Origin of the sequence: Aliiglaciecola sp., assembly GCF_039982535.1 — a bacterium.
In the GTDB taxonomy this organism is placed as follows: Bacteria; Pseudomonadota; Gammaproteobacteria; order Enterobacterales; family Alteromonadaceae; genus Aliiglaciecola.
Map to the genome: position 1 here is coordinate 1 of NZ_JBDWYG010000008.1, position 55138 is coordinate 55138.

Here is a 55138-nt window from a genome sequence, read left to right on the forward strand (position 1 = left end):
GATGTTTACCTCCGCGCAGCATATACTTTTAAACATCACGACTCCCATTGGCAAAGTGAAAATGAGTTTATTCAAACACTAAAGCCCACGTATGAAATTCAATCCTTGGTAAATCAAATTGACGTAAGTAAGTGTCTCGCAGTTCACGTTAGAATGGAGGCTGGAAAAGGACTAGACCATAATACATATGATGCAGTAGAAAACTGGACACAGGAAGGACACGATCAGTTGCATTATTGGCGAGAACAAAGTCATTTTTCAAATTTCATTAAAAGAATAGATCAGTTGTTTGATGAAAATGAAGATCTTGAAATTTTTCTAGCAACTGACCTAGAAGAAAATTATAAGGTATTTGAAGATTATTATGGTAAAAAATTGAAGTATTTAAAAAGAAATGTTTTTGATCGTTCAGAAGTGCAAATTAAGTTTGCGCTTGCTGATGCAATTTTGTTAAGTCAGTCTAAAAGGTTATTAGGAAGTACTTGGAGCTCTTTCAGTGAGCTAGCTATGAGGTTATCAACAAACTACTCATCTATCGAAATGAGTGGAAAGGATTTTTAGGAATATTATGAAAAAAATGTTTGGTATAGAGCAGAGTTTATTTTTGCCAGAAAGGGTTGCTGTTATTGGAAGTTCTCCCAGCCTAATGAAGAAAGAGCTCGGCAGCGAAATTGATAGCTTTCAGGCAGTCTTTAGATTTAATGGTGCGTTAACAAAAGGATTTGAAAGGAACGTTGGTTCGAAATCAGATTATATTTGTTTGGGTTTAGATTTAGCATATTTTTCAAATTATCCCTTTATTGGCCCCGTTGGCAATGTAATAACAACAGACTCTCCCAATCGTTATCAAAATTCACTTATTCTAAAAGCGCTAAATATTGATACAAAGTTCATAACTTGGAGTCATGAAATTGAGCGCGCTTCGCTTAATCGTCAACATGAGAACTATTTGCACCTAATAGCTTGTTTAAATTCTGAGGATGTATTTACTTGGTGGCCGGAAAAAACCGAGCAGGAAGTCAAAGATAATTACCAGGGAAATAGAATTCTTGAGGAATATGATATAGATCCTTTGCTTTGTTCAGGAAAAGGCATGAGAACAGGATTTAGAACGGTATTAATGTTGGTTAAATCAGGGGTGAAACCTTCTTTGTTTGGATTTGATGTTGATGAAAATATTAAGTCTGCAAGGCACTACTATGATAATTTTACTAGCGATAATTTTGATGAACATACAGCACATGACTTTCGAGGTGAGATGGCCGCTTTAGTGGAACTTCGAAATAAGAAATTGATTACAATATCAGGATAAACTTATGAAAATTTTAGACTGTACTCTTCGTGATGGTGGGTACTACAATTCTTGGGACTTTCCCCTCGAACTTACAAATAACTACTTAAGCGCAATGACTGCGGCTGGGGTGGATATTGTTGAGCTGGGTCTTCGCTCTTTGATAAACAAAGGATTTAAAGGAGCAAATGCATTTACAACTGATAGTTATATTAATTCGCTTAATGTACCAAGTGAATTGAAAGTTGCGGTAATGATAAATGCAACTGAAATAGTCGGAGATGTAGATCAAAATGAGGTGTTATCAAAGTTGTTCCCAAACAACGCAGAACATTCAAGAGTCGACGTCGTTCGTATTGCTTGCCATGTTCACGAGTTTGTAAATGCATTACCTGCTTGTACTTGGTTAAAAAAACGAGGGTATCTAGTAGGCTTTAACTTGATGCAAATAGCCGATCGGTCTCAAGAGGAAGTTGAAGGTTTGGCATTGGAAGCTGCAAAATATCCCATTGATGCTTTGTATTTTGCGGATAGCATGGGGAGTATGAACCCCTCTCAAACGAGCAAAATTATTAGCTGGTTACGTAAATATTGGAAAGGTGCCATGGGTATACATACTCATGACAACATGGGCTTGGCGCTACAAAATACCATACAAGCTATTGACGATGGTGTTACTTGGTTAGATGCCACTGTTACCGGTATGGGAAGAGGTCCAGGTAACGCGCGCACTGAAGAGTTAGTTATTGAAATAGCGGATAAGAGAAATCAAACTATTGATATGGTTCCTTTGATGGGGATTATTGCTCAATTCTTCCAGCCAATGAAAAATAAATGTGGTTGGGGCTCAAATCCATATTATTATCTTTCGGGTAAATATGGAATTCACCCAACCTATATTCAAGAAATGTTGAGTGACTCACGATATGACGAAGAAGATATTTTAGCAGCAATTAATCATTTAAAAGTTGAAGGCGGTAAAAAGTTTAGTGCCAATACACTTGATGCGTCTAGACACTTTTATCAAGGCAACAGCAAAGGCAGTTGGGAACCAAAATCTGAACTTTCTGGAAGAAGTGTTCTTATTTTAGGGGCTGGTCCTGGTGTTGCGGCCCATAAACTTGCAATAGAAAGTTTTATTAAGACGGAAAAGCCCGTGGTAATCGCGTTGAATACACAATCTTCAGTTTCTCAAGAATTAATTGACTACAGAGTTGCATGCCATCCAGTCAGATTGTTAGCGGATTGTGCTGCCCATGTTGAATTACCACAACCTTTGATTACACCAGCATCTATGTTACCGCCAGATGTTTTACAATCTCTTAATGGAAAGAAATTGTTAGATTTTGGTCTAACAGTACAACCTTCATCATTTGAATCAGGAAAGTTAGCCGCAGTGTTACCTAATTCACTGGTTATAAGCTATGCTCTAGCCATTTCAAGTAGTGGCAATGCTAACTGTATTTATTTAGCCGGATTTGATGGTTACGGTGCAGGAGATCCTAGAAGTGAAGAAATGCAAAATACTTTAGATCTTTTCAATAAAACTCAAAATATTAAAGTTATGTCCGTTACACCAACAACTTATCGCATCCCTACATCGTCAATTTACGCGATGCAGGAGTCATAATGAAAACTGTTGTTTTAATTCCTGCACGATATTCTTCAAGTCGCTATCCGGGTAAACCACTTGTTCCTCTGCTTGGCAAACCAATGATCATTTGGGTTGCTGAACTGGCTAGTGAAGCTGTGGGTAAAGAAAATGTTTACATTGCGACCGAAGATTCGCGAATTTCAGAAGTTGTAGAGCAGGCTGGTTATAATTTTGTAATGACTTCAGATAAATGTTTAACGGGAACGGATAGACTTGCCGAGGCTGCTGAACAGATTAATGCTGATATCTATATTAATGTTCAAGGGGATGAACCCTTAGTTAATCCAAGTGATATCCAAAAAGCTATTGATGCAAAAATCAATGACATGTCTTCAATTATCAACGGATATTGTTGGTTGTCAGAAGACGAAGAGCCAACTAGTGTTAATATTCCTAAGGTTATTACAACTGAAAATGATGTATTAATTTATATGTCTAGGTGTGCATTACCTGGCTTCAAAGACCCACAAAATGCTCCTAAAGGTTATAAAAAACAAGTTTGTATTTATGCCTTTAGTGCTGAAGAGCTTAAAATGTATCAATCTTTTGGAAGAAAAAGTGAATTGGAGTTTAGTGAAGATATTGAAATTTTACGCTTCCTAGAGTTTGGTAAGCGCATTCAGATGTATGAAACTACACCGGGAAGTTTAGCTGTGGACGTTCCTGAAGATGTGGCACCTGTTGAAAAAGCATTACAAGCGTTGCACAAATTATGAAACTACCATTATCTGAATATAAAACAATAATATTTGATTGTGATGGTGTGATTTTGAACTCTAATAAGGTCAAAACTCAAGCGTTTTATTTGGCAGCTCTACCGTATGGGGAGAAGGCTGCTAACAAGTTGGTTGAATATCATGTCGCTAGAGGTGGTATTTCACGTTACAAGAAGTTTGAGTGGTTTATCGAGACGTTTCAGAGTGAAGATAAAACTAACCGGTTACAAGAGTTATTGGATAATTATGCTAAGTTTGTTCTAGATGGATTGATGAAGTGTGAGATCGCCAATGGGTTAGCTGAATTGCGCCAAAAAACTCGTAAAGCAAGATGGCTAGTGGCTTCAGGAGGAGATCAAAACGAGTTGCGAGATGTTTTTTCTTCTCGGGGGATTTTCGAGCTATTTGACGGAGGAATTTTTGGAAGTCCCGATAGTAAAGATACTATCTTAGATCGAGAGATTTCTAATGGGAACATCCTACAGCCTGCACTTTTTTTAGGTGATAGTAAATATGATCATGTTGCATCAAAACGGGCGGATTTAGATTTTGTCTTCGTAAATTATTGGACAGAATTTAGAGGTTGGGAACAGTATTGTGATGAAAACGCGATAATTGTTCGATCATCTTTAGAGTCGTTATCACTAGTAAAGAGTTAAATTATGAAGAAAGCATTAATTACTGGAGTAACCGGACAAGATGGCTCTTATTTAGCCGAGCTATTATTAGAAAAAGGTTATGAAGTTCACGGTATTAAACGTCGCGCTTCATTGTTTAATACTCAGCGTGTAGATCACATTTATGAAGATCCACATGTTGAAAATGCTAACTTCAAGTTATATTACGGCGACTTATCCGACTCGTCTAACTTAATCCGTATTATGCGTGAAGTTGAGCCTGATGAAGTCTACAACTTAGGTGCACAGTCTCATGTTGCTGTTTCATTTGAAGCACCAGAATACACTGCAGATGTAGATGCTTTAGGTACCTTGCGCCTGTTAGAAGCTATTCGTTTCTTAGGGTTAGAAAAGAAAACTAAATTTTATCAAGCCTCTACTTCAGAGCTTTACGGTGAAGTGCAAGAAATTCCACAAAAAGAAACCACACCATTCCACCCTCGTTCGCCTTATGCCGTGGCGAAAATGTACGCTTACTGGATAGCAGTAAACTACCGTGAATCTTATGGTATCTATGCTTGTAATGGTATTTTGTTCAACCATGAGTCTCCGCGCCGTGGTGAAACCTTCGTAACACGAAAAATTACCCGTGCTATCGCCAATATTGCCCAAGGTTTAGAAAAGTGTTTATTCCTAGGAAATATGGATGCATTACGTGACTGGGGTCATGCAAAAGACTACGTTCGTATGCAATGGATGATGTTGCAACAAGACAAGCCTGAAGATTTTGTTATCGCTACTGGCAAACAAATTTCAGTACGTGAATTCGTCCGTATGTCTGCAGCAGAAGCGGGTATTACTCTTGAATTTAGCGGCGAAGGTGTAGATGAAGTTGCTACAGTAACTGCAGTTAGTGGTGATGATGCGCCAGGCGTTAGCGTAGGTGACGTAATTGTTAAAGTTGACCCTCGTTATTTCCGTCCTGCAGAAGTAGAAACCTTGTTAGGCGACCCTTCAAAAGCTAAAGAAAAGCTTGGTTGGGTGCCTGAGATCACAGTAGAAGAAATGTGTGCTGAAATGGTTCGCAGTGATTTGGATAAAGCTAAACAACATGCCTTGTTGAAAGAACATGGTTATTCAATGGCCGTTTCCAGAGAGTAGGCGTGTGTGCTGTAGAATTTGGATAGTTAAATAGTGGCGGAGGTAACCTTGAATAATTAGGGTTACCTAGCACTAATTTTTGAGGTGCCAATGCAAAATAAACTCGCTAAAGACGGTTTTATTGGACCGTTTTCGATAGAAAATGACATGCTCCTAAATAAAATGATTGCTGAGCTTGATGGAGTTGGTGAGGCATTCAAGAATCTACATATTGATAACGAAAACTGTCAAAAATTAATTTCTGACAATACTATCTCTGCTAAGATTCAAGCGTCGTTTGGGGGGAGTCTGAAAGTTTGGCGAACGAACTGCTTTAAAAAAACAGATGGTTCAGGTGAAGTCAAATGGCATCACGATCGGCACTTTGAAAATTCCGATGATGAAATAGATTTCAGTAATTTAACCAATCATTTTTCGATTTTAATCGCTTTGACTGATATCGATGAAGCGTCTGGAATTATGGAGTTTATTCCAGGCTCTCATTTACAGCAAGAAGGTTATACCAGGGACACTCGTCCGTATCATAAGCGTCCATTAAATGAACATTTTTTGAATGTTCCAGCGGACTTAATTGAAAAACGTATCACCATCCCATTAAAGCGTGGTGAGTTTATGTTATTTCATTCTGGGTTGTTACATCGAAGTTTACCGGCATTAGGGAGTAACGTTAAACGATATTCAATGGTCGCGCGTTTGTGCGTTAGTAACACCGTTATTCCACCAGAATTGGCAGCTGAAGATGAGATATTTGACTACCCAATTAAATCCTTAAGAAACTCTCCACTACAGAATTTAGTAGCAGTAGTAACTGGCGGAAGTAAGGGGATTGGAAAAGCAATTTGTAAGCACTTGCTGGAAAGTGGTTGTAAAGTTGCGATTTTAGGAAGAGACGCACATGCTTTAAATTTAACTTTACAAGAGTTTCACTATGTTTATGGAGAACACAATGTATTAGCATTGAAAGTTGATGTAAGTGATTATTCGAGTGTGGAAAAAGCATTTTCTGATGTGAGTTTGTCTTTCGGACAAATTAATATAGTGTTTGCCAATGCTGGCATTAATGAGGCAAAAGACACAGTAGAAAATTTATCAGCTGAATCTTGGTTTTTACCATTAGAATCGAATGTTAAATGTACCTTCAATACCTGTAAAGTAGCAATTGAATATCTAAAAAGTAAAGGTGGAAATATTATTACTATAGGTTCAGGTATCGGGCATGTTGGGTCTGCTGGCTCGTCATCTTACGCTTCAGCTAAAGCTGTAAATTGGATATTCACTAAATCATTAGCAATGGAGTTGATTAAATATAACATAAATGTCAATGAGTTAGTTCCTGGCCCAGTTAAAACGCAAATGAACCCCACAGCGGAAGGAAGCTTTTGGAAAGAACCAGACGATGTTGGCCCTTTGGCTGTTATGCTAGCTAGTCAAAACTTGTTGAATGGTGCAACCGGTCAATCTTTTAGCTTAAAGCGGATATGACGATAAAAAAGCAACTATTGTTTATCTACGAGACTTAAGTGGTTAATAGTCATAGGGAAATGTACTTTAGTTTTAAATGTGCCAACATATAAAGTGCTTAAATAATCAATCACATCAATTTACTCAACCAAATTTTTCTTAAAACATTAAAAAGTAGATATTTTGCGAGATTTACTAAAACCAAATAAAAAGCTGGTACTTAATTGCTCTAAGCTAAACCAAAAGCAAGTTGATTTGTGGCTTGAACTTTTAAGCTGGTTTAAAGAAAACGTCAAATTACAATTTGACGTTTTCTTGCTGAGTATCGAGAAAGATAATTGCAAAGTAGTCTCTGATGATTTTTTCATTATTGATGACTATCAGATAGATTTTAGTCAAAGCTCAGCCTTCTTATTTGATAGTAAAACCTTTACTCAGAATTTATTAGTTCAATTTGATACTCTTCACCTACTGCCTCAGCGGGAACCTAAATTCATAAACCATCTATTTTTTCCATTAATGGAAAACGATAGATTTTCGATTAATCGAAATTTAAAGCCTTGGCACCCAATTTGTACTCTCATTACTTCAATGTTTAATGGGGATGAATACAAAGAAGCATTTCTTGAAAACACTGCGAAGTTTGAAGAGCTTCAAAATATCGAAACATTTGTTTTTCGTCCCAAGTCTGATGGTCAAGAGCATTTAAACTTAATGAGTTTTGGTGAAGACAACACATCGCTAATTTATGTTTGGTTAGCTGTTGATCCTGGGCTATATGATGTTTGGAACTTAGGCGTTAGGTTAAGCTCTTCGTCTTTCTGTTCAAATGCAAATATTGATGACAAACGCAGCTCTGAGCATGTCGTTGAATTGGTTGATGTATTAACGAAAAACCAAGAGGTTGATGCAGCTAGCACCAGTCTTCGAGTGACTGATGTTAAAAATCAACCTTGGAATGACTCTAATCACAACGAGGTTTGGTATAAGCCGAAAGTACCTGAAGTGTATGACATTGAAAAACTGGCGAAATTTAATCATAAAAGTCAGAAGATAGTATCTCAAAATATCCCCCATTGCATGCCTGTTTGGCGCACAAAGGTTCACCGCGAAAATGGTTACTTTAAAGAAAGCCGTTTTGGCCCCTCGTCAGATTGGGAATTTTGGCTTCGATGTGGGGTGAATGGCAGTAAATACTATCTTTTGAACAAAGAGTTAGGTTTATATTACCGAGCTCCAAATTCGTACTGGAGACGTAATCCAGAAGCAAAAAATTATGATGATTTGATTGTAAAAGAGTATTTTGTTGGGCGACGTAAACGTTCTATACCCTTAAGCCAGAATTTAAAGAGTTTGCAATTAATAGCCATTGTCTGCGCATTTAAACAAAATGATTTTTGGGTGGGATTTGGGCTTCTTTACAAGTTTTTGAGAAAAGAGTCTATTAAACATCAATTCCAAAAGGAGTTATTGGAAGCCTTATGTGAATCAATATTAGAAACTGATTTTCAGTATTTGATTGACTGCACAATTAGACTTTTGCCGGTTTCAAACCTAAGAGATACTTTCTTTGATTTTATTGGATTTTATTTGCGAGGTTTGAATCAGCAAGATATTACTGAAAACCTATTTGCCCGCCTATTGATTCTGTCTGACAAAATTATATCCTCTGAGGACGGCACTTTAGGGTGGATGATAAAAGCGAAAGTACATCACCAAAAGGGCGAGTCACAACTTGAAAACGTTTATTTAAACAAGGCTTACAGCACCGACCACTATAAGTTTTGGTGTAACATAAATCGTATTTATGGGTTAGAGGAAAAATTATCTTACTTCTTGGATAGAATAGATAAAGCGCCGAAAATGTCAGATTTTTCTTGGTTAACACCTAATCGCACTCTTTACTATTTGCCAGATTATAGTGAAGGTAACCCTTATCAAAAATTACTTTATCAAAACTTTAAACAGTTTGGTGTTGAGGTTAAGGGCTTGTCAGAATCTGACAGTAAAAACTTGGATTTATCGCAATTTATTAATGGTGATGTTTTACATATTCATTGGGTAAATATTTTCTTCAATAATCAAACTACGGATACCTTAACTGTTGTACTTGATGATTTTTTAACTAAATTGAGGCAGTTAAAGAAAAAAGGCGTGAAGGTCGTTTGGACAGTTCACAATCGTCAGAATCACGATCAGTTAGACCTTGATGTAGAGTATAAATTTCGAAAGGAATTGTCTAACTTGAGTGATGTTGTTTTACTTCATCATCCACTCATAGAAATGGAGATAAAAGACTGGTTAGGTGAAAATGCCAACATACAAATAATTGAACATGGGCATTATCAAGAAGTTTATAAAAATACGATGTCTAGGTCTGAAGCACGAGATATTGTTGGTGTAGGTTCAAATAAGTTAGTAATCACGACTTTAGGTAAAATTAAAAAATACAAAAGCTTGGTTGATAAACTCAGAGTTTTTAAAGAGTTGCTCAATGAAAATAAAGGTTATTTGAGCTACGTAATTGCCGGGAAAGTTTTTTGTAAAGAAACATTAGCTGAAATTAAATCAATAGATAAAGGCGACTTTGTATTAGTGAACAAGTTTATTGATGATGATGATGTACAGTTATATCTTAACTCCGCAGACTACGTGCTTCTCTCGTATCGTGACATTTTAACTTCAGGTGGCTTTTTTCAAGCAATGTCCTTTTCAAAAAGCGTATTAGCCCCTAGTTTAGGTACCCTTAATTATTATGTGGTAGATGGAATAAATGGTTATAAATATAGTAGCGATGAAGAGCTCAGTAAAATCCTAATCGAATTACACCCCCACCGTAAAAATGTGCAATTTACTAAATGCTTAGTTAATTGGCCTTCTTTTTAATCAATTTTAAGTAAATTTTACTAAAGTTTTTGAAAGGAGCTAGTAATATCGCCGTTAAGTTCGCTTAGCTAGTTCTTTGATAAAAAATTTATTTGTCACCGGCAATGCAAAACTGCCCCACTAACGGTAATTTAAAATTGACCCACCTGAGGCACAATCGCAACTGATTCTGAAAATGAAGAGGCGGCATGGATGCAATGTTAGATCAGGAGTCATTGATGGATATACATGTGTTACATCGACAAGGTTACAGTATTCGAAGTATTAGCCGCCAACTAGGCATATCACGCAATACCGCGCGCAGCTATTTACGTGATGCGGCTAAATCGTCCAAATATAGCCCTCGCACAGCGATGCCATCATCTCATTGGATACTGGTTGCTTTTCTATTTAGAGAACTTCAAACTCAAAGGGTATGAGGGGCAAGAAGGATTGATGGAGATGCAGTTCAAACCGATAAGCCAAGAGCCTTTGGTGCGTTTTGAAACTGCACCAGTTCAACAGATGCAAGTCGAATTCCCACCATCAAACGCGGCAGGGTCAAACTAAAACGGTTTGCCGCTACATTGGGATATAACCGAGCCAGTTATGTGTGTTTTCGTGAGTATGAGATTCAAGATGGTTTTGGCTTTAGATTGCGCGCATGTCGTAAAACCTACGGTAAGATCGAACGCTTCAATGTCTACCTAAAACAAAGCTTCATCACGCCATTGGTAGCCACAATGAAGCTGACTGGACTTGAGGCTGACGTCGATATTGCTAATGGGCAAATCGGACAGTTTATACTTGATGTCGCGCACCAGCGTATTTGACTTTCCAGTTGCAGTAGTTTGTATCTGAAATATCGCATTCACGGCAGACTTCTCTAAGAACTCCTCGATCTGTGACTCTGTGTAACGGGATTTTTTCCTCAGAAGTTCTCCTAATTGGTTCAGTTTACGCCGAAGATCTCTAAAAAGGTATGTCGCTAATTTAGCGAAAATTTACAATATTACACTAGATATTTTAAATTGAGAGGTAGTTAAAAATTCTTAATAATTACTATTATTATACATTGATTTCTGGCAGCAAACGTTCAATTGAGATTGAGAAAGAATTCATTTATCTAAGTCATTCGTTTCGTTAACTCTGAAAGGAAAAAATGATATGTCTGCTCTGTAAAATGGAATGGGGCTAATCCCCATTCGTGTTCTAGGTCTGCTTTTATTATTCCGTCAGGATATTCAATCATTGCTTCTTTTCCGAAAGCATTTTGCAATTTTGAATATGCGAAATTTAAATAATTATTGCTTTCAACGATTTTAGCAGCTGAATCGATAGTCTTATTTCCAGTCGCTTGATAAAAAACACAATTTACATAAACTTGTTTTAACTTTTGTAATTTGTATATCTGCCTAAGACGATTCAAACCTGTGTCCCAAAGGCTTTGAAATTCCTTAGAACCATGTCCAATAATCCGGCTAATGTATTCACTACCTTTAGATGCTTTTTTATACTCTGAAGATATAGTGTGTGCTGAACCGTCGTCAAGTACTTTCAAATCAAACCTATCATCAATTAAATCAATTATTAGAATATCATTATTCGCGTTCTCAAGACTATGCCAAAATCTTTTGGTCATATCCCTTTCTACCATTCGTTTCTGAAATTTCGATTGGATATTATTCAAAATCTCAGGAACCTTTTTGGGTTTCATTGACAGAGAGGCAAGGCTGGTGCGCGCAGTATAGTCGATTAAGTTAAAGTCAGTTTTTAAATTGAAAGCATCACGGGTTACACAACTTCCTAGAATTCTTATATTATTAAGCAATATTTCCCCCTAACTAAAATCTTTTGCAAGTTCTGCCGCACCGACTAAATTTGAGCTTTTCATATTTAAAAATTTTTGTTTGTAATTTTGCAACGGGCCGGTTCCGTCAGGATGCTTGTGAGCCTTTAAAAATTTATACGTTCCCTCTTTTTCAAAGGTATCATCGGTGCGCTTAAGAATACTATCAATTGCGCGCTCAGAGCTTTTATAATCACCCTTTTCAAAATAGAGGGTAGATAGCACTAATAAGTAAAAAAGATTGTTTACGTCGAAGCTACAGGCTTTTTCAAGAAGTCTAATTGATTTATCTAAACCTACAATATTTCTATAGCTAAATACTAAATGCCAACAAGCAAAAGCATTTTGAAAATCATCAAAGTGCCTGAGTTCATCTGAGTTTAAGAATTTGAGTATGTGGTTTGCCATTGCGGTAGCGTTAAAATAGTCTTCTGGAGAATTTATATCGCCACTACCAATTAACGCTGACAACTGGGAAAACCCACTACTTCCAGAAAAAATCTTATTGCTTCTGGACATTAAAACCATATCAAAAATGGCTAGTTGCATACTGCTAAATTCACATACGTCCGCTCTATCACCAAAATAAAAAGCGTTGAATTTGTCTGCAAAGTACCTACAGACTTGCTTGTTTTGACCAAAAATTAGAACATTAATATTAGTATTTTTAAGCGAGGAAATAATATAGTCAGCTTGTGCATGGGAAATGACCTTACTTGTATATCTGTCGCCATGCCTATAACGGCCATAAACGATGTCCCCACCTCTGAGATGGATAGATACCACGTTAGCCGGCAACTCTAGGCTTTTAGCTAAATTAATAGCTTCATTAATGTTTGCACTGAACTCTATTTTACTAAAAGCCTTCGCATAGGCTGAGGATGAAATGTAATTTTTCAACTCCGGAATTTGGTTATAGATACTTCTCTGTGAAACTCTAATAGCTGGTTTTTTTTCTAAACTTCGGTTGAAAAAATTAATTCTTTTATCTAGCTCATGAATATTATTGGGTAATGTTTCGACAACGTGTTTTTCATAAAATGCGGGCGAGAAGGTGCTATCGGCTTCTGTTACTGCATGTGATTCCCCTAGGTTAGGTGGGTTCGACCAGGTGAACTTAAATTCAGTATTATATAAATCGGATAACACAATTGCATTTAGCAGTGACTTTAAACGCTCTCCTAAACCATCGTTTCTGGATGAATAAAATACAACATTGTTTTGGTTTTGAGTTAAATCAGGTTTCTTCCCAATTAAAATATTTACTCGCTTCAAATGCAGCGGCATTTTAATGGATGAAACTAAGCTTAATTTTATGAAACGGGACGCAATTTTGCCTTTAAGTGGCAATATTAAGGGCATAGAATCTGGAAGGTGGCCAAAGTGAAGTTCACCTTTATGTAAGGGTTTATACTCTATGCTGTCGCTTGAACATTCCACTGATAATCGTGACGCTATTTCGTCGAAGGGTTTCTTGCTCCTATTTTGGATAATAATGTAGGCTGGGTAACATAGTTTTTCTAGATCAATTATTAACCAAGGATTTAGTTCAGGGGCCGTATGGTTAGCAAAATCTCCTTTATTGTCGATTAATACTTGTCTAGCATCGTCTTCCTTAGACCATTTAGAGGTAGAGCTTTGTTGAGCTGAACATTTGCTCGATATATCTATAAGATTTTCAGCTTCGCAAAGCTGTTCAATAAAATTATTTAGAAATTTCATCGAGCCTAATATCCTTACTTGAGCAGATTAAGTATTTTTCTTGCGACCACAGGACGGCTACAATTATCAACTACGAATGCAAAACCACGTTGAGATTGAGTTGTGTATTTTTCTTTGTCGTTCCATAGATCACTAATAGTCTCTTCAACTTTTGAAGGTTTACAATACACAGCAGCACCACCGAATACTGGTTCATAACTTTGCGGCAAAATTACAACTCTGCCAGACGCCATCGCTTCCATAATATTTCTACCAAACTCTTCAATATAATCTTCATGTGTAAAGTGAAGGAAGAAGTCTAAACCTTCAATGAACTCTGTAATTTCGATGGAATCGAACTTAAACACTTCCCAATTACTCGGCAATTTGCCAAGTACTTTTTGAGGTGTTTTTGCACCGCCTAACAGCTGTACCTTTACATTTTTCTTGTTGCCGCAATATGCATTGAAGATATCGGAATGAGATTCAGGCCACTTAGTCCAGTGATCGCGGCTATGGCGTCCAAGAACTATGGGTCTATTAGAACCTAAGCCATTAGGAGGATTAGGAACTGTTTTTGGTAAATCATGGCTATAAGGAGGGAACCAAGTTTCATTTAGTAAATTATTACCTCCTCCAGCAAGTGTCAGTGTTTTTTCCACAATAGAAGAAATGGGAATCCAAACCGGTAGTTTCCCAAATAACTTTTGCGTCAACTCATTCACATCTTTTTCTGCATAATAATGAGGTTTTTCACTCCACAACTGCATTGGAGATTGGTTAACTAAAATAGCTACTTTTTTACAATCTATAGTAGGAACAGCATCAATTTCATATTTCAAAATAGGAGGGTGATGGATAACAACTAAATCAGCGTTTATATCATCTTCAGGAACTAAAATATCAACATTTTCGTTGTACGATAATTCCATATATTCGTCGGCAATTTCTGCAACTTTTAGATCATATCTGGGCCAATGAAACAAACCGACTCTAAGACCTGAATCTAGAGCTGCTGCTACATATCCCTCATTACAACGCCTAGTACCACCAAGTAAACTCAAGTCAGATATAATAATTAAGTCATAGTGACGATTTAACGGCCAGTTATTGGGTGCTAAACCTGCGGGGATAGGAAAGGGTTCTTTTAAGCTCTTTCTATTTGTAACAATTTTTTCAGAGTTCGCTTCAACCTTTTTAGATTTCCAATAATTAGCTTGTCTAGAGTATTCCTGACGTATACCGAAGGTTAAACTGTTTAGGCTAGTTTTTTTATTTTGAGTTAACGAGTTTTCATGTACTAAAAAGAAAGATAAAGGAACGGCTGTTAGTATGTCTTTTACCGAATCGTTACCCCATAGCATTCGGGCTCTTTGCACAAACTCATCATCAGCATTTGCCGAAACGCCATCCCATTCTCCTAATGCTTCCAAGTCATGCTTTCTTATCAGTACAGACGGATAGCTTCTATGTACATAATCGAGATTGTTTCTTTGCGGTCTGAGCATAAACTCCATATTCGAATGTACTCTGGCCATCATCGAACAGGTGATTTTTAAACGCGGATTACTTAACATCGCTCCCATTTGAATTTCTAACATCTGTGGATGTGACCAATCATCACTATCATGAACTGTTATAAAATCACCAGTGGCTAAGCTAAGGGCTTTGTTTCTCGTACCATAAGCACCTTGGTTTACGGTATTTTTGGCTACCTTCAAGCGACTATCTAATGCAGCCATTTCTTCAAGTAAAGCTAGAGAGTTATCGGTACTGCAATCATCTACCGCAATAATTTCAATGTTACTCCAACTTTGGCTAAGTAAAGATTGCATCGCTACTGAAATAAAGTCTTCTGCGTTATACACAGGGACTAAAATACTTATTTTAGAACCGCCGCTAATTGTGTTTGGTGGGGTCGCAATTGTTAAATTGCCAAATTTCATACCTTCAGATTGGTCTATAAAGGAAACTTCACTCAAACCGAAGTGTGAGTATATCTTGTTTAATACTATGAGCCTTTCTTCATTTGATTCTAGGCGGTTACACAAGGCGCATAAAAAATCACTATCAAACCTTTGTGCTAGTGTGGGCTCAAGAAACTCTGTTGCTTTATCTAAAAGCCCAAGTTGAAGAAGGCTTTCTATAAGTAATAATTTTGTTCGTTTAGCTCGATAAAGTTTGATATCTAAAGGTCTAATATCTTTTAAACAACGATATGCGTTAGACCAATCCTTCGTTGTACTGTACCACCGACTCAAACTTAATAGGGCATGGGCGCGCTCTGATTTTTTGCCATTATCGTCGTAAGCAAATTTCTCTAAATCTTTTACCGCATGCTCACTAAATCCACCCCATAACTTTTTATTTAACTCGCCCGCTGGAGTTGATGGTTTTATCGACTGAGCTCTAGAATCATTGGCTTGAATAGAGCGGCCTTCTGCCATTCCATGCTCAATATAGTGTACTAGAGGATTTAAACCGGCTATAGCTACATCTTGGTATTGTGATAGGTACCATGTTTGGTCGAATTTCGGGCTGGGTGCGCGACCTTCAGTAACACCAAATTGAATGTAATGTTTAATTGGATCTTGACCCGACTCTTTCACATCTGCGTTTTGTTCTAAGTACCATTTTGAGTCAAATAAACCTGATTCTTTAATTAGTTTGGCTTGTCGACGAATAGAGTGTTTTTTAAAAAGTGAGGCCGAAGGTAAAAATCTGAACATGTATAGCTTCCAATTGTAACTGAGTAGTCGGTCAAAAGAGATTCTTGTGACAATAATAAACCAATCGGAAAGGATAAACGTCGTGGTTGATCTATGCAATAGACTAGAGGCAACTATTAACATGGTTGTTGGTTTCTTATGCAGTCAGTTAAGTTGTATTAAACCAAATGACCTTTAATTGACAGAATCTGGTATTGTCATTGTTTTCAGTTTTACTCTTGCTTTCTAGCTTGTAGAAAGACGTTTTAGATAGGTTAAATTTGAGACTTGTTTTAGACAAAGAGCTACAGAAAGTTTAGTTGACGAGTAGTGGGCTCTAGGTACCAACCAAGGTGTTGTAGCCACTGGAGTTAGTGCTTTTGTACAGGATTCTAAAATGGACGTTTTGAAAGCAGATTGCAGCACTACTTTGAGTTGAGAGTTTAAAACTATATATCGATAACTTAAAAGGGAGCATAAGAGTAAATTGCTAAGACTCACATTAATGCTGTTACTAACATTTTTATCGTTGTTTGCGCTAAGAGGGCATATGTCTACTGCGCAGCAATCAACTGATTACTTGTATTATCAAGACTTTGAAGACATGGGTTTAAACCAAAATTGGTTTAAACCTGAGTTATCGGTAAAGGGGAGCAGTGAAGAGCTAAAATACGGGCAGATTATTCGACAAACTTACACCCCTAGCAAAACAGGAACGCCCTATATTGGTAAACGTTTTCAATTAGTAGAGAGCGTTTCTGAAGCCACTCTCAGTTTTGATATGAAATTAGATAGTCAATTTGAATTTGTAAGAGGCGGTAAAATGCACGGCTTAGGAGGCGGGACGGCTACCACTGGCTGTAAAACTATCGATCCGAATGGTTGGTCTGTCCGAATGATGTGGAGGCAAAACGGACAACCCGTTTTATACTTATACCATCAAGATCGTAAAAAACGTTGTGGGGATGATGTAGCAGACCCTCTAGGGTTTACGTTTGTTAAAGATACCTGGTACAAAATTGCACTATATGTAAAGTTAAACAGTGAAGTCGGCAGCAGCGATGGCATAGCTGCACTTTTCATTAATGGAAAAAAACTGATAGAACGTAACAATTTAAATTTTACTGGAAATATGGAAAATAAGATTGATTATTTTTTGTATAACTCATTTTATGGTGGAAACGATCCAAGTTGGAGCCCGTCAACTGATACTTTCGTTTATTATGATAATTTTAAAGTAACTCGAGGATTGCTGTTGTCAGAATAGTTTAGCAGCGACCAATAAGTTTCCTTTACTTCATAATTTTAGAAAGGGGTCTATTTAAAATAGCAAATGCTTACTCTATCCCCAAAAGGTGGTTGTAGAAATTTACTCGGAGCTAATTGAAATCAAAGACGCGACTTAATTTAAAATAAAACGAATGTTTTATTAAGTGCTAGTGTATTTTTATTATTGAAAGAAATTGTAATTAAAAATGGTTATTGAACAAAACATAAAGCTTGGAAAATATTTTGATGCTAATTGGTATTTAGATACATACCCTGACGTGGCAGAGGCGGGAGTCGAACCATTAGAGCACTATATCAATTGTGGTCGTGGCGAGGGGCGGTTCCCCTGCAAAATTGAAGCATTTGAATTAGAAAAAGAGTTATGGACGACCGATAACACTGACGAAATTGAGAAAAAACTAATCACATTGTTCAGTAACTCTAGTGACTTTAGTCGGTGTTTAGCTGGGTGGGTGCTTGGTCGCTGGTATGGCAGTTATGGAAAATGGGATCTGGTAGAACAATATTTACCCGAAGCCTTGAAAGATCCAATGGCGTTATATTTAATCGCACATCAAGGTCCATATCTGTTGTTGTTTGATGCATATTATTGGCAGGGCAAATTGAGCGCGGCACAAGCGTTACTTAACGATAATACCTGGCCAACATCTAACAACAAGTTACTAGCTCAAAATATGCTGCTTGATAATGAGAGTAGAGCTGATGATTTAACTGAGCTATTTGCCAATAACCAACTTTTGGGTGTTAGTGTTAAACATCCAAAAAAGCCACTAGGATTAGATAATTTAGTTGGGCTGAATGTACCTCGCAGCAAAACGTTAAAAGATATTTTGCAGCCATTAGTTAGCATTATCATTCCATGCTTTAATGCGCAAGATACTATAAAAACAGCAGTAACGAGTTTGCTAAATCAGACTTGGAAAAACCTCGAAATCATCATAGTTGATGATGCTTCCTGTGATGACTCATGGCAAGTTCTACAATCTCTATCGAAGCAAGACCAAAGAATTAAGTTATTTCGTCACGACGTCAATTTAGGCGCATATCGAGCGCGAAATTATGGACTTAGTATGGTCAGAGGTAAGTATATCACTGTGCACGATATTGATGATTGGTCGCATCCGCAAAAAATTGAATGCCAAGTTAATGGGCTACGACAAAAGCGCAATGCTATCGCATCCGTTTCACATTGGGTTAGAGCCGATGAGGAATTGCGTTTTCAACGTTGGCGGATGGAAGAAGGTTGGATTTATCGTAATGTATCTTCACTAATGTTGAAGCGTTCGGTATTTCGCCGTTTGGGATATTGGGACAACGTTTCAGTGAACGCTGATACTGAATATTATCATCGTATTTTGGCATCTTATGGTGTTAATTCCATTGTCGAGGTTTTACCTGGTATACCGCTTTCTTTCGGGCGGGCAACAAATGAATCCTTATCTCAAACCAAAGCGAGTCATTTACGAACTCAATTTAAAGGGTTGCGAAAGGACTATCATGACGCAGCCGTTACCTGGCATAAATCTCATAAAAAGCTGTATCTTACTCGCTTACCTAATCAGCGACCTTTCGCTGTTCCTCCGACAATGCTGAGAGGAAATGATGCCCAAAGAAAGCATAACTTAACGCTACTTTTGCAAAGCAGTGAACTGTTTGACCAAACATGGTATTTGCAGCGATATCCAGATATTGCCAAGGCGGGAGTCGAGCCCGTTGCACATTTTATTAATAATGGTATTCACGAGGCCAGAGACTGCAACCCTGTGATAAGTATTAGTGGGCAGGCCTATCTCCATAAAACTAATAAATTAGCGGTTATTGAACATCTGCTGAACGAAAGTCATCTGCCAGAGCGCACTGAACTTGAAGGCGAAATCCTTTTCCATGACGATAAGCCCACCATTTTATGTGTCGGCCATATGGTGTCAGAACATACTTTTGGTGCTGAGAGGAGTTTTTTAGACACACTTAAGATGTTTTCGCAAAGTGATTTTAATATTGTTGTTGTTTTGCCTAATGCCGAAAACGTCGATTATGTAGAAAAAGTCTCTGCATTATGTAGCAAAGTTATTTTTCAACCCATGCAGTGGTGGAACGCAAATAGAGACACAGATGAAAAGGTAGTTGATGCTTTCATTCAAATTATTGTACAGCTGAATATTGCACTTGTTTATGCAAATACCCTTGTTTTGTCAGAGCCATTGAACGCAGCGACTAGAAACAACCGAAAGACGGTTATGCATATTCGTGAATTACCTCTCAATGATCCGGATTTGTGTGAAGCTTTGGGGGCAGATGCTGAAACTGTTAGGAATCATTGTTTAAAAAGTAGTGACTATTATATTGCTAACTCTTTGGCAGTATTGAATTTCATTGATGTGAAAAATCGAGCTTTTCTAATTCCAAATGTTATTGACATTGATGTTACTACGTCAAAACTACCTAGCGTTAAACTTCCTGTTATTGCTTCTTTGCTCAGCAGTAATCTGCCTAAAAAAGGTATTGAAGATCTACTTAAAGTTGCGGAGTTGTGTGAGGCTAAACAGTTTCCTATTGAGTTTCATATTTATGGGCCTGAAAATGAACATACAGCGAATTGGAAAAAACAGACGAGCTTACAAAATTTAAAATGGAAAGGTTATTGCCAGAGTTCCTTTGAAGCACTTAAAGGTACCGATATCTTACTTAATTTGTCTCACTTCCAGGAGTCTTTTGGTCGCACAGTGATAGAAGGTATGGCGAGCGGTTGTGCCATTGTTGCATATGAATGGGGGGCTATTCCTGAACTAGTTGATGAAAAAAATGGTATTTTAGTTCCCTTTAAAGATATTGAAGGTGTCGTCAACGCTCTGGGCTTGCTGATAAAAGAGCCAAGCCTGATTGTAAAGCTTGGTGTGAATGGCAGAAGTAAAGCAGTAGAAAACTATAGTTATCAAAAAGTTAAACCAAGCATGTTAAGTGCTATTCAGCAAATTTTAAAATAGTGTCAAAACATCTAGTTTATATTTCCATAATTGAAAATATATCAGTTAGATGTTTGTAATTGTATTCAGTTAAGAGGTTGTGTGGTTAAAAAATATATAATGATAGGAGTGAAGTCCATGGTTGGATGCATTCCTGAATCAATTCGAAATAAAGTTAAGCGCTGGCCATGGTTAACTTCTTTGTATAGTCGCAACCTCCAAAAAAGCGGCTTATCATACGGTATTCCATCAAAGAAAAAGACCGCTAAGCTATATGAAGGGCTTATATCTAAGCAAAATGTCTCGTTGAAAGATATGACGTTAGGTACTCCTTTTAATGTTGTAGTGGTAGTTAACGGAAGTTCAAGCTTACTTAATTTTACCTTGGAATACTTGGCGGATATAAACACCATAGAAACGGTGTTTCTTTTGGTTAAAGATGAAGAAAACGTCAATTATAACCTTAATAACTTGACTGCTAATCTTGAAGTGGTGTCGGAAAGCTCACTTGATTTTTCTTGTGATGCCGAAAGAGAAATTAATAACTTCTTAGTAATAAACGCCGGTGACGCTTTGCACTCTTTAAGTGAAGGAGCAGTTTCAGCGTTTTTAAATTCTAGTTCTTCAATTGGCTATTTTGACAGTGACAGCATCACTTCTTCAGGAAAAAGACACTCACCCAAACTACATAGTGACTGGAACCCCGATTTATTGTTGAGTACGGGCTATATCAATACTGGCCTTTGGTTTCGCTCGAACAGAGTCTTTGCTAAACAAGCGCGTTTAGAGGTTGGTGAGACTAGTATTGCTGACTTCCTAGCTAGTGTTTATCTAGATGAGTTAGATATGATAATAGGGCACCTACCTTACGTAGTTGTTCATTCACAAGCTACCGCTGATAACAATAGCTTCCCTCTGGGGCCAACAGCCATTAATAAAGTCTCTACATATGCAAAGGTTACCAAGCATCCTCAATATCCTATTTTAAAATTGCTTTGGCATACAGAAACAAGTCCCTTAGTGAGTTTAATTATTCCGACTAGAAATTCACGTCAACTTGTTAAAGTCTGTGTTGAGTCTATATTGACGAAGACCACTTATCGAAACTTTGAAATATTATTGGTTGATAATCAATCAGACGAACAAGAAAGTCTTGATTACTTCAATGAGTTAAATAAACATCCACAAATTAAAGTGCTTAAATATGATCAAAAGTTTAATTACTCTGCAATAAATAATTTCGCTGTCACTCATGCTGCGGGTGAAATTATAGGGTTAATTAACAATGATATAGAAGTGATAGAGCCGGAATGGCTGTCCTATATGGTAAATCAAGTCAATCGAAAAGAAATCGGCTGTGTGGGCGCTAAACTACTTTATCCAGATGGCAGAATTCAACATGCAGGTGTCGTTATGGGGTACGGCGGAGGTGCAGGGCATGCTCACAAGTATTTTCCCCGAGAGCATAGTGGGTATTTAAATCGACTAGCCGCTACAAATTGTTTTAGTGCTGTGACTGCAGCGTGCCTGTTGGTTAAAAAGAGTGATTATTTAGCTGTAAATGGTTTGGATGAAGTTAATTTGGAAGTGGCTTTTAATGACGTTGATTTTTGTCTTAAAGTATTGAATTTAGGAAGGCGAAACCTCTATTGTGCAGAAGCTGTTTTATTTCATTATGAGTCAGTATCCAGAGGTTTCGACGACACGGTTGAAAAACGTGATAGATTTGAAAAAGAACTAAATTATTTACAAAAAAACTGGGCAAGCATCATTGAACATGATCCCGCCTATAGCCCCAATTTAACATTGAGAAGAGAAAACTTCTCGATAAAAGAGTGTTGATAAATTGAATTTAAAAAAATTTTTCAGATTTAGGTTCAGTGTTTATCTCTCTTGCCGTAAAGCCTCTAAATATTTATTTTGGTTATGGATTTTAATTAACAAGTGCATTAGGAAGAGAAAGCCTTATCGAGTAAAGCTAGTCGCAATTGCAAAAAATGAAGCTTGCTATTTGCCTGAGTGGTTGGCCCATCATCAATACTTCGGATTTGATCATATTTCAGTTTATGTAAATAACACCACTGACAATACCAGTAATATCGTTCGGAAATTAAGCTCAGTAAAGCATATTGAGTTTTGTGATGGAGATGAGTACTTTCAACCGGATATAAATGTACCGCAGACTCATATATATCAGCACGAATTAAAGCGCAGTAGGAAGCAAGGATATTCTCATGTTATGTTTTTAGATATAGATGAATTTTGGACACCGAAAGATCTAAAAACTACTATTCATGACTTCTTGAAACAAAAGACTACAGATGTGGTTTGTTTTGAATGGTTAAATCGAACTAACGAAGTTAAACCTTTCCTGCCAACAATAGAAAAGAAGATAGAAGGAATTAAAGGCAATCATGTAAAATCACTTGTTTCTACGGATGTTTTACTTGAGGCCATTAACCCACACAACATACTGGGTTATAAAATTAAGCATCAATTGGCAGATGGCAGTAGATTTCATGTAGATGAAAATAATTTCGCAAAGATAAGCCCTGAAGAAATAAAGTCTCCCTTAAAAGATATTTTTATTTTACATCGAATGTTTCGCAGCCAAGAGGAATATGTGGCGCTATTACTGCGAGGTAGGCCTATCCAAAATCGCCCTTACGCTGATATCTTTAAGACGAATAGGAGCGGATATATACCACGTAAACCTAAAGTATCGGTATCATTTGATGTTAAGGTTTTGACTAAATATCAGTGGTTTATCGAGAATTTTGTTGCCAATTATAAGTTGCATGAAGAAATTGAATTAGGCAGAAGGTTTGTGATAGAAAAAAGAGAACAGGTTTCGCAGATTATTGCCGATTCTCCTTTTGAAGTTCTCCCTATTTTATCTAAAATTTTTACTCGTGTGACATTGCCAGACGTTGTCGCAGCGTTAAAAGCCAAACAAAATAATTGTAAGACCAACGACTAATTACAGCGATGGTTGCGACAGTAAATGTAAACATTTTGTCTGTAAAGTAAGAATGGGAAATTTTAGAGATATAGATATTTCCTAACTTTTAAAATTAATTGAAAATGCACTAATGAATTTATTATCAAATATATTAAACATATTAAAATTTAAGTCAGATGGACGGGATTCAGTCATCTGGTTATCTCATCATATCCCCAAAACTGCAGGAACATCTTTAAAGTTGGGGTATGCCAGTGCTTTTGGAAATAACGCTATTAAGCATTTATATGCTCCAGATGAGGTTAAAGTTATTGGTGGTGGTGGAAAAATCCTTCTACCATATGGGACGCAAATACTCCATGGGCACTTTCATGCTCATCCTGAGCAAATAAAGTTATATCCAAATGCTAAAAGAATAGTTTGGGTAAGAGATCCTGTGGAACGGGCTTGGTCTCTTCTAGGACATTTATTGGCAGTTCAGCAATCCAAAAATGAATATCGAATTATTCATGATGAGTTTGGTGAAAATATTGAAAAACAAAAATTAGACGTATTTGAGTTTTTTTTAACACACCCTGAATTGCAGCACCTAAATAAGCCCTATCAGAACCATTTTTCGAAAGTGCCCATAAGCGATTTTCATTTTGTCGGTAGGACTCATTGTTATGCTGAAGATCTCAAACGTTTATCGAAAGAAATGGGAACTGACATTCCGTTACTTGAAAAGAACGTGAGGTCGTCAGGGAAAGGGCTACCTGCGAATAGAGAGCTGTACCAGAAATTATTGGAAAAAGAATACAGTATTGTCGATGGATTCATTTAATGCTTGCGTGAATTGTAATCGAATATTTATGAAGCATCTAAATGGCAAAAGGGGAGGATCTTTTGCCATTGCTTAAAACGGTGATTTAAGCAAATAATCTGCTATACTTCGCCGCCTGTCTCGCGACACAGCGCAGACAAATTTTATCGAAATGCTGGAGCAAGTTTCTGAAGTCACCAAACCATCAACCTCATTCTTTTACAATTCTCAACTCGCTCGAAAAAGATCAACGTTTTGAGTCTGTAGTAGGCATGGGCGTTTACATTGAGGATCAGCTCGATTGGGTGACGCAATCGGTGGAAAGTGTTCTTTCTCAAAGTTACCAAAATTTTCAGTTGGTATTGGTCCTAGATGGAGAGGTGAAAGAAGATGTGTTTAACTTTCTTTCACAGCTAAGTAGTGAGCGAGATAACGTGCAGCTGATTAAGTCTGCAGTCAATGTGGGGTTGAGTGCCTGCATGAACTTCGTGATTGATTGGACGATTAAAAACCTACCTACTGTAGAATATTTTTTCAGAATGGACGCAGATGATATTTCCCATTCAGAGCGCTTTGAAAAACAAATTAATTTTCTAAAAACACATAAAAATACTCAGGTGCTAGGCACTTCTTTAATTGAAATCAATGAACATGGTAGAAAAGTAGGTAAACGTAAATTACCTAAAAATCATGGTGATATATTCCGTATTTTACCTAAACGCTGTGCCATTAATCACCCTACTGTAGTGGTTAGAATGGAGGTGTTTAAAGCTGGTCATCGATACAACGACCAGCTACAAAACACCCAAGATTATTTTTTGTGGATAGAGCTTTGTGCTGCCGGTTTCAAATTTGCCAACTTGCCTGAGCCTCTGCTGGAATTTAGACGGGTGAACGATTTTTACAAACGTCGGGGTTTGAGTAAGTCAATTAATGAGTTCAAAGCTCGTTTTTATGCCATGAAAGTATTAAAACGTTATAGTATTGGCAATATTGTTTACGCTTGCGCCGTGCTCTTTTTACGACTTATGCCTTCCAAAATTGTGAAGTTAGCGTATAAAATAGACCGTTACCTTTTGAATAAGCGGGTTAGACACGAGTGATAGGCGCGACAGTCATTTTATATAAGCCAGATATGGGGATCACTCAAGATCTTCTTGAAACCGTCCTAAAGCAAGTGGATGTGGTTTCCATCGTCGATAATTCCCCGGTTGCCACTGAGTTGCTGTTCGATAAATCCAATATGCATTACCATCATTTTCCGAATAATATCGGTATTGCCGCTGCCCATAATGTGGGGTTGCGTGATTTACGCTCTTCCGGCTGTGAATATGGCATGTTGCTCGATCAAGACAGTACCATTGATGAAGACTTTGCCTTTAGGCTGTCTTCTCTGCTGGTGGCTTCTAAGGTGGAGAAACGACCTGTTGTAGCCATTGGGCCACGTATCATTTGCTCTTTTTCCGAAAAAACGGTTAAACCTAGAGTGCAGCGTGAAGTTTTGGTGTATGACGAAATAGTTTGTGTTACGCAAATTATATCCTCAGGAATGATGATCGATTTGTCACAGTTGGATGCCATTGGTTATAAAGATGAAACCTTATTTATTGATGGGGTAGATCACGAATGGTGCTGGAGAGCGAAACAACAAAACTTAATGGTGGCCATTGCTGATAAAGTTGAGATGATCCACCGCTTAGGAGACTCTCGCAGTAAATTTGCAGGCATTACCTATAAAGTAGGGAGTCCCGTTAGACTGTATTACCAGTTCCGCAATATATTGCTGTTATCCCGCAGAGGTTATGTACCTAGATACTGGAAAACCCGTAATTTGTGTGTTTTACCCATTCGCTTCTTTGCCAATAGCCTATTGCAAGACCGTAAACTGGAGCGTCTGAAGTTTATGTTATGCGGTCTGTGGGATGGGATCTGTAAAAAAGATGGCGCATTTTCCGACAACTGGTAATACCTTCATTGCAAATCTCTCTTCGCTTTATTTTCAAACTATATTTTTTATTTTTGAAGTTATACACTAACTGCCGTTTGTAATACGAATCGCAACATACGTAGTTTAAAATTTTTGCACGATAATTGCTGACAAAGATACAGCTAATTGATTAAAGGAACTAAAAATAATGAAAGTAACCGTATTTGGTATTGGTTATGTGGGGTTAGTACAAGCAGCTGTATTGGCAGAAGTGGGTCATCAAGTTGTCTGTGTCGATGTTGACCAAAGCAAAGTCGACAACCTTGAGAAAGGTATTATTCCTATTTATGAACCGGGCTTAACACCTTTAGTTAAATCTAATTTTGACGCCGGTAGGGTTACATTTACCACTGACGCCAAGGCTGGGATTGAGCATGGTGATGTAATTTTCATTGCCGTAGGCACACCGCCAGATGAAGATGGTTCTGCTGATCTTAAATACGTACTTGCCGTTGCTAAAACCATATCTGAAGCTATGGAGCAGCATAAAATTGTGATCAACAAATCGACGGTTCCAGTGGGCACTGCAGATAAAGTGAAAGCAAAAATTACCGAAGTACAAGAATCTCTGGGCAAATCAATTACCTTCGATGTGGTTTCAAATCCTGAATTTTTAAAAGAAGGCGCAGCCGTTAATGATTGCATGCGACCTGACCGTATTATTATCGGTACTGACAGTGTTGGTGCAGAAAAGAAGCTAAGAGAGCTTTATGCACCATTTAATCGCAACCATGACAAAATTATTGTCATGGATATTCGCAGTGCTGAATTAACCAAATATGCAGCCAATTGCATGCTGGCCACTAAAATCAGCTTTATGAATGAAATGGCTAATTTAGCTGAAGTGTTTGGTGCTGACATCGAAAACGTAAGACTCGGTATCGGTTCAGATCCGCGAATTGGTTATCAGTTTATTTACCCAGGTTGTGGTTATGGTGGATCTTGTTTCCCCAAAGATGTGCAAGCGCTCGCTCGTAGTGCAACTGAGGCAGGGTATACCGCCAAGATCTTAGAATCTGTAGAGGCAGTGAACTACAAACAAAAAGAAAAACTGTTTGAATATATTTCTGGGCATTTTAATAACGATCTGAAAGGCAAAACCGCTGCTGTTTGGGGTTTATCTTTTAAACCTAATACCGATGATATGCGTGAAGCGTCCAGTCGCGTGTTAATGGAACATTTGTGGGAAGCGGGCGCTAAGGTACAAGCCTACGACCCTGAAGCCATGGAGGAGACTCAACGCATTTACGGTGTACGTGATGATTTGAGTTTAACAGGCACCAAAGAAGCGGCCCTTAAAGGCGCTGATTTCTTAGTCATCTGCACCGAGTGGCAGGTGTTTAAAGCACCTGATTTTGAGTTAATAAAACAGTCGCTATCTGAGCCATTATTATTTGATGGACGAAATTTATTTGAACCTTCGTTAATGCAGGAATACGGATTGCATTACTACGCCATAGGTCGTGGATTATCAATAAAGGAAAGTTAATATGAGTCAGGTTAAAAAAGCAGTCATTCCAGTTGCAGGACTGGGGACAAGAATGTTACCCGCAACAAAAGCGATTCCAAAGGAAATGCTGCCAGTAGTCGATAAACCACTGATTCAGTATGTGGTAGCGGAATGTGTGGCCGCTGGTTTGAAAGAAATTATACTGGTTACTCACGCGAGTAAAAACAGTATAGAGAATCACTTTGATACCAGTTTTGAATTAGAAGCTACCCTTGAAAAACGGGTTAAGCGCCAGTTGTTAGAAGCGGTACAAGCTATCTGTCCTAAAGATGTAACCATTATGCATGTCCGTCAAGGTGTGGCAAAAGGTTTGGGTCACGCTATCTTGTGTGCCCGTCCTATGATCGGTGATAACCCTTTTGCAGTGGTTCTGCCAGACGTTATCATTGATGATGCTGCATGTAACCCTAAGAAAGATAACTTGGCTGACATGGTAGCAACCTTTAATACCAGTCAGGTTAGCCAAATTATGGTTGAAGCCGTACCTGAAGATTTAGTTCACAAATACGGTGTGGTTGATTTAGAAGGTAAAGAGTTAGGCGAAGGTGAGTCGGCGAAGATCCATAAAATGGTAGAAAAGCCGCCAGTGGAAGAAGCACCATCTAACTTGGCTGTAGTAGGGCGTTACGTTTTATCTGAAAGTATTTGGGATGAGTTGGAAAAAACTCAGCCGGGTGCGGGTGATGAAATTCAATTAACCGATGCCATAGACACAATGATGGAAAAAGAACAGGTTGATGCTTACTATATGACTGGTAAAAGCCATGATTGTGGGAGCAAGCTTGGTTATATGAAAGCCAATATTGAATACGGTTTACGTCACGAAGAAATTAAAGACGAGTTTCTTGATTTCTTAAAAGAGACCATTAAATAACGTTAGCCTTAAAGCAATTTAAAAGTGGCGCCAATTGGCGCCATTTTTTTATTTCACAGATACCGATGTTTTTAATTTTGCTAACATTCGCTCACCAATTCCCTTCACGTTGGTAATGTCTTCCACACGTTTAAAGCTACCATTGGCTTTTCGGTACGCCACAATATCTTGGGCTTTTTTTGCTCCAATGCCGGGTAAGGCTTCTAAATCATTAGCGGTAGCCGTATTGATATTGATGGGGGTCGCTTCAGCCTGCAATTGAGTTTTTGCGGTTTCAATTTTCTGGTTTAAGCTTTTAGCATGTATAGAAAGTGGACTGCTGGCAGCAAAAACTGCACAAGCCACAATTAAAGTGGGTAAGAACTTTTTCATATGGAATCTCCGTATTCATTTTTAATCCGTTAGTGCTTCATTTGCACGATTTAAAATTAGTCCGGCTTGGTTTATATGTAAAGTCTAGTTTTTTGGAAGGTCAATACTGTGGGAGAGGTAACAAGTGCCGAGGAAAGTATTTAAATAATCACTTTTCAGAGCAATAAAAAAGGCCCTTAAAAGGACCTTAGTTAGACTCTACCGTTTAGTAGAAAATTCAGTGTAGCTTTATTCTAGATTATTTTTTACGACGAAGTGCTAATAACCCCATACCTAGCAATAAAATTCCTGCTGGTTCAGGTACACTGGCCGCTTCTACAGAAGCAAGTGATAAAGCTTGAACATCGCCTGAACTCACTTCAGTCAGTCTGATTGAGTTATTACCACTACAGCAGTTTTCAGCCCAAAATATTTCGACAATTCAAAATGAAAAAAGTCGTTACATTTAATAATGTAACGACTTGGTGTAGAGAGGATCTATATCTTTAGCTTACAGTCTATCTAATACTGCTTGAGTGAAGTCAGTTGTACCGTGTTCGCCACCTAGATCACGTGTTGTACGGTCACCAGATTCGATAACGTCTTTAAGCGCACTACGGATTTTATCCGCTTTATCACCCATCTGTAGGTATTCGAGCATTTGAACTGAAGCTAAAATAACTGAAGTTGGGTTGGCTAGGTTTTTACCAGCGATATCAGGTGCAGAGCCGTGAACCGCTTCAAAAATAGCGCAGTCTGAACCTATGTTAGCTCCTGGTGCCATACCTAAACCGCCAACTAAACCAGCGCAAAGGTCTGAAAGAATGTCGCCAAACAAGTTAGTTGTTACCATTACATCAAATTGATGTGGGTTCATAACTAATTGCATACATGCATTATCCACGATCATTTCTGTTGATTCGATGTCAGGATATTTGTCGGCTATTTCTCTGGCTACTTTCAAAAACAAACCTGAAGTAGACTTTAAGATGTTTGCTTTATGCACTGCTGTGACTTTTTTACGTCCTTCGCGACGCGCTAGTTCATATGCGAAAGTTATAATGCGTTCTGCACCTTCGCGAGTAATGATACTTTTTGCTTCCGCTTCACTGCCGTCCTCAGATACAACTTGTCCTAAACCTGAGTACATGCCTTCGGTGTTTTCTCGAACGGTAATAATATCGATGTCTTCGTAACGAGCTTTAGTCCCTTTGAAAGATAGTACGGGACGAACGTTTGCGTACATTTGGAATTTTTTACGCAAGCTAACGTTAATGGAAGTAAAGCCTTCACCTACTGGTGTGGTAAGTGGGCCTTTTAACGCAACTTTGTTCTTTTCAATAAGATCTAAAGTCTCTTGGGGTAATAGTTCGCCGTGATTTTCTAAAGCCATCAAACCTGCATCGGCAAAATCATACTCAAAGTCGCAGCCAACTTTTTCTAAAATTTGTAAGGCCGAATCGACGATATCAGGTCCGATACCATCACCTTTGATAACGGTAATGCGTTGTTGTGTCATTATGTATTCCTATTTTACACTTTTGAGGGCTGGATATTTAGCCGGCGTATAGACTGAATTTAAGGGGCAGATTTATACCACTTTTGGAGCTAATTTTCCATGTATTACGACGATTTCCACATGATTGCTGCTGAATTTATGGATTTTAAGGCAAAGCACAGTAGCTGTGACTGTGTTGAAGAGAGTTGGCTAACAATTCACTAACGTTTTGTTCATTTAATTTAAAAAACTTTAAACTTTGGGTATAAAAATCGCGAGATTCATCATTTAAAACCTGTTCACAAAAATAAACTTTTCTGGCTAATAAAAGACTCAAGCCGAGTGTCATGATCATGGTTTTCAGAATCGGATTTTTAGGCAGTTCATCTGAACTTTGACCATTAGCCACAATTGCTTCTGCATACAATTTGGGTTGTTGCCATGCTTGGCACAATTTTAAACTGTGACTACGTAATGTTTCTGGCTGACGAAAATCGAATAGACAGCAAATATCTTGCTGCCGTTCTAAACTAAGGTTCCATTTAGTACGAGTTTTGAGGGCGGGTTGGGTAAATAATCCGCTACAAGCAAAACATAATAAAGTGGACGCTTCTTCAGGCGTTAAGTGTTCATTCTGGCTCGTAAGGTTAGCGGCAATTTGACTGGCTAAACGTATGAACTGAGTGAAGTTTTGTTGTAACGGAAAGTAACTTTGATTTAATCGCAATAACAGGGCTTGTTGAATAAGCATAGAGTTTGCTTTCACATAACCGTGCATCATTAGTCCGTGTTTAACTTGCTGAATGGGAAGCTTGTTCCTATTTGATATTGTCGCGGTTTGTTTTAAGTATTCCGCAAAAGCTGGTTCTGAATTGATTTGTAATGCCAATTTGTCGATATCGACGGAACCACTATTTAAGTGCTTTTGTACCTCAAGTAGCAATGCCGGTGGCTTGTCTAACGGAAAGTTACTGCCTATTGGATCTAAACAGTCAGCCTTTTCCAATTGCCAATTTATATTCCACCATCGCTGAATCTGGCTAAAACCTGATACCTTTTGAGTTCCTGAAACGTGATGAATATTATCCTTATATACCCGTTTAAATTGCGGGGCGTCACTGTCATCGGCCTTAATCATAACCACTAGTACTTTGTCTTCGGCAACACTTAACACTATTGCAGGATCTTGATTGTTTAGTTTAATTAAAGAACCAGGGCAAAGCAGAGCAGGGTATTCTAACAAGCCATCTAACCCTGTTAAATAACGTTCTGGTGAGCTTTGCACGAGTTTTCGTAACGCCGAGGAAAAATGCATGGGCTTTTTAGATTTACTCGGGGTGATCCGTGATGCAAGTTGGTGTGCTAACAAAATAATGTGCTGGTTTTTGGTTAACGTTAAAGGCCAAGAACGGTTATTTTCAAACTTGGAAAAAAGCCATTTGTAAATTTGATAGCCATCCATCCATGTTTGCAGATTAGCTTTATCTAGAATTTGTAGTAGCCGTACACTTTTGCGGTGGTGCGAGGGACGTTTGTTTTGTTGAAAAAAGCTTTCTAGATCTTCCTGACGTTCGCAATATAGTGAGAGTAAACAGCTTAATAACTGTTGGCAGCATAAGTCATTAATCCGCCCTCGATTGCAAAGAAGTGCGCAATAGACCATGCCATTGAAGACGAAATTATTTAAGAAACTACTTCTGGATTTATATAATAAAGGTTGGGCAACAAAGATATCAGGAGCGAGCTTAAAGGCCGCTAGAAAGTGTTCTGAAACTTTAACAATCCGTTTAATCTGTTCTGGTCCAACGGGGTTCTGCCGCACTTCATCAAGTACGGTGGAAACCTGCCCAAAGGCTTTTATTACACCTTGGGTTGGCATGTTTCAATAAACTCTAGGGAGCAGGAGTGAGTCACTAGCGCTTTAAGTAACTTTGGTAAGTGCCATCACCCCAGGCAATTAATTTATCATCTTGAAATAGCAGTGGGGTGCACTCATCTTGGGTGGTTATACCATCTGATTGGTTCCAAGTAGTTCGGTAAAACATCACTTGTAACTGTGCGTCACCTACTTGTTTGGCTTCACTAATATCTGGTGGCCCCAATAGTTCAACAATACTTGAACGAAGATCACCAATTTTGATTTTAGTTAACTGAACTTTATTGTATTCCTGACGATCTTCCCATCCCATACTGGAGGTATCGTCTGGGTTAAACAATATCAGCACTACAACCAGAGATACGTAGATAAATACGCCAATTCCGATACGTTGTATTACTTTACTATTCATAATTATTTCTCAAGATTAATTGTCCCTATGGTAATCAAATCACACTGATGAATAAAGGCTACTAAACGTGAAAAGCCTATAGCCTGCCTTAGGTTATTACCTGATAACAAGGGCTATAGTCGCTACCAGGAAGCTTCATACGTTGTTGTTTTACAAATGATTGCAGTAAAGTGTCGAGCATATTCATCAATTTAGGATCGCCATTGATTTTGAAAGGGCCATGCTTTCGTATTTGCGTGATACCTTCGGATTTCACATTTCCAGCCACTATTCCCGAAAAAGCTTTACGTAACGCGGCTGCAAGTTCGGCTTTAGGCTGCGAAAAATGCAAATTTAGTTCTTGCATGCTTTGATGGGTAGGCTCAAAGGGTTTTTGAAATTCCGGTTCAATTTTTAGTAGCCAATTAAATAAATAGGAATCGCCGGTGTTACGTCGATGAGTGCGCACATCGAGTTGCTGGCTTTTTATTTTTTGCGCAACTTTAACCGCATCATCCACTACTATTTCATATAACGACTGTGCTTCTGGACCTAAGGTTTCCCCCACAAATTTATCAATAGATTCAAAGTAATCTTTACTTTGAGCTGGCCCAGTTAAAATAATTGGTACGATTTGTTCGCGGTTTTCTTCATTTAACATGACACCCAACAAATATAATAACTCTTCAGCGGTGCCTACGCCTCCTGGAAAAATGACAATTGCATGGGCAATACGCACAAAAGCTTCTAACCGTTTTTCAATATCTGGCATGATAACCAGTTCATTAACAATGGCGTTTGGCGGCTCGGCGGCAATAATTGATGGTTCAGTCATTCCTAAATAGCGGCCGGTTTTGTAGCGTTGTTTCGCGTGTCCAATTGCAGCCCCTTTCATTGGGCCTTTCATCGCTCCTGGACCACAGCCGGTACAAATGTTCATTTCTCTCAAACCGAGTTGGTAACCCACTTCTTTGGTGTATTTATATTCTACTTCGCCAATTGAGTGACCACCCCAGCAAACCACCATATTCGGATCGCTGCCTACTTTAATAACTTCAGCATGACGTAACATATCAAACACTATGTCGGTCAAATCTTTAGATTGTGTAACATGGGCTTCATTGAGCCGATATTTCACTCCCATATGTAAAATATCTCTGAGTACGGCAAATAAGTGTTCGTGCACACCTTTGATTAATTGCCCGTCAACGAATGCTACGGCGGGTGGATTGACTAGTTCGATTTTAACGCCACGCTCACGTCTTATCAGATTAACTTCGAAATCTTCATAGGGGGTAAAAAGCTGTTCGAAATCATCTTCTTCCACGCCTGAGTTTAATACTGCTAAACAACAGTTTCTAAATAATTTATAGAGATCACTATTGACTGATTGTTTAAGCCTATCTACTTCGTACTGCGACAATTGACTTAAAGGGCCAACTGGGTTTAATTGAATTGATAGCATAGATTGTCCTATTTCCGAACTTACTGGCGAGCCTGTCGTGCAATGTTGTATGCAGATTCAAAATCACTTCTGAAGGGATTGATATCAAGCCCTCCGCGGCGAGTGTAGCGTGCATAAACGGTTAACTTTGATGGTTTGCAGTAATGCTTTATATCTTGAAAAATTCGCTCTACACATTGTTCATGAAATTCATTGTGCAGGCGAAATGAAATTAGATAGCGTAGCAGTGATTCTTGGTCAATTTGAGCACCTGAGTAGCGGATCATAATACTTCCCCAATCGGGTTGATTAGTGATCAGGCAATTGGATTTAAGCAGGTTACTACACAGTGTTTCACTCACTTGCTTCGATGTAGTTTTTAATGCTGAGGCGTCTAATTGGTAATCAGTAAACTCTATGTCTTGATCATCAATATTTTCACCAGGCAAATCTTCAATTTTTTGACTAGCAAAATCCTTCGGCAAAATTATTTTTACTTGTACTGACTTTCCAGCGCAATTTGATAAATCTGACGTCAGGGTGTTCGTTAACGTTTGTATGGATTCGATTTTAGATTGATTAAAGCTGTTTAAATATAATTTAAAGCTTTTTGATTCAATTAAATGCGGCGAGTCAAACGGAACAATACATTGCATTATTGCAACTTGCGGTTTTCCTCGCATGTTGAGCCAAGATAGCTCATATGCATTCCAGATATCTTCGCCGGTAAATGGCAAGCTTCCAGTTAATCCGATGGTATCTCGACTTAAACTGCGGGGCACTGCCTGCAGGAGTTCCGGAGAATAGGTTTGCACATATTCAACTGTTTTACCCAGTGTTAGTTTTTCTAGTGCCGGAGATGCATTACTTATCTCATCGGTTTTATTTGTCATTTAGTCTTCTCGTTATACAATACTTGAGCAGTGTAAATACCTTTTTGATGATTGTTGTTACGCAATTACGCCACTATCAGATTCGTTTCGCATATTACCGCAGATAATTGGTATTCACTTCGTTTGTTTCAAGTCATCTTAATTTAAATATAAGGAAGTGTAGTCTGTGAGCATTGATTCGGCACTACAAAATTTTGTTTCTGAATATGTCGATTGTCATCAACGTAATCAACATCCATTGGTTATTCAGTTCGATGAAAATTGGCCATCAAAATGCTATCAGCAAAAAGGAGAGCAAGATGAATGGATCCCATGGTTACCGGTTAAACAAACCAGTGACAGGCACTTCGAACACTTTGAAAAAGCCCTTGAAATTAAAATGGATGAACAACTTAAGGATTACTATACCTGCTTTTGGAGTGATAATCTAAATGCTCAAACTCCAAGGGGGAACCTGCAATTATTGATGCCTTGGAACGATGATGATTTTGAACGATTACAACAAAATTTAGTGGCTCATGTGTTGATGAAAAGACGTTTAGGGCAAGAAGATACGCTGTTTTTTGCCATCACAGACGAAGACGATTTTATTGTGAGTGTGCACAATGAAACAGGGCGGGTCATGTTGGAACAGATAGGGTTAGAGCCGCAGGAGACCCTAGCGAATTCATTAATCGAATTTATCCAACAGCTCACCCCACGCCTGTAGCATGGCCTTCAGGCCATGGTTAGATGAACATTTCATTCACTTTGCGGGGCTAAAGCCACCGCCTACAGGTGTAGGATAATCAACGATTATGATTGTTTCAAAGCTTGGGTTAGGCTCAACACCTGCTGTTCCAATAATGCGATGCGTTTTTCTAACTGATTTACATGTTGTGCTAAATCGGTTGGTTTCTGCATGGGAACATCATCTTCAATTAGATCCGCAAACTGCTCTGGCTCGTCTTGCCAGCGCCTTAAAACATCAATAACTTCCCGTAATGGTAATGGCCGGTTAGATGCTTTTTTAATTAACGCCACACTTGGCGCTTTTCCTTTAGATTTTAAATTTTTACACAGTGAAGCAATGTACTGGTGCTGATTTGACATGATGAAAAACACTAATTATTAGTCAATGTGGCTATTTTAACTGTATTGACGAACACATGCATTAATATATGTTGTTATATATCAATGACTTAGTTTTTGGCCTCAATTTTGTATAGTGGACTGCATGTAAACAATAAAATTAAAACTTCAAGGAACTTAAAATGAAAAAAATACTTGTTGCTGCAGCATTAGTCTTACCTCTTACCTTATCTGGGTGTGTTATATCGGTTGGTGGTGAAGGGGATTATTCCTATCAATCTGACTGGGAACAAAAAGAGCGCAAGAATAGAAAGGCAATTGCAAGATTAGAGTCAAATACAGCTATTGCAGATATTAGAAGCCGTCTCGGTACACCAGATTTTAGTGAGCTATACCAACAAAATAACGACGAGATAAACGTTTTGTTTTATCGCACGCAGCGTCGAGAAGGTGATGGTGTTACCACTAAAGATGAATGCACTCCATTGGTATTCAAAAATGGCAACCTAATCGGATGGGGCGACTCTGCTTACCAAAACATTTAAGTTTGCAAACTACAGCCCGGCATCGTTGGGCTGTAACTAGCCAAGCTACAAACTTGGCTAGCCAGTTAGATTATCGTAAACGATTGTCTAACTGATCGATTAACTCTGTCCATTCCGCATCTTCAAAAAAGGATTGCCGAATAAAAGTCGACTGAGCCTGGGTCCAAAAAGTGGCCTCTTCAAGTTTTATCGATTTATCTAAACCTTTATGTTCAGCAATAAAGCGCTCAATAGACTCATCATCATTTGCTAAGCCTAGTTGTAGAAACAAGTCTTTCAATTCTAAATTTTCAGTTAACATGTGCTGTCTCCTATATGAAATTCTATTTTCAACGGGTCGTCAATTTAGTACCTTGCTAATTAATTAGATACTTAGAGTTGTTGCTTTTCACCTAGTTAATATCTTTTATGCCTTGGATACTTTTACCATCGTCTCTTTAAGTCTTGGGGGGAATAGGCTATAAATCAACCTATTCAGCACAAAATAGCTTAAATTGTTTGCTGTTTAGTTTAATGAGTTGTTAACAAGTGGTTAATATTTATGTAAAGTGAAGTTTCCTAATTGAAGAGAGTCGAGCTATGTCAAATACTGCACAAGACATAAACCCATTGGATACCATCAAAGCTGTCTACCTTGCTGCTGAAGATCTAAAGATCGCAGCTTCAATTTTGTACCAAGCTTATCATGATGATCCGTTGTTTTTAGACATCTTCGATTCAGAAAAAGAAGGTTATGAATCTCGTTTACGAGGGGCAATTCGAGAAGAATTGAATGCATTTTGGAGCGCTAAGCAGCCGATGATAGGGTTGTTTGAAAGTGATCGATTATTGGCGGTGGCTTGTTTAATTAAACCTGATAGTGCCTTTAACCCTGATCGGTTTTGGCATTGGCGTTTGAAGATGTTGCTTACAGCAGGCTACATTGGCACAAAGCAAATGATTGAAAAAGAACAGCGTGTGAGGGAGCGTATTCCCCATGAAAAATATCATATGTTATCGTTCATAGGTGTGCATCCTGATCATCAACATCGGGGTCTTGGACATGTTCTAATGAGCGCTATTGATAGTATTGTTCTTGAAGAAGAGAAAAGTGAAGGTGTGGGTGTTTATGTAACTTTACCTAAATGTTTGTCGTTTTTTGATGACGGGAAATATCAACACATAGAAGAACTCAAAGTGTCTCGTATTAATGGCCAAATCATGTTTAAACCTCGTTCAGCATAAATATCGCTTCATTACTTAAGAGAAGAAAACCTCAGTAACTGGTGCTTTTCTTCTCTTAATCCCCTCTACCTTAAGATTTGCAATGTCGTCATTGTTGTACTTTTAAGCATGTAACAATTGAAATTGACAAAATTTTAAATTACTCCTCCTTAAACTAATTAGCCCCATGGCAATCGTCATTCGAAACGAGAATCTCTTTCAACAGGATGTAGAGCGTGAAAGAGGACTTGGAGAGCTGCATAATTATTATTTTCTTTCGACAAGAGAATTCTTGTCGAAAATCCCACTCTCATAATCGCTTTATCCCTCAAACAAACCTATTAGTAAATTCGAAACGAAGTGTCCAAGGCAACTAGACCGTTAAACACCCCCCAGGATATCTATTACGAAAAACTGGCTGGGCTTTCATCACATCGTTAAATAGACACCCACAGTATTTTTCATTCGATTTTCCGATTAAGGCAATCGCTTTTATTCAACACACTTTTCCACAAGCCACTCTACTATTAACAAATGCTTAACAAAGTAACATGTGCGTAAATGTTTCACTCACGATTATTCGCACTGCACACAAAATGCGTACTCGGGTGAAAGCGATAGTTAATTATGACCAAATTAGCGTTCAATAATTACAAACAACTGAGCGTAACTTGAGGATATATCAATGAAAACTAAACATACGTTTATCAAAACTGTCATTGCCAGCGTAATGGGTGTCTCGTTAATGAGTGGTGCTTATGCTCAGTCGGACGAAATATCTAAACCTAAGGGACCAATGGGTGAAGGCGTAGCTAAATTAAATCAAGTAAGAAGTAATGCATTTTGGTGGCCTGATCAACTTGATCTATCGTCATTACGCGATCACGACGAACGTTCTAATCCTTACGGTCCAGATTTTGACTATGCAAAAGCATTTAGTGAGCTAGATTTACAGGCAGCAAAAGCTGATATCAATAAAGTGCTAACAGAGTCGCAAGATTGGTGGCCCGCCGATTTTGGAAACTATGGTCCGTTTTTTATTCGCATGACATGGCACAGTGCAGGCACGTATCGAACGCTAGATGGTCGTGGTGGTGCGGGTGGAGGTCAACAACGTTTTGATCCTCTCAACAGTTGGCCCGACAATGGAAACTTAGACAAAGCTCGCCGTCTATTATGGCCTATTAAACAAAAATACGGTGAAGCACTTTCATGGTCAGATTTAATCGTTCTAGCAGGAAATGTAGCCTTAGAAAATATGGGGTTTGAAACCTACGGTTTTGCTGGCGGTCGCGCCGATGACTGGGAGCCCGATATAGTGTATTGGGGTCCAGAAGTTGAAATGCTAGCGAGTGACCGCGAAGATCGAGATGGTAAATTACAACGCCCCTTAGGCGCGACTCACATGGGTCTTATTTATGTAAATCCCGAAGGTCCTCGCGGTGTCCCCGATCCTGTAGGTTCGGCTAAAAACATTCGTGTTGCATTTTCGCGTATGGCAATGAACGACGAAGAAACTCTCGCGCTTATCGCTGGAGGACATACTTTCGGGAAGATGCACGGTGCTCACAAACCCACTAATTGCTTAGAAGCTGAGCCAGGCGCTGCAGGCGTTGAAGAGCAAGGTTTAGGGTGGAAGAACAATTGCGGTAAAGGTCATTCTGAAGACACCATTACGAGTGGTTTAGAAGGCGCATGGACACAAGCTCCCACTCGTTGGACATCACTTTACCTAAAAAATCTATTAAACTTAGAATGGAAACAAACTCGCAGCCCTGCTGGCGCGATACAGTGGATACCTACCGACGAATCTATGCACAATAGTGTGCCCGATGCACATGTGAAAGATAAAAAGAATCCTCCCGTTATGACCACTGCTGACCTTGCGTTAAAATTTGATCCAGAGTATCGCAAAATAGCAGAGCGTTTTTTAGCTGATCCTAAAGAGTATCAATTAGCGTTTGCTAAGGCATGGTACAAATTAACTCACAGAGATATGGGTCCTACGAGTAATTATTTAGGGGAAGAGGTACCTAAAGACATACTAATTTGGACAGACCCTGTATCTGAAGATACCCAGTCTACTATTGATCAAGACGATGCAAATAAAATCAAAGCTGATATTTTGGATTCGGGCTTAAGCATAGCAGAACTTGTTCGTGTTGCTTGGGCATCGGCTGCAAACTATCGTGATTCAGACATGCGCGGTGGAACAAATGGAGCACGCATCGCATTAGCGCCTCAAAACCAATGGGCAATAAATAACCCAGACGAGGTTGCTAAAGTAATTAAAGTGTTGAAAGAAATCCAAGATGACGTAAATGGCGGATTTTTTAACAGCGATAAAGTGTCACTTGCAGACCTCATTGTTCTTGGTGGCTCTGCAGCAATCGAAAAAGCTGCAAATGATGCTGGGTATGATGTTGAAGTTCCTTTCAACCCGGGTCGAGGCGATGCTTCGCAGGAGCAAACCGATACTAATTCGTTTAGCTTGCTTGAGTTAAGCTCTGATGGTTTCCGCAACTATTTTGACGCTGATAATAGTTATAAATCATCAACCGAAATGCTCGTGGATAAAGCCGACCAGCTGGACTTGTCTGTCCCTGAAATGACGGTATTGATTGGGGGCTTGCGTACGCTAGGCGCCAATCATAAAAATTCCAAACATGGCGTATTTACCGATAACACAAATACCTTAACAAACGATTACTTTGTGAATCTGCTCGATATGTCTACTGTTTGGGAAAAATCGTCCAAAGAGGGTATATACCAAGGATTAGACCGTGAAACAAGTGAAACTAAATGGACAGCAACGTCAGTTGACTTAATATTTGGTTCAAATTCTGAGCTACGAGCAGTTGCCGAAGTGTATGCTTTTGACACCTCCAAAGAGAAGTTTGTGAAAGATTTTATTGCGGCTTGGACTAAAGTCATGAACTTAGGACGTTAAGCGTTGCGTATTTAAAATTTAAGTGAGGGGAGATTGCTGTGAGTTTGATATGCTCATGGCAATCTTTTTTATAATCGTAAAAACCAGTGTGCAATACTTTGCTTCTCTACTCACATACATATTAACAAGAAAGAATATTTGGCTTATCAGTTCCTTATACGATTAATAAGGTAAAACACACGAAATATTTACATTTTTCCGCTCGCAAATCTATCTCATTAAATCGAGTATAAGATAAATTAACGCTGCACACTACCCATGGTTACAGCTGTCTTTAAGGATGGTTTTGTGTTTTATAAAGGGAGGTTTTGGTGATATTTGTGAAAAGGACTGCCGTTAGTGCCTTACGTTACTACTCCATTGGTATTGAAAGTTTCAAACCTACTAGCAATCAGTCCTACTATGTATAAGTGATATAATGTTTCTTTGAACTCAGGGTAATGCCGCTTGACCAGTTGATACAGCAAAGTGTTTTCTGGGCGGTGTCGCTCTATTGCCAGCAACGGTATCATCCTTGAATGTGCTATTTGGATGATAGGATGACAAACATTGGTTGAATTTTCGACTGGTCGATAGATGGTTTTTGCTTGAATAGAGGTAAAGTGCTTACGTCCGGTATACAAAGCTGTCACTTAACTTTCAGCTGAATGTGTATTATCCCCGTAAATAGAAAAGCTTTACGTGAGAGAATCATAGAACATAACCTGTAGTTTGTTGCCAGACTACATATTGGCTTTCAAGAGTGAGTAAACTTGAAGGTAATTAATTCTTGAACGAGAATCTCTTTCAACAGGATGTAGAGCGTGAAAGGGGACTTGGAGAGCTCCATAATTATTATTTTCTTTCGACAAGAGAATTCTTGTCGAAAATCTCATTCTCATAAGCGATTTATCCCTTAAACAAACCTATTAGTAAATTCGAAACGAAGCCAGAATTTAATCGCTTGAAGCGATAAAGGCTTTGAAGAAACTTTATTCCTAATAAATAAGCTCAAACATAGCAAAGCTTTATAGAATCGTCCGTCAAAAGTGCAAGTTAATCTTATTGGGCGGGTTTGTACTGCGAGAAGCCACGCTCAAAAGGTAAGTATCATCAATCGGCAGTGAGAGAACTTGCCTACAAGTGGATCAGAATTGTTTATAAATGCTGGTAGACAAGAACACCCTATGATGAGTCAAAATATTTAAAAACCCTTAAAGAGAGAAATTCTCACTATTAGCAACATAAAACTCCTGTTGAATGACTCAGGGTGTGAAGAGAACTTTGGTTAATTTAGCCTCCAAATTCTGTTTAAGACAATGAGCAGCCGTCCAGCTTCTCAAATTTGGACAGCGAGTTTGTGCCAAATGCTGCTGTAAGAAAATCATTTAGCGAATGTGTACTCTTGGGCGATAGCAGACTTAGGCTTTTGTTGATTTTTTCGATATTAATTAACAATAAAGTGCCAATTGCGGTCTATCAATATATTAAAAATGCGCTAACTAGAAAAAGACCGGACATTCAAGAACAACCTAAAGAAACACCAATTGGTGAGTATACCTAGACCATATTTTTGTTTTTTTGCAGTACACGTTGTAGACATTTGTTTCATGGTAATCCTTTAGTTTTCTTTTACTTATCGGTGTTTTACAAGCGTTTCCCAGCCAGCAATACCATCTTCCAGTCCTATTTGTGGCGCAAGCCCTTCCAACGCTTGTAATGCCTGATCATTCCCAATTTCTTTGGCGATAACATAAACAGAGCCCCAATCTTCCACAGCTTGATGTTTTTCACCATTCTGATAATGAATATGCCCTATATTAAATAAGGTTGCACATAAACCCGACTTATCGCCGATTTCCTGTTGAATAGCGAGAGACTGTTTGAGGTAGGTCAGCGCGGTCTCGTAGTCACCCCGTGCCTTAAATATTTGCGAGATATTATTGAGGGTGGTGCCTTCCCCCGACTTATCGCCGATTTCCTGTCTTATAGCGAGAGACTGTTTGAGGTAGGTCAGCGCGCTATCGTAGTCACCCCGTGCCTTAAATATTTGCGAGATATTATTGAGGGTGGTACCTTCCCCCGACTTATCGCCGATTTCCTGTACAATAGCGAGAGACTGCTTGAGGTAGGTCAGCGCGGTCTCGTGGTCACCCCGTGCATTAAATATTTGCGAGATATTATTGAGGGTGGTACCTTCCCCCGACTTATCGCCGACTTCCTGTACAATAGCGAGAGACTGCTTGAGGTAGGTCAGCGCGGTCTCGTAGTCACCCCGTGCATGAGCAGTAGTTGCTATGTTATTGAGGGTGGTGCCTTCCCCCGACTTATCGCCGATTTCCTGTCTTATAGCGAGAGACTGTTTGAAGTAGGTCAGCGCGGTCTCGTAGTCACCCCGTGCATGAGCAGTAGTTGCTATGTTATTGAGGGTGGTGCCTTCCCCCGACTTATCGCCGATTTCCTGTACAATAGCGAGAGACTGTTTGAGGTAGGTCAGCGCGGTCTCGTAGTCACCCCGTGCGTCATAAATTTGCGAGATATTATTGAGGGTGGTGCCTTCCCCCGACTTATCGCCGATTTCCTGTCTTATAGCGAGAGACTGTTTGAAGTAGGTCAGCGCTTTATCATAACTGCCGACATGATGATACTGTTTTCCAATTTGGCCTAGTGTTTCTGCGAGTATTTTGTCAGGAAGGGTTAAGGTTAATGAAGGAATAAGATATTCATTTAACAAACTGTGATATAGACCGGCTCGGTTCAATGCTCCTGTGATTACGTTGAGAAGCAACTGCTGTGCTACCTCTGCTTCATCGGCATTCGTTAAGGCAGCATGAATTAGCAACGCTAAATCCAGACTTGGCCTTTGCTTGAGCAAGTCGTTATACAAATACAGCGCCGCGGCTTTTAGTGTTTCGATAGGTGTCTTCTGGCCGCGCTGTATTAAATAATCTTTTACTATTGGCGCTACCTGATATTCGGTTTCCATAAATTCATTGTTATAAATACGCTCTACCAGCGACACATTGGCGAGCGCTCGAATAGCATCTACATGCTCGCCTTTTTCGGAAAGTGGGGGTATCACTTTTAACGCGACAACGGAGATACCTTTAATTGGCACAGCTGTTGGGTAGGCGAGTATGCGCGCAAGTAGTGACTTTTCTCGTTCACTGAGCTGGCTAAGCACTTTTTCCAGCGCCATGTCTGTCTGGCTTTCATCTTTGGCTTGATTGAGGGCACTTAAAAAGTCGTTAGCCTCCGCTATATCCATCGTTTTGGAAGCATTGACAAAAAATTCGAACGCACGGAAGTTACCGCCTAATACATCGTACACTTCATGGCTTTTTCGATGCTCAGTAAGCGTGTTGAGTAAACCCCGTTGACGAGCAAACGCAATGAAGTCGCTATAAGCCGGTTTTTCTAAATCGTAATGCACGTCACCTTCCCATCCTGGAAGGCACCAGCGCGAAGTAAGGATGATACGCAGCCCTTGTGTCGTGAGTGTTTGCGCAACCGATATCCAAAACTTTAGTTCATCGTCAGTTAACTCGCGGCTTTGCAGGTCTTGGATAGATTCTAAGTTATCCAGAAATAACACCACTTTGCCCTGATGCTGGGCGAGGAGATATTTAAGCAGTGTTTGCGCTTGTTGTGTTTCGCTCATTCGCGCTTTTCTTTCATCGTACCGTGTTGCGTGACTGGCTTCTAAGGCAAACTCTAAGTCAGTTACGAAGTCTGACCATCGATTGCCTTCACGTGCTGAATAGGCAAATACTTCAAATCCTGCTTGCTTTAACTGTTGGCAAAGTTTACCGGCGAGTGCGGTTTTCCCCATGCCGCCTGCTGCGGTTAACAGCAGTTGTTTTTGAGTGCCATCGAGTAAAGGTTGCGATAGTGTGTACAACTCTCGCTTACGGCCTAAGAACTGCTCAGGGAGGCTGATATTGTCCATACTGTCATTAAAACTAATTACGTATTCTTTTGGCTCAGGTGTGAAAGACCAATCCACTAATGGCTGCGATATTTCATGGCTTATTAAACTGGGTAAACACCATTGCTGTTTAGTAATAGCCGTGCGGATAGGGTTATTTTGCTGCTCACGGGTAACATAGCCGCTGATATGTGTTTTGATGGCACGACGTGCATCTTGAAGTGCCGTGGCGACAGAATGTTTGTTGGCAATCTGCTGTAAAAACGTCGCCGCAAATTCTAAACCGGCATTGTCCAAAATGGACTCACGCATCCCAATCACGTGAGGAATACCTTTTTGTGCAAGACGAGTGCTTAGGCCATTATTAAGTTCTCGCGCATCAAATTTCCCGCTTTCACAGGCGGATAATACAATGGCCTGAACATGGGTGTTGTTGAAGCATGCAACTAAATCATCCTCACTCACCCCTAAACTATTGGCGTGGTTGTCTTCAAAGAGAAACTGACCCTGATAAGTATTATCTACCGCGTTGTGCTGTAAGGAGCCGTGGCCGCTTAAATAGATCAAATGTGGCTGATGCGCTTGCAGTGCTTGTTTGAAACTTTCAAAGCGTCCGTCATCAGGGCTAATTAGCGTAACCTGTCCCAGCTCTTCCAAAGGAGTCACAGCCTGAAGAATATTGGCTTTTTCTTCTTCAATCTGTAAGCGCCCGTGCTCGCCTAAATCCATGGGCATGGCGGCAAATAATAGGATACGTAACGGTGTGCACTCAGGAGCGGGTAAGTTGGGTGTAGGCTGCATCGGTAGGCGGCGCGATAGCGTAAAATGCTCTGAGCGCCCCAAAAAACCAAATTCAGGGTGATACAGAGTTTCCCAGGCTAAACTCAATACCGTGGGCTCATGACTTTCGATAACAATATTTAACGCCGCTTGACCGCTGGTTTGCTCATGGCGCGTAAATTCAGCCTCACAATCTACTGCTTGCCACAAGCTTGCCCCAATTGACGCTAATACTTCATCTTCAATTATAGTTGTTTTCGTTTGATAGGCTTGTGCAAGTTGGCTCGATTGTTCAACCAAGTGAGCATTAACCGCAAGAAACTGATGGTCTAAAGGAATAAGAAAAGTTGGGGGTGTCATGCGCTTCCCTGTAACGTTCATTCGCGATTGATTGGGTGGGTATCTGGCTGAGCTTGAGGAGTGTTTTTCTCGTCAATCTCAAACGCGTGCAAACAAAACTCACATTCGATTTCTATGATTTTTCCTTTCATGTCCTCAGTGAAGCGAATATGTGGCTTGCGCTTGCAGTGTGGGCAGGTGTAGTATCGAATTTCAAATGACATAATAACTCCTATAAAAAGCTACCAAACACGGCTACTGCTATACCTAAAAAGGTGAGAAAGCTAGAAATTACTAACAGACGAAATTTACGCAGTGCAGAGAAGTGCAAATATGCATTAATCGCGATTGCGCCTTTTGGCTTATCAGGGAGCGGCTCAATAATGGGGTTAGTTTTCACGTCATAATGCTTCATTGGAAATAAAGCTAAAAAACTAAGGCACAACGCAACAAACCAAGGGGTGAAAATGAACAGCAAATTGCTTACATCTGGTACTATTGAAATGGTTTTGACTGTTGTAGTTGTAATGTCCACTTCTTTGACATCCAGCAGTTTAAGGATACCTGCATATAAAGCAGGGATAGCTAACTGAAGTTTAATTAGGCCTAAAGCGAAGTTATCCAAGCGCTCGGCTTGTCCAGCGAGCTCTTTGTAAAAGCTTTCTTCCAGCACTTCATCAGCTTTGGTTTTAGTGGGCGTTTTAACACTAATGCGCTTTTGAGTGGTATGTGACATGAGCAAATCCTTTGTGCATGAATGTTAAATATACTATCGTTAAAGCGTTAGTAAATAAACCCGCGTTAAGATTGCTACTTAATGTTTTTAGCATGAACGGCAGCTAAGTATAAAGTTGCATGATAATTAAGGTTGAAAGACTATAAATCACTCAAGTCTGCCGTCGAGTGGTCCAAATATGAACGGCAGCTTTACACAGTATGCAGATCGCGTTATTCCTTTTTTCAAACGACTGTTGATCGCTCAAAGATATCGCTGTTATTCTGCTAATTCAACGACTTCAAAACCTACAAAGTGATCATTCAAAATAAGACAAGCCACCGTCTGCAAATGGCACTGCGGAGAGGGACAGCTTCGAGCGATTAGCGGACATTAAAAGATCAAAAAATCAGTCGCCTAAACCATCTCATTGCCGTCAGTCAAGTTTGGTTCGTGAACCTAACAATTACCACCAGGCAGAGATTACATAATTGGATAGAAATGGCCGTTTGGATTAGGTTTTGTATCACTAACAACCTCTTAACTAGCTTTCGCGGTTTGGTTGAATTTTTAAAGATTAAATCATTTAGATAATTGACCGACTTGAAATACTATAGTCGTGTAATTAGAAAAATCAAAAACATTATCCAGCTCTCTTCGTTTAAGATGCTTTTCTGCTATCGTACAAACGATGCTACTTTCTTCAGAAAGATCCAATGCATCTTTTAAACGAGTACCATGAAGACGTTTGAAACTTTAAATTAATGTCATTATTTCATGAGATTCTGTTTCGTAATTTAGATGTTTACTTGTAGTGTGAACTTTTTGTTATAGTTTGGTTTTATATTCAAAGTCTCCGTTTAATACTTTCTTATCATTTAAAGAGAACTCTTTATTTACCCTTAAACCACTGATAATAGAATATTCAGTGGGATGCCTTAATTTACAAAAAATTAAGAATAATAAAGGAAAAAGGTGTAGGGGATTTTTATAAGTTAAGTCAATAACTTGAAAAAGCTTTACAGCTTGAATTATATCTCTCAATCCTACTGTTTTCTTAATTGAGATGCGTTTTTTTATACAATTACCTAAAATCACATAATTATTTATTATCAGGTAATTGCAGGTAATTGCAGGTAATATGGAATCGTCTCATCAGGCGGTGAAGCTGTGTTTCGTCGTGCTCCATTTTACATAATCTATTGTTTCAGGATGATTGGCTCGCGCGTTTCAAGACGCCAAAAAAGCTCTCTACCACTGCATTATCATAGCAGTTTCCTCGGCCACCCATGCTGCATTGAATACCATAACAGCTCACGATAATCATCACAGGTGTACTGCGGGCCTCTGTCGGAATGAGAGACGGGGCACCGACATAACAACAATGCCCTAAACTGGTAATCAATCTGTAAATCCAATAGCCACAAGGTCCTGCTCCATAGACAACATGTAATGTTGCACCTGGGTATTTAGATTCAAACTGGCGGATAAGCTTTTTGATACTGACTTTAGAAGATGGAATACGACCATAGCGCATAGGTACGGCCTCTCTTTGTTCTTCGTAATAAGCCACTTCGTTAAATTCTTTGTGAGTATCCAATGCTAAAAAAAATTATGCTATGTTTGTTCATGCTAGCCTACAAATGATTTAGTCTTTAGCAAACTAATTTGGGTTCCGGCCAGCGCTCTGGTGGCTTTTAGCTAACCCACGAAAAAGCGGAGGCTAGCATTAATAAAGGGAGTCATTGTGTCTATGTTTCCATCTAGTTTAGAGAGTTGATTATGGAAGAAGAGAAAAGTCTAGATTTGATGGGAATTAAACCCGTTGCAAAAGCAGTAGACAAAGCGACCGACAAAACTGTGGATGGACTGAGTTCATATTGAGATCTCTTATTGTTCACCATCAGTTATTATTTCGTCAGAAGAGGAAAACGCTTTGAGTTTATCGCTGATCTTTCCGCCAATAAGATGAGCAACGTTGACCCGTAATGTCGACGGGATTGTCTTTTTATCCGAAAGCTCAGGAATGGTGCTTATCAAAAGCGTTTTCGGTATAGATAACAACTTCACCGCGTCTTCTACTGTAACAATGAACTCATCAATGTTCACACTCGGTGACTGATGATACGGTGCCGTCTCTAATGCATTAGCTACCCACTGTTCTATGGGCCAATTAGCTTTTAAATGTCTAGTCAAAAGGCGCAACGGGAAGAGTTGATATTTTACAGGTAAACGAGAAAATGGACTTTCGCTACCAATCAATTGCTGAACAAAATTTTGAAATCGAGGTTTATCAGTAAGCAATGCTATTCCTCGTATTAAAGTGGCGTGTAGATCTTTAAAGTGTGGGCGGGCTTTATGTGATAGATAAGTGGTAAAAGTGTTAGATAACAACAAGTCCGCAAGTAAACAATCGCAAATCTCATCGATGAATAGCTCTGCGATTTCTTCTTTAACCGGTGCGCTGGTTAACTGCTTAGCGCAATACTCATTAGGGCAAGTGTTGCTTAATAGTGCGACAGACCATTGTAATTTTGTTCCACAGTGATGACATACATCGGTTAATGCCAGTCTATGCCTCTCACAATAAAGGTTGCTTATGGCGCTCCACGCTTGCTTTAGATAGCCCGTCTCGATAACACACTGTGGGCATATTCTAGGTAAGTCGGAGTCGTTGCAGGTAAAGAGCGGTGAATAAATTATATCGGGCTTATTGTTAATAACAGGCTTTGGTATGTGAATGAGTTCATTTAAAGCGCTGCGCTGTTTAGCGCTTAATTTTTCTCTGGTTATTGCATCAAAGCACTTTGCATCCATCCAATCTCGCTCTGAGGTAAAGCCATTGCGAATTGTTGTTCGAAGTATAAGGCTGATCAAGCTTTCATCATCTATCAGCGATGGTAGGACTGAAAGCACTACTGGAACTCTCTGGATTCAAGTAATGCTAAAATGTCATCATCGCCAAGCATATCGGTATTAAATGGATTAAAGGCTGATGAGTTGATGCTAGCTAAATAAGCGTCTTCGAGCTTTTTAGGGAAATGGGACTGTTCGAATATTTGAGCGACGGAAAACAGTTTATTCAGCAGTCCCATTCTTCCTTCAGTTGCAATATGCAGCCTATTCAACAATTGTTTATCGTCCAAACTGAAGGTGGGGAACCTGTATTTTTTGGCAAAGTAATTACAACAGTTGATCCAGCACTGGCATCGAGAGGGAATAATTTGCAGTTGCTGTTCTGCCATAAAGCGTCTAGAGAGTTGCTCTTCTCCCTTGAGTCTTTCAGTCGATTTCCCATACTTGAGTCTAAGTAGCCTTCCTGCGACGGGCGTACCTAACATCATAAGAGCTATATTCGGGTTGTTATCGAGTAGCGCTGCAATTTGCTTTGCCATGCGCTGACTGGTGATGCCATCAATATCAGTCAAACACTCTTGAACTTCATCAATAATGATTAACTCGACTCTGTGCTCGCGTAACAATACTGTCAGTCTATCTTGAACAAAATGCGCTTTGTTAACATTGTTCCCAACAACATTGGTAAATGCCTTTACAATTTGTAGAAGTAAATCGACAGCCGTCCGCGTCTCAGTTAGCTTGACGTAGACGACAGGGCGTACTTTCAGTTCTGGTGTGTTAGATGAAGGGTATTGTTTTAGATATGAGGCAGCAAAATAGGACTTTCCCGTACCACTTAATCCTGTGATGAGCAGAGAGAAATTTGCGTCGAAACGTTTATGATGAACACGTTTTAAGAGCGCATTACATTGATTAAGGGATGGGTGGTCAAACATTGTTTTATTCATCCCACTTCAGCGTTTGCTGTTCTGCTCTCAAGCCAGTATTAACACGCTGAGTTGTTTGGCTAGCCTCTTTTTTTTGCTCCTTTTGAGAAAAAGATTGCCGCCGTTTAACAGGGCTGTGCGCATAACGCTTGTTACTTTCCTTAATCCGCTCTTCGACTGATAATCCCTTTGCGGCATTTTTTTTGGCTGACTCGGTTTCCTTTCCGCTGCTTTGGTGTCTAGATTTCTGATTAACTAACCGTTTAATTTTTCGGGTTGCGATGTCTCGTCGTCTCGGTAGGCCGTCTGTTCCTGCATTGAGTTCATCAAATGAGATAGCGACTTCAAGTTCTGTTTCTGATAACGCACGATTTTCCACTTTTGCGATAGTTTTCGGAGTGTCAAAACAGTCGAATCTAGCGATAACAGTGACCCAACGTGCATCATCAGGGTCAAATTTCACTATCACTGACATATCTTGGTGTGGGTCGAGTGTTTTCGCATCTAAGTAACATTGCTTGAGACGGGGATCTGCAAAGACTTGTTTGTTTACTTGCACCGTTCCGCGCTCCATTAATTTTGGACAGGCCTCAAGATAATGACAGGCAATAAATAGTTGTTCTATATTGACAGGAATAGTGGGTTGCTTCTCTATTGATTCGTTCCACACTTGCTGTGGCGTTTTTCCCTTCAAGCCGGAGTGAGGTTGATTAACATAATCTACTAAGTAGTCATGGAGTAAATCGCCAAATTCGTTTATCTCCAGTCTTGCCGCTTTTTTTATCGTCTCCTCAGAAGGCGGCTTAGTTGTCTTAGCTGTGCGTTTTCCTTTGTAACCTGGAACGCCAATAATGACTTCTCCGCTTGGGCCATCAAAAGAAGAACCTTCAAAGAACTCCTTTCGTAATGTACCAATGAATGACTCCACAAAAGGCTTGCGCCATGGTTCGTTTGACGGCGCTTTAATTAGTTCAGCACCGATCCGTTGGACAATCTGTTTTAAGGCTTCTGATTTGTAGCCAGAGCCGTTATCAACAACGATTTTTGCAGGGACACCGTGCGCAGAAAGCTTATTGCTGGTTTTCTCAAATATTCGTTTAAATGAGCGAACGGTTCCTTCGGTGTCTTCGTTCGTGCCAAGCTCGAAGGTCACACTGACTGGATAGCGTGAATGGCAGTCAATGGCGATGTATATACTGACATTTCCAGTCGGGACTTCATTTTCATCAATCAGTGCTAAGTTGAGGGACATTCTGTCCAATTCGACACGTTCCAGCACGCGTTTTGTCTCTATCTTTTTACAAAGCGTTCTCAGTGCCTTTTTTATAGCGCTGTAGTTGCCGGAATTTAAGATGATTTCGAACTCATTAAATGAACTTACTCGTCGCGTAAATGTTGATAGGCTGAGTAGCGCTACCGGTTCGCTTTGGCTACATTTTTCTGCAACGGCTTTTTCATACAATCGATAGCCTGCGGCGACATTCTCAATTCCACTTTTTACCCAGTGGTTAGTGGCGAATATATTTAGAAAGCTTTCACTGACGGCATCTATCCGTTTAGGTTGACTTTTTCGTTCGTTAACCGAATTTTCTAAAATGAAATCGGATTCTTTATACGCTTTCCACCATCGAGCGATGGTCGAATACCCGAATTTATTAAGACCAATATGGTGTTGGTCGTGAACAATTTGCTTAAGTTTATTCAGTGTTTTCTGTGTTGTAGGCCCCATACCTGACTTTACGAGCTTTTCTAGCTCGGTAATATAAGGGCGTCGTTTTTCTATCTCTCTTTTTTGATAGCTCGAGAGGGCTTGCACCTCGTGTCGCATAGAATATTGGGGAATGAGAGCCCCATTCTCTATCTGCTCGTCGAGAGCGTCTTTGGATAGATGTAAACCTAGCTCACCTGTTGAATGAAAGCGAGGTTTAAGTAGCGCTTGCTGACCATCGTAGTAAGCTAGACTAAACGCACGGTGGTCCTGATCGTAATAAATGTCACCGGTGACAGGTTGATGTAACATCTCACGCCCTCATCAACATTGAGTCTGCATCGAAAGGCCGAAATACATCGAATCGATAGTGATGCTTTGCCACCAACGCCCACGCATGCGCTTTTGTGGCACCGCTTAGTTTCTCAATGGCTTTTTCAAACTTAGAAAAGGTTAGTCGTTTAGGAAAAAGCTTAATGTCGGTGAGTAGTTCAGTAGTATCAATTTGCTTATAGGGATTAAGTAGCTCGTAGTTTTGGGACTCAACTCCATTAAAATCCTGTTCACTCACTAAAATTAGGTCGAGCTTGGTCATCTCATAGATAGACCGTTTCCGATGTTTGTGTTTCTGGAAAAAGTCATCGCGCATGTAAGAGGTATGTTTGACTTCGACGTACTCTGCGTGGCCTGACTGGTAACAGACGAGAAAGTCTGGAGTATAGCGTTTGCCGAAAACGGAAAAGTATTCTGGTTGCGTGGTGTAGCATACGACTGACTCATCGAACTCACAATGTAGCGCATACTTGCGTTCTAGGAATGATTCACACCACACATGGCAGCGGTTTTTATCGCTGTAAAAGTTGATGGTATGTTTTGAACGATGTTTACCGTACTTCTTTTTGCCTTTCATTTTTCACCCAAAAATTTTCGAGGATTTCTTGGCCCTTTGTTCATCCTTGTCTATTATTAAAGGTTGGCTTTGTGAAAAGCGCAAGTTCTGCTTATCCTTGTAATTCGGGTCTGAGATATGAGTTTATTACAACTTATTACAACTTGTTGCGGTATACTGGTCTGAGCTGTTGCTTTATTTTATTATTGATTGACTTCTTTTTTTATTTGCTAATAGTCAATGGCTTATGTTTGTTTTGAAGTGGGTTTATAAAATTTAGGACACGGTTTTAAACATAAAATAGAGTTAGTTAGTCACCCTTTCTAAAGTTATGATAAATATCTAAGTCAGTTCCAATGAAAGAAGACTTTTAAGCTAGATTTTTTAATAAATTCATTGAGATAAAGGTTTTAATTTTCAATTTTCGGAAAAATTTACTAATTTTTTTGAGGTTTTTTATTGGAATAGGGGGAACTTTGAATCAACTAGTCTTTATTAGACAGTTTGAGCCGCTCTATTTCTATATCTTTGGTTTCAAAATTAACGCCGTTTGTAAGCTCGACTGATGCTTTGTTATCTGTAGGTATTTCAATAATTTCAGTACCATCATATATCAAGTAAATCTCTTCCGTTAAAAATGCATTCATTTTATTTAAGTGCAAGAATAAACTAATTATGGACCGAAAAAATGACAAGAAGACACTCGGTTTTTATTGACAAAGGGAGTCATACCGACGCCTCAAACACTGACGCAACTACGCTGCGTCCGAGTGCTTTGACTTGATACTCATTGAGCCTCCCCAATCAGCGTAACTTTTCAACTACTCTGATAGGTGACAAAACCAAACGGAGAAGCTCAATGAACTTTTATACTAATACACATCCATACTATTGTGGAATTGATTTACACGCTCGCCTACTTTATGTCTGCATTATTGATGATAAAAGTGAGGTGCTGGTACATAAAAAGATAAAGGACTCCCCTGAACAACTACTCACGTTATTAACTCCCTATTTGGGTAATATCGTTGTTGGCGTAGAATGCATGCATTGCTGGTATTGGGTAAGTGACCTATGTAGACAGCATGCTATTGATTTCGTATTAGGTCACGCCTTGTATATGAAAGCCATACATGGCGGTAAAACCAAGAATGACAAAATTGATTCATTTAAGATTGCTAAATTGTTACGCGGCGGCAACTTTCCATTAGCCTATAACTACCCCAATGAATTACGGGCTACCCGTGATTTACTTCGTCGCAGAACTAAACTGGTGCGTTTTGGGGCTGACTTAAAAGCGCATGTGTCTAATACCGTTAGCCAATATAACTATCGTCCTCATTCCCTTAATCTACGCTACCCAGCTTCAAGGGATAAAATGTCCGATGTATTTGATGATATATCTGTACAACGTAATGTCGATATCGATTTAAACATGGTCGGCCATATCGAAACTGAATTACGCCAAGTCGAATGGTTTATTGAAAAACAAGCTAAACAACATAACGCCAGAGACTATTACTTACTCAAATCTATTACTGGCGTGGGTCAAATACTCGCCCTCACTATTTTATATGAAATAGGTGATATCAGTCGCTTTGATAGTGTCCAAAAATTCGCATCTTATTCCCGTTTGGTAAAATGTAAAGCCGAATCAGCAGGTAAAACCTATGGCACCCAAGGGAATAAAATCGGTAACGCTCATCTTAAATGGGCATTCTCCGAAATGGCCGTACTTTACTTGCGTGGCAATGACAAAGCCCGTGCATATTTAAACCAACTACAAAAACGCATGAGCAAAGCCAAAGCGTTATCTGCCCTAGCTCACAAACTTGGTCGCTGTGTTTACTTTATGCTAAAACGACAAAAGGTATTTGATGAAAAACGATTTTTAGTAGGTTAGTCACGCCATCCGGTGAGCTGAACGTCTAACTAGCGCCTTAAGCAGAGCATCAATAAATAGTGGTGACTTAATCACTGGTTTACGAAAACCCTTAGACATTGTTTATATGCCACCGCTAGGCAGCTACATTGCTTGATTAGACATCGGATGGGCGTGCATCAATACTCTGAACTAAATCGTTTACACCTAACCTGAGCCTGAAACTAACTGACAGATTTATCTAGTCCTACTCTTGAATAGTGCCGGTGTTGGGTTAACCGATGAATGTCTAGTGCCCCTGATATTAATATGGATATTGAAAATGCAGGCTGCGATGAGCTCGCATAAGAGAGCCTCTATATGTGTTTGCTGTAGGCGATTGCCTAATAGTCACAAAGACAGATGAAGTAAACCGCTTAGCTCAGAGATTTGGATTGATCTGAAAGAAAGATCAAAAGCACACTAATACCTATTGACTAACCTGAGGCTCATATGTGTTA

At 39.2% G+C, this 55138-nt stretch carries 43 protein-coding genes and 3 pseudogenes; 25 read left to right on the forward strand and 21 right to left on the reverse strand.

Annotated elements, in window-relative coordinates:
• The 10 genes from ABJV04_RS01340 to ABJV04_RS01385 all read left to right on the forward strand — a co-directional run.
• The coding region (locus tag ABJV04_RS01340) for a hypothetical protein (protein ID WP_348489311.1) at positions 1-561 on the forward strand (561 nt) is incomplete at its 5' end.
• A 7-nt stretch (positions 562-568) separates the two neighbouring features.
• Complete coding sequence (locus ABJV04_RS01345) at positions 569-1312, forward strand: glycosyltransferase family 29 protein (protein ID WP_348489312.1); 744 nt, start codon at positions 569-571, stop codon at positions 1310-1312.
• A gap of 4 nt (positions 1313-1316) precedes the next feature.
• Complete coding sequence (locus ABJV04_RS01350; protein ID WP_348489313.1) at positions 1317-2921, forward strand: aldolase catalytic domain-containing protein; 1605 nt, start codon at positions 1317-1319, stop codon at positions 2919-2921.
• Positions 2921-3661 carry a 3-deoxy-manno-octulosonate cytidylyltransferase gene (locus tag ABJV04_RS01355; RefSeq protein WP_348489314.1) on the forward strand — a complete coding sequence of 247 codons (741 nt, stop codon included), beginning with the start codon at positions 2921-2923 and terminating at the stop codon, positions 3659-3661. Before ABJV04_RS01350 ends, ABJV04_RS01355 begins: the two co-directional genes overlap by 1 nt.
• Positions 3658-4320, forward strand: coding sequence for an HAD family hydrolase (locus ABJV04_RS01360; protein ID WP_348489315.1), 663 nt, complete (start codon positions 3658-3660; stop codon positions 4318-4320). Before ABJV04_RS01355 ends, ABJV04_RS01360 begins: the two co-directional genes overlap by 4 nt.
• Before the next feature lie 3 nt (positions 4321-4323).
• A complete protein-coding gene (gene gmd, locus ABJV04_RS01365) occupies positions 4324-5439 on the forward strand; it encodes a GDP-mannose 4,6-dehydratase (protein ID WP_348489316.1) in 1116 nt (371 codons plus the stop codon).
• 90 nt (positions 5440-5529) lie between these two features.
• Entirely contained in the window at positions 5530-6921 is a 1392-nt protein-coding gene (locus tag ABJV04_RS01370) for an SDR family NAD(P)-dependent oxidoreductase (protein ID WP_348489317.1), read from the forward strand.
• Positions 6922-7083: 162 nt separating this feature from the next.
• A complete protein-coding gene (locus ABJV04_RS01375; RefSeq protein ID WP_348489318.1) occupies positions 7084-9786 on the forward strand; it encodes a hypothetical protein in 2703 nt (900 codons plus the stop codon).
• Between the two features lie 188 nt (positions 9787-9974).
• Positions 9975-10205: a hypothetical protein gene (locus ABJV04_RS01380; protein WP_348489319.1), complete on the forward strand. Its 231-nt coding sequence runs from the start codon at positions 9975-9977 to the stop codon at positions 10203-10205.
• 147 nt (positions 10206-10352) lie between these two features.
• The gene (locus ABJV04_RS01385) at positions 10353-10598 is read left to right on the forward strand and encodes a hypothetical protein (RefSeq protein WP_348489320.1); all 246 of its coding nucleotides are present in this window, start codon (positions 10353-10355) and stop codon (positions 10596-10598) included.
• 293 nt (positions 10599-10891) lie between these two features.
• On the opposite strand, the gene ABJV04_RS01390 is transcribed toward ABJV04_RS01385, so the two are convergent.
• From ABJV04_RS01390 to ABJV04_RS01400, 3 genes are read right to left on the reverse strand one after another with little or no spacing between them, the layout of a single operon-like run.
• Positions 10892-11596, reverse strand: coding sequence for a DUF6270 domain-containing protein (locus tag ABJV04_RS01390; protein WP_348489321.1), 705 nt, complete (start codon positions 11594-11596; stop codon positions 10892-10894).
• Between the two features lie 9 nt (positions 11597-11605).
• Complete coding sequence (locus ABJV04_RS01395) at positions 11606-13336, reverse strand: hypothetical protein (RefSeq protein WP_348489322.1); 1731 nt, start codon at positions 13334-13336, stop codon at positions 11606-11608.
• Between the two features lie 14 nt (positions 13337-13350).
• Positions 13351-16044, reverse strand: a complete 2694-nt coding sequence (locus tag ABJV04_RS01400; RefSeq protein WP_348489323.1) for a glycosyltransferase — start codon at positions 16042-16044, stop codon at positions 13351-13353.
• A gap of 529 nt (positions 16045-16573) precedes the next feature.
• On the opposite strand from ABJV04_RS01400, the gene ABJV04_RS01405 reads away from it, so the two are divergent.
• From ABJV04_RS01405 to galU, 9 genes are all read left to right on the forward strand, one after another.
• Entirely contained in the window at positions 16574-17290 is a 717-nt protein-coding gene (locus ABJV04_RS01405) for a polysaccharide lyase (RefSeq protein ID WP_348489324.1), read from the forward strand.
• 208 nt (positions 17291-17498) lie between these two features.
• Positions 17499-20297: a glycosyltransferase gene (locus ABJV04_RS01410; protein ID WP_348489325.1), complete on the forward strand. Its 2799-nt coding sequence runs from the start codon at positions 17499-17501 to the stop codon at positions 20295-20297.
• Between the two features lie 117 nt (positions 20298-20414).
• The gene (locus ABJV04_RS01415) at positions 20415-22118 is read left to right on the forward strand and encodes a glycosyltransferase (RefSeq protein ID WP_348489326.1); all 1704 of its coding nucleotides are present in this window, start codon (positions 20415-20417) and stop codon (positions 22116-22118) included.
• Between the two features lie 4 nt (positions 22119-22122).
• Positions 22123-23256, forward strand: coding sequence for a glycosyltransferase family 2 protein (locus tag ABJV04_RS01420; protein ID WP_348489327.1), 1134 nt, complete (start codon positions 22123-22125; stop codon positions 23254-23256).
• A gap of 112 nt (positions 23257-23368) precedes the next feature.
• A complete protein-coding gene (locus ABJV04_RS01425; RefSeq protein ID WP_348489328.1) occupies positions 23369-24061 on the forward strand; it encodes a hypothetical protein in 693 nt (230 codons plus the stop codon).
• 251 nt (positions 24062-24312) lie between these two features.
• Positions 24313-25143 carry a glycosyltransferase gene (locus ABJV04_RS01430; protein WP_348489329.1) on the forward strand — a complete coding sequence of 277 codons (831 nt, stop codon included), beginning with the start codon at positions 24313-24315 and terminating at the stop codon, positions 25141-25143.
• On the forward strand, positions 25140-26006 hold the full coding sequence (locus tag ABJV04_RS01435; protein ID WP_348489330.1) for a glycosyltransferase family 2 protein: 867 nt from the start codon (positions 25140-25142) through the stop codon (positions 26004-26006). Before ABJV04_RS01430 ends, ABJV04_RS01435 begins: the two co-directional genes overlap by 4 nt.
• Before the next feature lie 169 nt (positions 26007-26175).
• Positions 26176-27516 (forward strand): UDP-glucose/GDP-mannose dehydrogenase family protein, encoded by a 1341-nt coding sequence (locus ABJV04_RS01440; protein ID WP_348489331.1) that lies wholly within the window; start codon positions 26176-26178, stop codon positions 27514-27516.
• A gap of 1 nt (position 27517) precedes the next feature.
• Complete coding sequence (gene galU / locus ABJV04_RS01445) at positions 27518-28411, forward strand: UTP--glucose-1-phosphate uridylyltransferase GalU (RefSeq protein ID WP_348489332.1); 894 nt, start codon at positions 27518-27520, stop codon at positions 28409-28411.
• Between the two features lie 48 nt (positions 28412-28459).
• On the opposite strand, the gene ABJV04_RS01450 is transcribed toward galU, so the two are convergent.
• From ABJV04_RS01450 to queF, 7 genes are all read right to left on the reverse strand, one after another.
• Positions 28460-28783 carry a ComEA family DNA-binding protein gene (locus ABJV04_RS01450; RefSeq protein ID WP_348489333.1) on the reverse strand — a complete coding sequence of 108 codons (324 nt, stop codon included), beginning with the start codon at positions 28781-28783 and terminating at the stop codon, positions 28460-28462.
• A 238-nt stretch (positions 28784-29021) separates the two neighbouring features.
• On the reverse strand, positions 29022-29141 hold the full coding sequence (locus tag ABJV04_RS01455) for a PEP-CTERM sorting domain-containing protein (protein ID WP_348489334.1): 120 nt from the start codon (positions 29139-29141) through the stop codon (positions 29022-29024).
• A 132-nt stretch (positions 29142-29273) separates the two neighbouring features.
• Positions 29274-30281 carry an isocitrate dehydrogenase gene (locus tag ABJV04_RS01460; RefSeq protein ID WP_348489335.1) on the reverse strand — a complete coding sequence of 336 codons (1008 nt, stop codon included), beginning with the start codon at positions 30279-30281 and terminating at the stop codon, positions 29274-29276.
• 145 nt (positions 30282-30426) lie between these two features.
• Positions 30427-32139 carry a hypothetical protein gene (locus tag ABJV04_RS01465; RefSeq protein WP_348489336.1) on the reverse strand — a complete coding sequence of 571 codons (1713 nt, stop codon included), beginning with the start codon at positions 32137-32139 and terminating at the stop codon, positions 30427-30429.
• A gap of 34 nt (positions 32140-32173) precedes the next feature.
• Positions 32174-32548, reverse strand: a complete 375-nt coding sequence (locus tag ABJV04_RS01470; protein ID WP_348489337.1) for a DUF3192 domain-containing protein — start codon at positions 32546-32548, stop codon at positions 32174-32176.
• An 88-nt stretch (positions 32549-32636) separates the two neighbouring features.
• Positions 32637-33992, reverse strand: coding sequence for a nucleotide 5'-monophosphate nucleosidase PpnN (ppnN, locus tag ABJV04_RS01475; RefSeq protein ID WP_348489338.1), 1356 nt, complete (start codon positions 33990-33992; stop codon positions 32637-32639).
• 20 nt (positions 33993-34012) lie between these two features.
• Positions 34013-34864 (reverse strand): NADPH-dependent 7-cyano-7-deazaguanine reductase QueF, encoded by an 852-nt coding sequence (queF, locus tag ABJV04_RS01480; protein ID WP_348489339.1) that lies wholly within the window; start codon positions 34862-34864, stop codon positions 34013-34015.
• A gap of 166 nt (positions 34865-35030) precedes the next feature.
• On the opposite strand from queF, the gene syd reads away from it, so the two are divergent.
• On the forward strand, positions 35031-35573 hold the full coding sequence (syd, locus tag ABJV04_RS01485; protein WP_348489340.1) for a SecY-interacting protein: 543 nt from the start codon (positions 35031-35033) through the stop codon (positions 35571-35573).
• 86 nt (positions 35574-35659) lie between these two features.
• Here syd and ABJV04_RS01490 read toward each other — a convergent pair whose 3' ends face one another.
• Positions 35660-35956 carry a hypothetical protein gene (locus ABJV04_RS01490; protein ID WP_348489341.1) on the reverse strand — a complete coding sequence of 99 codons (297 nt, stop codon included), beginning with the start codon at positions 35954-35956 and terminating at the stop codon, positions 35660-35662.
• 161 nt (positions 35957-36117) lie between these two features.
• On the opposite strand from ABJV04_RS01490, the gene ABJV04_RS01495 reads away from it, so the two are divergent.
• Positions 36118-36480 (forward strand): DUF3192 domain-containing protein, encoded by a 363-nt coding sequence (locus ABJV04_RS01495; protein WP_348489342.1) that lies wholly within the window; start codon positions 36118-36120, stop codon positions 36478-36480.
• 70 nt (positions 36481-36550) lie between these two features.
• Here the strand turns inward: ABJV04_RS01495 and ABJV04_RS01500 are convergent, their stop codons facing one another.
• On the reverse strand, positions 36551-36781 hold the full coding sequence (locus tag ABJV04_RS01500; protein WP_348489343.1) for a DUF2789 family protein: 231 nt from the start codon (positions 36779-36781) through the stop codon (positions 36551-36553).
• A gap of 278 nt (positions 36782-37059) precedes the next feature.
• Between ABJV04_RS01500 and ABJV04_RS01505 the strand changes: the two genes are divergently transcribed.
• The 3 genes and pseudogenes from ABJV04_RS01505 to ABJV04_RS01515 form a co-directional block, all read left to right on the forward strand.
• Positions 37060-37704 carry a GNAT family N-acetyltransferase gene (locus ABJV04_RS01505; RefSeq protein WP_348489344.1) on the forward strand — a complete coding sequence of 215 codons (645 nt, stop codon included), beginning with the start codon at positions 37060-37062 and terminating at the stop codon, positions 37702-37704.
• A gap of 664 nt (positions 37705-38368) precedes the next feature.
• Positions 38369-40633 carry a catalase/peroxidase HPI gene (gene katG, locus ABJV04_RS01510; RefSeq protein WP_348489345.1) on the forward strand — a complete coding sequence of 755 codons (2265 nt, stop codon included), beginning with the start codon at positions 38369-38371 and terminating at the stop codon, positions 40631-40633.
• A 1000-nt stretch (positions 40634-41633) separates the two neighbouring features.
• Positions 41634-41783 (forward strand): annotated as a pseudogene (locus ABJV04_RS01515) (IS110 family transposase); the annotation flags it as partial.
• Positions 41784-42248: 465 nt separating this feature from the next.
• On the opposite strand, the gene ABJV04_RS01520 reads toward ABJV04_RS01515, so the two are convergent.
• From ABJV04_RS01520 to ABJV04_RS01560, 9 genes and pseudogenes are all read right to left on the reverse strand, one after another.
• A complete protein-coding gene (locus tag ABJV04_RS01520; protein WP_348489346.1) occupies positions 42249-45680 on the reverse strand; it encodes a tetratricopeptide repeat protein in 3432 nt (1143 codons plus the stop codon).
• Positions 45681-45697: 17 nt separating this feature from the next.
• The gene (locus ABJV04_RS01525; protein WP_348489347.1) at positions 45698-45883 is read right to left on the reverse strand and encodes a hypothetical protein; all 186 of its coding nucleotides are present in this window, start codon (positions 45881-45883) and stop codon (positions 45698-45700) included.
• An 8-nt stretch (positions 45884-45891) separates the two neighbouring features.
• Complete coding sequence (locus ABJV04_RS01530) at positions 45892-46395, reverse strand: hypothetical protein (protein WP_348489348.1); 504 nt, start codon at positions 46393-46395, stop codon at positions 45892-45894.
• A 1204-nt stretch (positions 46396-47599) separates the two neighbouring features.
• Positions 47600-47738 (reverse strand): annotated as a pseudogene (locus tag ABJV04_RS01535) (IS3 family transposase); the annotation flags it as partial.
• Positions 47720-48005 (reverse strand): annotated as a pseudogene (locus tag ABJV04_RS01540) (IS110 family transposase); the annotation flags it as partial. The pseudogenes ABJV04_RS01535 and ABJV04_RS01540, both read right to left, overlap by 19 nt.
• Positions 48006-48264: 259 nt before the next feature.
• The gene (locus ABJV04_RS01545) at positions 48265-49290 is read right to left on the reverse strand and encodes a hypothetical protein (protein ID WP_348489349.1); all 1026 of its coding nucleotides are present in this window, start codon (positions 49288-49290) and stop codon (positions 48265-48267) included.
• The gene (locus tag ABJV04_RS01550; protein ID WP_348489350.1) at positions 49290-50180 is read right to left on the reverse strand and encodes an ATP-binding protein; all 891 of its coding nucleotides are present in this window, start codon (positions 50178-50180) and stop codon (positions 49290-49292) included. Before ABJV04_RS01550 ends, ABJV04_RS01545 begins: the two co-directional genes overlap by 1 nt.
• Positions 50173-52179 carry a hypothetical protein gene (locus ABJV04_RS01555; protein WP_348489351.1) on the reverse strand — a complete coding sequence of 669 codons (2007 nt, stop codon included), beginning with the start codon at positions 52177-52179 and terminating at the stop codon, positions 50173-50175. The genes ABJV04_RS01550 and ABJV04_RS01555 overlap by 8 nt, the downstream gene beginning before the upstream one ends.
• A 1-nt stretch (position 52180) precedes the next feature.
• Positions 52181-52777 carry a hypothetical protein gene (locus tag ABJV04_RS01560; protein ID WP_348489352.1) on the reverse strand — a complete coding sequence of 199 codons (597 nt, stop codon included), beginning with the start codon at positions 52775-52777 and terminating at the stop codon, positions 52181-52183.
• 838 nt (positions 52778-53615) lie between these two features.
• Between ABJV04_RS01560 and ABJV04_RS01565 the strand changes: the two genes are divergently transcribed.
• Complete coding sequence (locus tag ABJV04_RS01565) at positions 53616-54659, forward strand: IS110 family transposase (RefSeq protein ID WP_348489353.1); 1044 nt, start codon at positions 53616-53618, stop codon at positions 54657-54659.
• Positions 54660-55138 lie beyond the last annotated feature (479 nt).

Coding starts and splice junctions, on each gene's coding strand:
- ABJV04_RS01345 (WP_348489312.1), top strand. CDS start 569: ATGAAAAAAATGTTTGGTATAGAGCAGAGTTTATTTTTGCCAGAAAGG.
- ABJV04_RS01350 (WP_348489313.1), top strand. CDS start 1,317: ATGAAAATTTTAGACTGTACTCTTCGTGATGGTGGGTACTACAATTCT.
- ABJV04_RS01355 (WP_348489314.1), top strand. CDS start 2,921: ATGAAAACTGTTGTTTTAATTCCTGCACGATATTCTTCAAGTCGCTAT.
- ABJV04_RS01360 (WP_348489315.1), top strand. CDS start 3,658: ATGAAACTACCATTATCTGAATATAAAACAATAATATTTGATTGTGAT.
- gmd (WP_348489316.1), top strand. CDS start 4,324: ATGAAGAAAGCATTAATTACTGGAGTAACCGGACAAGATGGCTCTTAT.
- ABJV04_RS01370 (WP_348489317.1), top strand. CDS start 5,530: ATGCAAAATAAACTCGCTAAAGACGGTTTTATTGGACCGTTTTCGATA.
- ABJV04_RS01380 (WP_348489319.1), top strand. CDS start 9,975: ATGGATGCAATGTTAGATCAGGAGTCATTGATGGATATACATGTGTTA.
- ABJV04_RS01395 (WP_348489322.1), bottom strand. CDS start 13,336: ATGAAATTTCTAAATAATTTTATTGAACAGCTTTGCGAAGCTGAAAAT.
- ABJV04_RS01400 (WP_348489323.1), bottom strand. CDS start 16,044: ATGTTCAGATTTTTACCTTCGGCCTCACTTTTTAAAAAACACTCTATT.
- ABJV04_RS01405 (WP_348489324.1), top strand. CDS start 16,574: ATGTCTACTGCGCAGCAATCAACTGATTACTTGTATTATCAAGACTTT.
- ABJV04_RS01410 (WP_348489325.1), top strand. CDS start 17,499: ATGGTTATTGAACAAAACATAAAGCTTGGAAAATATTTTGATGCTAAT.
- ABJV04_RS01415 (WP_348489326.1), top strand. CDS start 20,415: ATGGTTGGATGCATTCCTGAATCAATTCGAAATAAAGTTAAGCGCTGG.
- ABJV04_RS01425 (WP_348489328.1), top strand. CDS start 23,369: ATGAATTTATTATCAAATATATTAAACATATTAAAATTTAAGTCAGAT.
- ABJV04_RS01430 (WP_348489329.1), top strand. CDS start 24,313: ATGGGCGTTTACATTGAGGATCAGCTCGATTGGGTGACGCAATCGGTG.
- ABJV04_RS01440 (WP_348489331.1), top strand. CDS start 26,176: ATGAAAGTAACCGTATTTGGTATTGGTTATGTGGGGTTAGTACAAGCA.
- galU (WP_348489332.1), top strand. CDS start 27,518: ATGAGTCAGGTTAAAAAAGCAGTCATTCCAGTTGCAGGACTGGGGACA.
- ABJV04_RS01450 (WP_348489333.1), bottom strand. CDS start 28,783: ATGAAAAAGTTCTTACCCACTTTAATTGTGGCTTGTGCAGTTTTTGCT.
- ABJV04_RS01460 (WP_348489335.1), bottom strand. CDS start 30,281: ATGACACAACAACGCATTACCGTTATCAAAGGTGATGGTATCGGACCT.
- ABJV04_RS01465 (WP_348489336.1), bottom strand. CDS start 32,139: ATGCCAACCCAAGGTGTAATAAAAGCCTTTGGGCAGGTTTCCACCGTA.
- ABJV04_RS01470 (WP_348489337.1), bottom strand. CDS start 32,548: ATGAATAGTAAAGTAATACAACGTATCGGAATTGGCGTATTTATCTAC.
- ppnN (WP_348489338.1), bottom strand. CDS start 33,992: ATGCTATCAATTCAATTAAACCCAGTTGGCCCTTTAAGTCAATTGTCG.
- queF (WP_348489339.1), bottom strand. CDS start 34,864: ATGACAAATAAAACCGATGAGATAAGTAATGCATCTCCGGCACTAGAA.
- ABJV04_RS01490 (WP_348489341.1), bottom strand. CDS start 35,956: ATGTCAAATCAGCACCAGTACATTGCTTCACTGTGTAAAAATTTAAAA.
- ABJV04_RS01495 (WP_348489342.1), top strand. CDS start 36,118: ATGAAAAAAATACTTGTTGCTGCAGCATTAGTCTTACCTCTTACCTTA.
- ABJV04_RS01500 (WP_348489343.1), bottom strand. CDS start 36,781: ATGTTAACTGAAAATTTAGAATTGAAAGACTTGTTTCTACAACTAGGC.
- ABJV04_RS01505 (WP_348489344.1), top strand. CDS start 37,060: ATGTCAAATACTGCACAAGACATAAACCCATTGGATACCATCAAAGCT.
- katG (WP_348489345.1), top strand. CDS start 38,369: ATGAAAACTAAACATACGTTTATCAAAACTGTCATTGCCAGCGTAATG.
- ABJV04_RS01520 (WP_348489346.1), bottom strand. CDS start 45,680: ATGACACCCCCAACTTTTCTTATTCCTTTAGACCATCAGTTTCTTGCG.
- ABJV04_RS01525 (WP_348489347.1), bottom strand. CDS start 45,883: ATGTCATTTGAAATTCGATACTACACCTGCCCACACTGCAAGCGCAAG.
- ABJV04_RS01530 (WP_348489348.1), bottom strand. CDS start 46,395: ATGTCACATACCACTCAAAAGCGCATTAGTGTTAAAACGCCCACTAAA.
- ABJV04_RS01550 (WP_348489350.1), bottom strand. CDS start 50,180: ATGAATAAAACAATGTTTGACCACCCATCCCTTAATCAATGTAATGCG.
- ABJV04_RS01555 (WP_348489351.1), bottom strand. CDS start 52,179: ATGTTACATCAACCTGTCACCGGTGACATTTATTACGATCAGGACCAC.
- ABJV04_RS01560 (WP_348489352.1), bottom strand. CDS start 52,777: ATGAAAGGCAAAAAGAAGTACGGTAAACATCGTTCAAAACATACCATC.
- ABJV04_RS01565 (WP_348489353.1), top strand. CDS start 53,616: ATGAACTTTTATACTAATACACATCCATACTATTGTGGAATTGATTTA.